53 protein-coding genes (2 of these 53 cut by a window edge) are annotated in these 56949 nt (G+C 65.6%); 28 read left to right on the forward strand and 25 right to left on the reverse strand.

What is annotated here, in order from left to right; genetic code table 11:
- On the forward strand, positions 1-781 hold the 3' portion of the coding sequence (locus IWX75_RS04565; RefSeq protein WP_196821065.1) for a 4-hydroxy-3-methylbut-2-enyl diphosphate reductase. 317 nt of this gene lie to the left of the window's left edge; only the last 781 of its 1098 coding nucleotides appear in the window; its start codon lies off the left edge, out of view; its stop codon occupies positions 779-781.
- A 1-nt stretch (position 782) separates the two neighbouring features.
- On the opposite strand, the gene IWX75_RS04570 is transcribed toward IWX75_RS04565, so the two are convergent.
- Positions 783-2072, reverse strand: coding sequence for a DNA recombination protein RmuC (locus IWX75_RS04570; protein WP_196821066.1), 1290 nt, complete (start codon positions 2070-2072; stop codon positions 783-785).
- A gap of 104 nt (positions 2073-2176) precedes the next feature.
- Here IWX75_RS04570 and ychF point away from each other — a divergent pair, with 104 nt between their 5' ends.
- Positions 2177-3262, forward strand: a complete 1086-nt coding sequence (gene ychF, locus IWX75_RS04575) for a redox-regulated ATPase YchF (RefSeq protein WP_196821067.1) — start codon at positions 2177-2179, stop codon at positions 3260-3262.
- Between the two features lie 133 nt (positions 3263-3395).
- Complete coding sequence (locus IWX75_RS04580; protein ID WP_196821068.1) at positions 3396-4874, forward strand: MGDG synthase family glycosyltransferase; 1479 nt, start codon at positions 3396-3398, stop codon at positions 4872-4874.
- 26 nt (positions 4875-4900) lie between these two features.
- Here the strand turns inward: IWX75_RS04580 and IWX75_RS04585 are convergent, their stop codons facing one another.
- Complete coding sequence (locus IWX75_RS04585; protein ID WP_196821069.1) at positions 4901-7156, reverse strand: beta-glucosidase; 2256 nt, start codon at positions 7154-7156, stop codon at positions 4901-4903.
- A gap of 246 nt (positions 7157-7402) precedes the next feature.
- Between IWX75_RS04585 and IWX75_RS04590 the strand changes: the two genes are divergently transcribed.
- The gene (locus IWX75_RS04590) at positions 7403-8986 is read left to right on the forward strand and encodes a cryptochrome/photolyase family protein (RefSeq protein WP_196821070.1); all 1584 of its coding nucleotides are present in this window, start codon (positions 7403-7405) and stop codon (positions 8984-8986) included.
- Positions 8987-9194: 208 nt separating this feature from the next.
- Here the strand turns inward: IWX75_RS04590 and IWX75_RS04595 are convergent, their stop codons facing one another.
- Entirely contained in the window at positions 9195-9407 is a 213-nt protein-coding gene (locus tag IWX75_RS04595) for a helix-turn-helix domain-containing protein (RefSeq protein ID WP_196821071.1), read from the reverse strand.
- A gap of 353 nt (positions 9408-9760) precedes the next feature.
- Here IWX75_RS04595 and IWX75_RS04600 point away from each other — a divergent pair, with 353 nt between their 5' ends.
- From IWX75_RS04600 to IWX75_RS04610, 3 genes are all read left to right on the forward strand, one after another.
- Positions 9761-11554 carry an ABC transporter family substrate-binding protein gene (locus IWX75_RS04600; RefSeq protein WP_196821072.1) on the forward strand — a complete coding sequence of 598 codons (1794 nt, stop codon included), beginning with the start codon at positions 9761-9763 and terminating at the stop codon, positions 11552-11554.
- Between the two features lie 211 nt (positions 11555-11765).
- A complete protein-coding gene (locus tag IWX75_RS04605; RefSeq protein WP_196821073.1) occupies positions 11766-13307 on the forward strand; it encodes an ABC transporter permease in 1542 nt (513 codons plus the stop codon).
- Positions 13304-14323 carry an ABC transporter permease gene (locus IWX75_RS04610; protein ID WP_196821074.1) on the forward strand — a complete coding sequence of 340 codons (1020 nt, stop codon included), beginning with the start codon at positions 13304-13306 and terminating at the stop codon, positions 14321-14323. The genes IWX75_RS04605 and IWX75_RS04610 overlap by 4 nt, the downstream gene beginning before the upstream one ends.
- A 20-nt stretch (positions 14324-14343) precedes the next feature.
- Here the strand turns inward: IWX75_RS04610 and IWX75_RS04615 are convergent, their stop codons facing one another.
- Positions 14344-14967: a PH domain-containing protein gene (locus tag IWX75_RS04615; protein ID WP_196821075.1), complete on the reverse strand. Its 624-nt coding sequence runs from the start codon at positions 14965-14967 to the stop codon at positions 14344-14346.
- An 89-nt stretch (positions 14968-15056) separates the two neighbouring features.
- Between IWX75_RS04615 and IWX75_RS04620 the strand changes: the two genes are divergently transcribed.
- The 4 genes from IWX75_RS04620 to IWX75_RS04635 all read left to right on the forward strand — a co-directional run bounded on the left by IWX75_RS04620 (position 15057) and on the right by IWX75_RS04635 (position 21408).
- On the forward strand, positions 15057-16889 hold the full coding sequence (locus IWX75_RS04620) for an ABC transporter ATP-binding protein (RefSeq protein ID WP_196821076.1): 1833 nt from the start codon (positions 15057-15059) through the stop codon (positions 16887-16889).
- Between the two features lie 156 nt (positions 16890-17045).
- Entirely contained in the window at positions 17046-18689 is a 1644-nt protein-coding gene (locus IWX75_RS04625) for a BCCT family transporter (protein WP_334684103.1), read from the forward strand.
- A gap of 245 nt (positions 18690-18934) precedes the next feature.
- Positions 18935-20851: a translational GTPase TypA gene (gene typA, locus IWX75_RS04630; RefSeq protein WP_026531741.1), complete on the forward strand. Its 1917-nt coding sequence runs from the start codon at positions 18935-18937 to the stop codon at positions 20849-20851.
- Between the two features lie 164 nt (positions 20852-21015).
- Complete coding sequence (locus IWX75_RS04635) at positions 21016-21408, forward strand: hypothetical protein (RefSeq protein WP_196821077.1); 393 nt, start codon at positions 21016-21018, stop codon at positions 21406-21408.
- Here IWX75_RS04635 and IWX75_RS04640 read toward each other — a convergent pair.
- Both IWX75_RS04640 and IWX75_RS04645 read right to left on the reverse strand, forming a co-directional pair.
- Complete coding sequence (locus IWX75_RS04640; protein ID WP_196821078.1) at positions 21405-21899, reverse strand: helix-turn-helix domain-containing protein; 495 nt, start codon at positions 21897-21899, stop codon at positions 21405-21407. The two genes, IWX75_RS04635 and IWX75_RS04640, sit on opposite strands and share 4 nt — an antisense overlap.
- 69 nt (positions 21900-21968) lie before the next feature.
- Complete coding sequence (locus IWX75_RS04645) at positions 21969-22193, reverse strand: putative acetyltransferase (protein WP_196821079.1); 225 nt, start codon at positions 22191-22193, stop codon at positions 21969-21971.
- Positions 22194-22337: 144 nt separating this feature from the next.
- On the opposite strand from IWX75_RS04645, the gene fdxA reads away from it, so the two are divergent.
- The 4 genes from fdxA (at position 22338) to IWX75_RS04665 (ending at position 25457) form a co-directional block, all read left to right on the forward strand.
- Complete coding sequence (gene fdxA, locus IWX75_RS04650) at positions 22338-22664, forward strand: ferredoxin (RefSeq protein WP_196821080.1); 327 nt, start codon at positions 22338-22340, stop codon at positions 22662-22664.
- Positions 22661-23809 carry a succinyldiaminopimelate transaminase gene (gene dapC / locus IWX75_RS04655; protein ID WP_334684104.1) on the forward strand — a complete coding sequence of 383 codons (1149 nt, stop codon included), beginning with the start codon at positions 22661-22663 and terminating at the stop codon, positions 23807-23809. The genes fdxA and dapC overlap by 4 nt, the downstream gene beginning before the upstream one ends.
- A gap of 158 nt (positions 23810-23967) precedes the next feature.
- On the forward strand, positions 23968-25251 hold the full coding sequence (locus IWX75_RS04660) for a citrate synthase (protein WP_196821081.1): 1284 nt from the start codon (positions 23968-23970) through the stop codon (positions 25249-25251).
- A 26-nt stretch (positions 25252-25277) separates the two neighbouring features.
- Positions 25278-25457 carry a PspC domain-containing protein gene (locus IWX75_RS04665; protein ID WP_196821082.1) on the forward strand — a complete coding sequence of 60 codons (180 nt, stop codon included), beginning with the start codon at positions 25278-25280 and terminating at the stop codon, positions 25455-25457.
- Between the two features lie 129 nt (positions 25458-25586).
- Here IWX75_RS04665 and galE read toward each other — a convergent pair whose 3' ends face one another.
- The 3 genes from galE to dapD are packed head-to-tail and all read right to left on the reverse strand — an operon-like array spanning position 25587 to position 28497.
- Positions 25587-26606 carry a UDP-glucose 4-epimerase GalE gene (gene galE, locus IWX75_RS04670; protein WP_196821083.1) on the reverse strand — a complete coding sequence of 340 codons (1020 nt, stop codon included), beginning with the start codon at positions 26604-26606 and terminating at the stop codon, positions 25587-25589.
- A gap of 10 nt (positions 26607-26616) precedes the next feature.
- A complete protein-coding gene (locus IWX75_RS04675; RefSeq protein WP_196821084.1) occupies positions 26617-27516 on the reverse strand; it encodes a hypothetical protein in 900 nt (299 codons plus the stop codon).
- A 3-nt stretch (positions 27517-27519) separates the two neighbouring features.
- Complete coding sequence (gene dapD / locus IWX75_RS04680) at positions 27520-28497, reverse strand: 2,3,4,5-tetrahydropyridine-2,6-dicarboxylate N-succinyltransferase (protein WP_196821085.1); 978 nt, start codon at positions 28495-28497, stop codon at positions 27520-27522.
- A gap of 33 nt (positions 28498-28530) precedes the next feature.
- Here dapD and dapE point away from each other — a divergent pair, with 33 nt between their 5' ends.
- Positions 28531-29625 (forward strand): succinyl-diaminopimelate desuccinylase, encoded by a 1095-nt coding sequence (dapE, locus tag IWX75_RS04685; RefSeq protein WP_196821086.1) that lies wholly within the window; start codon positions 28531-28533, stop codon positions 29623-29625.
- Between the two features lie 29 nt (positions 29626-29654).
- On the opposite strand, the gene IWX75_RS04690 is transcribed toward dapE, so the two are convergent.
- From IWX75_RS04690 to IWX75_RS04705, 4 genes are all read right to left on the reverse strand, one after another.
- Positions 29655-30524, reverse strand: a complete 870-nt coding sequence (locus IWX75_RS04690) for an amino acid ABC transporter permease (protein ID WP_196821087.1) — start codon at positions 30522-30524, stop codon at positions 29655-29657.
- Positions 30521-31198: an amino acid ABC transporter permease gene (locus IWX75_RS04695; protein WP_196821088.1), complete on the reverse strand. Its 678-nt coding sequence runs from the start codon at positions 31196-31198 to the stop codon at positions 30521-30523. Before IWX75_RS04695 ends, IWX75_RS04690 begins: the two co-directional genes overlap by 4 nt.
- A gap of 78 nt (positions 31199-31276) precedes the next feature.
- Positions 31277-32125 carry a glutamate ABC transporter substrate-binding protein gene (locus tag IWX75_RS04700; protein WP_196821089.1) on the reverse strand — a complete coding sequence of 283 codons (849 nt, stop codon included), beginning with the start codon at positions 32123-32125 and terminating at the stop codon, positions 31277-31279.
- Between the two features lie 72 nt (positions 32126-32197).
- Positions 32198-32974 carry an amino acid ABC transporter ATP-binding protein gene (locus tag IWX75_RS04705; protein ID WP_442858947.1) on the reverse strand — a complete coding sequence of 259 codons (777 nt, stop codon included), beginning with the start codon at positions 32972-32974 and terminating at the stop codon, positions 32198-32200.
- Positions 32975-33090: 116 nt separating this feature from the next.
- Here IWX75_RS04705 and IWX75_RS04710 point away from each other — a divergent pair, with 116 nt between their 5' ends.
- The 5 genes from IWX75_RS04710 (at position 33091) to IWX75_RS04730 (ending at position 36503) form a co-directional block, all read left to right on the forward strand.
- A complete protein-coding gene (locus tag IWX75_RS04710; RefSeq protein WP_196821090.1) occupies positions 33091-33882 on the forward strand; it encodes a TIGR00730 family Rossman fold protein in 792 nt (263 codons plus the stop codon).
- A 25-nt stretch (positions 33883-33907) separates the two neighbouring features.
- Positions 33908-34270: a DivIVA domain-containing protein gene (locus IWX75_RS04715; protein ID WP_196821091.1), complete on the forward strand. Its 363-nt coding sequence runs from the start codon at positions 33908-33910 to the stop codon at positions 34268-34270.
- A complete protein-coding gene (locus IWX75_RS04720) occupies positions 34267-34872 on the forward strand; it encodes a DNA-3-methyladenine glycosylase I (protein ID WP_196821092.1) in 606 nt (201 codons plus the stop codon). The genes IWX75_RS04715 and IWX75_RS04720 overlap by 4 nt, the downstream gene beginning before the upstream one ends.
- Entirely contained in the window at positions 34860-36083 is a 1224-nt protein-coding gene (locus IWX75_RS04725) for a hypothetical protein (RefSeq protein ID WP_334684105.1), read from the forward strand. The genes IWX75_RS04720 and IWX75_RS04725 overlap by 13 nt, the downstream gene beginning before the upstream one ends.
- A gap of 252 nt (positions 36084-36335) precedes the next feature.
- Positions 36336-36503, forward strand: coding sequence for a DUF3117 domain-containing protein (locus IWX75_RS04730; protein WP_081737717.1), 168 nt, complete (start codon positions 36336-36338; stop codon positions 36501-36503).
- A gap of 52 nt (positions 36504-36555) precedes the next feature.
- Here the strand turns inward: IWX75_RS04730 and IWX75_RS04735 are convergent, their stop codons facing one another.
- Complete coding sequence (locus IWX75_RS04735; protein ID WP_196821093.1) at positions 36556-37194, reverse strand: O-methyltransferase; 639 nt, start codon at positions 37192-37194, stop codon at positions 36556-36558.
- 253 nt (positions 37195-37447) lie between these two features.
- On the opposite strand from IWX75_RS04735, the gene sigE reads away from it, so the two are divergent.
- From sigE to IWX75_RS04750, 3 genes are all read left to right on the forward strand, one after another.
- Positions 37448-38095 (forward strand): RNA polymerase sigma factor SigE, encoded by a 648-nt coding sequence (gene sigE, locus IWX75_RS04740; RefSeq protein ID WP_196821094.1) that lies wholly within the window; start codon positions 37448-37450, stop codon positions 38093-38095.
- 6 nt (positions 38096-38101) lie between these two features.
- Entirely contained in the window at positions 38102-39064 is a 963-nt protein-coding gene (locus tag IWX75_RS04745) for an anti-sigma factor family protein (RefSeq protein WP_196821095.1), read from the forward strand.
- A 70-nt stretch (positions 39065-39134) separates the two neighbouring features.
- Positions 39135-39545, forward strand: coding sequence for a Sec-independent protein translocase TatB (locus IWX75_RS04750; RefSeq protein ID WP_196821096.1), 411 nt, complete (start codon positions 39135-39137; stop codon positions 39543-39545).
- A 114-nt stretch (positions 39546-39659) separates the two neighbouring features.
- Here IWX75_RS04750 and IWX75_RS04755 read toward each other — a convergent pair whose 3' ends face one another.
- From IWX75_RS04755 to IWX75_RS04770, 4 genes are all read right to left on the reverse strand, one after another.
- Positions 39660-41132: a glutamyl-tRNA reductase gene (locus IWX75_RS04755; RefSeq protein WP_196821097.1), complete on the reverse strand. Its 1473-nt coding sequence runs from the start codon at positions 41130-41132 to the stop codon at positions 39660-39662.
- Positions 41133-41289: 157 nt separating this feature from the next.
- Positions 41290-42411 carry an Mrp/NBP35 family ATP-binding protein gene (locus tag IWX75_RS04760; protein WP_334684106.1) on the reverse strand — a complete coding sequence of 374 codons (1122 nt, stop codon included), beginning with the start codon at positions 42409-42411 and terminating at the stop codon, positions 41290-41292.
- Positions 42408-43007, reverse strand: coding sequence for a DUF1003 domain-containing protein (locus IWX75_RS04765; protein ID WP_196821098.1), 600 nt, complete (start codon positions 43005-43007; stop codon positions 42408-42410). Before IWX75_RS04765 ends, IWX75_RS04760 begins: the two co-directional genes overlap by 4 nt.
- Positions 43000-44283, reverse strand: coding sequence for a magnesium transporter MgtE N-terminal domain-containing protein (locus IWX75_RS04770; protein ID WP_196821099.1), 1284 nt, complete (start codon positions 44281-44283; stop codon positions 43000-43002). Before IWX75_RS04770 ends, IWX75_RS04765 begins: the two co-directional genes overlap by 8 nt.
- Positions 44284-44415: 132 nt before the next feature.
- Here IWX75_RS04770 and IWX75_RS04775 point away from each other — a divergent pair, with 132 nt between their 5' ends.
- Complete coding sequence (locus tag IWX75_RS04775) at positions 44416-45291, forward strand: general stress protein (protein WP_196821100.1); 876 nt, start codon at positions 44416-44418, stop codon at positions 45289-45291.
- Positions 45292-45390: 99 nt separating this feature from the next.
- Here the strand turns inward: IWX75_RS04775 and IWX75_RS04780 are convergent, their stop codons facing one another.
- Positions 45391-46938, reverse strand: coding sequence for an aminopeptidase P family protein (locus IWX75_RS04780; RefSeq protein ID WP_334684147.1), 1548 nt, complete (start codon positions 46936-46938; stop codon positions 45391-45393).
- Between the two features lie 135 nt (positions 46939-47073).
- On the opposite strand from IWX75_RS04780, the gene IWX75_RS04785 reads away from it, so the two are divergent.
- The gene (locus IWX75_RS04785) at positions 47074-47928 is read left to right on the forward strand and encodes a PHP domain-containing protein (RefSeq protein ID WP_334684107.1); all 855 of its coding nucleotides are present in this window, start codon (positions 47074-47076) and stop codon (positions 47926-47928) included.
- 184 nt (positions 47929-48112) lie between these two features.
- Here the strand turns inward: IWX75_RS04785 and IWX75_RS04790 are convergent, their stop codons facing one another.
- From IWX75_RS04790 to IWX75_RS04800, 3 genes are all read right to left on the reverse strand, one after another.
- Positions 48113-48973 (reverse strand): DNA-methyltransferase, encoded by an 861-nt coding sequence (locus tag IWX75_RS04790; RefSeq protein WP_196821102.1) that lies wholly within the window; start codon positions 48971-48973, stop codon positions 48113-48115.
- A gap of 6 nt (positions 48974-48979) precedes the next feature.
- On the reverse strand, positions 48980-50692 hold the full coding sequence (locus IWX75_RS04795; protein WP_196821103.1) for a DEAD/DEAH box helicase: 1713 nt from the start codon (positions 50690-50692) through the stop codon (positions 48980-48982).
- 232 nt (positions 50693-50924) lie between these two features.
- Complete coding sequence (locus tag IWX75_RS04800) at positions 50925-52478, reverse strand: RNB domain-containing ribonuclease (protein ID WP_334684108.1); 1554 nt, start codon at positions 52476-52478, stop codon at positions 50925-50927.
- 126 nt (positions 52479-52604) lie between these two features.
- On the opposite strand from IWX75_RS04800, the gene IWX75_RS04805 reads away from it, so the two are divergent.
- Positions 52605-53378: a ferritin-like fold-containing protein gene (locus tag IWX75_RS04805; RefSeq protein WP_196821104.1), complete on the forward strand. Its 774-nt coding sequence runs from the start codon at positions 52605-52607 to the stop codon at positions 53376-53378.
- Between the two features lie 36 nt (positions 53379-53414).
- On the opposite strand, the gene IWX75_RS04810 is transcribed toward IWX75_RS04805, so the two are convergent.
- Both IWX75_RS04810 and IWX75_RS04815 read right to left on the reverse strand, forming a co-directional pair.
- Positions 53415-53639 (reverse strand): DUF3107 domain-containing protein, encoded by a 225-nt coding sequence (locus tag IWX75_RS04810; protein WP_196821105.1) that lies wholly within the window; start codon positions 53637-53639, stop codon positions 53415-53417.
- A 49-nt stretch (positions 53640-53688) separates the two neighbouring features.
- Positions 53689-54309: a TetR/AcrR family transcriptional regulator gene (locus IWX75_RS04815; RefSeq protein ID WP_334684109.1), complete on the reverse strand. Its 621-nt coding sequence runs from the start codon at positions 54307-54309 to the stop codon at positions 53689-53691.
- A gap of 106 nt (positions 54310-54415) precedes the next feature.
- On the opposite strand from IWX75_RS04815, the gene moeB reads away from it, so the two are divergent.
- The gene (gene moeB, locus IWX75_RS04820; protein ID WP_196821106.1) at positions 54416-55609 is read left to right on the forward strand and encodes a molybdopterin-synthase adenylyltransferase MoeB; all 1194 of its coding nucleotides are present in this window, start codon (positions 54416-54418) and stop codon (positions 55607-55609) included.
- A gap of 29 nt (positions 55610-55638) precedes the next feature.
- Here the strand turns inward: moeB and IWX75_RS04825 are convergent, their stop codons facing one another.
- Positions 55639-56949 carry the 3' portion of a glutamyl-tRNA reductase gene (locus tag IWX75_RS04825; protein WP_196821107.1) on the reverse strand. 69 nt of this gene lie beyond the right edge of the window, so the window shows 1311 of its 1380 coding nt (coding positions 70-1380); the start codon falls outside the window, past its right edge; the stop codon is at positions 55639-55641.

Consider the following 56949-nt stretch of genomic DNA (forward strand, 5'->3'; position numbering starts at 1 on the left):
CGGGGTTTCTCCTGCCGTCGTGCAGTCGGCCGCGGACCGCGGACTGCGCACGATCGATGCCACCTGCCCGCTGGTGACCAAGGTGCACCGCGAGGCACAGCGTTTCGCCCGGGATGATTTCGACATCCTCCTCATCGGCCACGAGGGCCACGAGGAGGTTGAGGGAACAGCAGGCGAGGCGCCGGAGCACATCCAGATCGTGAACGGACCCGAGGACGTCGACAAGGTCCAGGTACGCGATCCCGAACGGCTCATCTGGCTGTCACAGACCACGCTGAGCGTTGACGAGACGATGCTCACCGTGGGTCTTCTGAAGGAACGGTTTCCGACCCTCCAGGACCCGCCGAGCGACGACATCTGCTATGCAACCTCGAACCGACAGGCGGCCATCAAGAAGATAGCACCCGAGTCGGACCTCGTGATCGTCGTCGGATCCGCCAACTCATCGAACTCGGTCCGTCTCGTGGAGGTCGCGCTCGAGTACGGCGCGAAGGCTTCCTACCGCGTCGACTTCGCGAACCAGGTGGATGAGTCCTGGTTCGAGGGCGTTTCCACGATCGGTGTCTCGTCGGGCGCATCGGTACCGGAAAACCTGGTCCAGGATGTGCTGCGGCTCCTTGCGGACTACGGCTACGGCGACGTCGAGGAAGTTGTCACAGCGCAGGAGGACATCATCTTCTCACTGCCGAAGGAAATCCGGTCAGCGCTGAAGGCGATGGGGGACACCTCCTCGAACCGCGGAGGAAACCTCAAGCGCAACGTGCAGGGAAACTTCAACTAGTTCAGGCCGTTCCGTACTGCCTTTCAGGCGCTTCGACGGTCTCGTCGAGGTTGTCGACGAGTTCCGGCGCACTCAGCGCACGGGGCGTCGCGTCGATCGCGGTAGCCCCACCGAGTCCGTCGCTTCCCGTCGACGCGAGGGACGCCGCATCGAAAGCACCGATTCGGCGTGCCGTGGGCAGGACGCGGGCCTCAAGGGTTCCGACGAACGAGTTGTATTTCTCCACGGACGTCTTCAGGGACGAGCCGAGGCGTGCCACGTGGTTTCCCATGGTTCCCAGCCGCTCGTACAGCTGGCGTGAAAGATCGAAGAGTTCCCGGGCGTTCTCCGTCAGCACGTCCTGCCGCCAACTGAAGGCGGCGCCCTTGAAAATACCGAGGAGGGAGACAGGCGAGGCAAGCGCCACATTGCGGCTGAAGGCATAGTCCAGCAGTTCCGGGTCGGCACGGAGCGCCGCGGACAAGACCGATTCCACCGGGATGAAGCAGATGACCAACTCGGGGGAATTGCTCGTGCCCTCCCAGTATTTCTTCTTCGCGAGTGCGTCGACGTGCGCTCGTAGCGCTTTGGCGTGCTGCTTCAGCAGTTCGTTCCGCTGGGACGTCTCGGGCGAGGACTCGTCGCCGCCCGGGAGTTCCTGCGCGCGGAGGAACGCCGACAGCGGAACTTTCGCGTCGATCACCAGTTGCTTGTTCCCCGGGAGCTTCACCACCATGTCGGGCCGTGCGATGGTTGCGGGCGCGTCGACTGCGTGCAGGCCTCCGGAGCCTGTCGGGAACGACGCCTGCTCGATGAAATCGACGCGGTCCAGCATTCCTGCGGCCTCGACCACACGGCGCAACTGGACCTCGCCCCACTGCCCCCGGGCACTGTTGCTGCGAAGGGCGGCAGCCAGCGAATGCGTGGTGCTCAGCAGACGCGCATCGGCCTCGCGAGCCTCCTGCAGTTGCCTCGTCAGCTGCCCGTACTGTTCCACGCGGTCACGCTCCAGCAGTCCCACTTGCTGCTGGACCTGTGTGAGCTTTTCCGCCACCGGAGCAAGGGCCATCAGGACCTCCGCCTCTTCCGAGGACCGCCCTGTCAGCTCGCGGTTATGGCGTGTCAGCAGATCGCGTTCAGCGGTGGCCGCGGCGAGGGCCGAGGTTGCGCTCCCTACCCGGCCCACGGCGTCGTCGAGCTCGATTCTCAGCGCATCAGCGTGCCGGCGCAGCAGCAGGGCGACAACGATCCCTCCTCCTACGCAACCCAGCAGGAACGCAAGGAGAACCAGAACAACCGCGAAAGCATCCATGACTCCACTGTCCCAGTAGGCGGCGACATTTCTGCCGGGCCGCTCCGGCGAAGGTGCAGGGTGCCCACAGGCACGTGCTCCGCAGCCCGGTAGACTGTATTCCCGTGGCTCTTACTATCGGCATCGTCGGCCTGCCCAACGTCGGCAAATCAACTCTTTTCAACGCGCTGACCCGCAACAACGTTCTCGCCGCGAACTATCCGTTCGCCACCATCGAACCGAATGTCGGCATGGTCAGCCTTCCCGATCCGCGTCTTGCGCAGCTCGCCGAGGTCTTCGGGTCCAAGCAGATCCTGCCGGCGACCGTTTCCTTCGTGGACATCGCGGGTATCGTCAAGGGCGCTTCGGAGGGCGAGGGCCTCGGAAACCAGTTCCTTGCGAACATCCGCGAGGCAGAGGCAATCGCTCAGGTCATCCGCGTGTTCGACGACCCCGATGTGGTCCACGTGGACGGCAAGGTCGATCCCCGGTCGGACATGGAGACCATCAACACCGAGCTGATCCTTGCCGACCTGCAGACCCTCGAGAAGGCGATCCCGCGTGTCGAGAAGGAAGTCAAGATCAAGAAGCGCGAGGCAGCGCAGCTCACCGCGATGCAGGCGGCACAGGCCGTCCTGGAACGCGGCGACACCATCTTCTCCTCGGTGAGGAGCGACAAGCTGGAAATGGAGCACCTGCGCGAGCTGAGTCTCCTCACCGCGAAGCCCTTCATCTATGTGTTCAACGTGGACGACGCCGTCCTCGGGAGCCCGGAGCGCCAAGCGGAGCTGCGTGCCCTCGTCGCCCCCGCCGACTCCATCTTCCTCGACGCCAAGCTCGAGGCCGACCTCGTTGAGCTGGACGAGGCCGAGGCCCGCGAGATGCTCGAAATGAACGGTCAAGAGGAATCGGGGCTGGATCAGCTGGCGCGCGTCGGTTTCCACACCCTCGGACTGCAGACCTACCTCACCGCAGGCCCCAAGGAAACCCGCGCGTGGACCATCAAGAAGGGTGCCACCGCGCCGGAGGCCGCAGGGGTCATCCACTCCGACTTCCAGCGGGGATTCATCAAGGCCGAGGTCGTTCACTTCGAGGACCTCATGGAGGCCCGGACCATGGGTGAAGCCAAGTCCCGAGGCAAGGTGCGTATCGAAGGCAAGGAATACGTGATGTCCGACGGCGACGTGGTGGAGTTCCGCTTCAATGTCTGACCGGTAGGTCGGCTGACGAAAGATACGCGGCCGGCTTCCCAGCGTGTTAGCGCCACGGGAAACCTGCAATCTCCGGACTCGAGCACGGCTGGGTCCGCGTCCTCAGGGTGACGCGGCCTGTTAGCCTCTCTTCATGCGCAAGACATCGGCACGAGCTCCCGACACCGCGGGAAGGGAGCGCGTACTGATCCTGTCCGCAGGGGTGGGAGCGGGCCACAACAGCGCCGCGGCTGCGGTGCAGCAGGCGTGCGCCGCGCGCCCGGACATCGCCGAGGTACAGGTGCTGGACGTGCTGCAGGTGAGTAGCGTGCTTTACCGCGCACTGCTGGCAAAAGGTTATTTCGTGCTGGTCGAGGGCCTGCCCTGGCTGGTCGAGTGGGGCTACGACGCCAGCGACCCGCCGTTCCGCCGACGCGGCCCGATCGATCCCTGGACACGGGCGAACGCTGTTCCGGTCATCGGTGCGATCAAGCGGTTCCGGCCGACCGCCATCGTGTGCACGCACTTCCTGCCGGCCCAGCTCCTGGCGTCGCTGCTCCTTCGCGGTGTCACTGACGCGAGAACCGCTGTCGTGACCACGGACTACGACTTCCAGGGCCTGTGGCTTCCGGGTGCGTTCCACGCGCTCTTCGTGGCCAGGGAGGAGGGGAAGGTGGAGCTGATGGCGCTCGGCCTTCCTCCCGACCGCGTCGCGGCCACGGGCATCCCGATCGCCGAACAGCCCGATGTCGCTTCCACGCGCGACCCCAACGAGCTCCCGATGCTACTGATCTCGGCGGGCGCGACCGGTGGCGACTATGCGGTGTCGGTGGTGCGGCAGACGATGCACATGCGCTCGCCGTTCACGGCCACGATCGTGTGCGGACGCAACGAAGCGCTGCGGCAGCGCATCGAGCGGCTGGTGGCGCCCGCCGGTGACCGCTACCGGGTGCTCGGCTTCACGGCGGAGATGCCGCAGCTGCTGCGCGGCGCCGACCTGTTCGTGGGCAAGCCGGGCGGCCTGTCGGCGTCGGAGTGCATGGCTGCAGGGCTTCCGATGGTGCTCGTGAACCCCATTCCGGGGCAGGAGGTTCGCAACGGCGACTACCTGATGGAGCAGGGGGCGGCCGTCCGCTGCAACACCGCCGCGACGATCGGCTGGAAGATCGACGAGGTGCTGCGCGAGCCGGGCCGCCTGCAGCGGATGCAGGCGGCGGCGCGGAGAATCGGTCGCCCGGACGCCGCGGCGGACGTGCTGACCGGCCTGCTGGACGGGCCGGCACGTCCGCTGGTCGTGACCCGCGCGGCGCAGAAGACCATTCTGGCCGCGAGCGAGCAACGCACCGTCGCGACCGATCTGACGGGACCCTCCGCGCTGGTCCGCCTGATCGACTCGGCTGCGGGAAGCACGGTCGCGCTGCTGCAAGCCGAGGAGCTGGGGGACCTGCAGAAGCGGTACGCGACTCCGGACGGGGGCCTGGTGCTGCGGCGCGGACAGGCGCCCGTGTCGCTCCGGTGGGAGGCGCGGCGGTTGCTCCGCGCTCTGCTGCGCGACGACGGTGAGGTGCCTGTCCGCGTCGAGGAGCTCTCGGCACCCCTGGCGTTCTTCCCGGGTGACCGGCTCCCCGGGTGACCGGCGGGACGCGACCTGTACCAACCTTAGCCCGGCCGACCGTCCGGGACACCGTCCGTGCCGATCGGTCCCTCAGGGCGTCGCAACCGGGCCGCCTCCGCCCAGTCGGCCGGGCTGTGCTGGGCGGCGAGTAAAGCCCAGTCGCCCGCGCGGGGGGACCAGCGCCGTGTGGCCGGATCGCGCTGCAGGGTGGGCCCCGCCTCAAGGAGAACCCGCACTGTCGTCTCCGCACCGGGCTGCAGCATCACCTTCCGAAAGCCCAGGAGCTGGGCCACCGGCCTGCGCAGGGACACGTCCGCAGCGTAGACCTGAACGACGGTCGAGCCCTCGCGGTCGCCGGTGTTCGTCACGAGCACGTCCGCGGTGCCGCCGGTGTCGTCGAACCGGTGGTCGAGAAGCCGGTGCTCGATCGTCGTGTAGCTTAAGCCGAATCCGAACGGGAACGCAGCCTCGTGTCCCTCGCGGTCGAGCCCGCGTTGACCCCACGTGTCGTCGTAGACGACGGACTTCGCCGCGCGGTCGAACGACGGCAGATGCACAGCGTCCGTCGGCAGCACGAACGGCAGCCGTCCGCCGGGCTCCGCACTGCCGGTCAGCACGCTCGCCAGCGCGCGGCCACCCTCCATACCGCCGTACCAGGCGAGGAGAATCACCGGCACGCGGTTCCGCCACGCCTCCATGAGGATCGCGCTGCCGCCGATCAGTACGACGACGGTCCGCGGGTTAGCGGCGACGACGGCGTGGATGAGGCGCACGTCGGAGGGGCGCAGGTCGAGCGAGCTGCGGTCGCCGCCTCGGACGAAGCGCGACGCGAGGTGTGCGAGACCGATGAGCAATCGACGGAGGGGACCCGAGCCGAAGGCCCGACCGAGCACGCCGACGTCCACGCCGCCAGTCACCACGGACTCACCCTCGTCGTGCTGGTCCAGGCCGACGACGACGATCGCCACCTCCGCGGCGGCTGCCAGCGCGGCCGCGGCGCGCTCGTTCCTCCCGGAGGTGGTCGTGATCTGCACTCGGGGAAGTGCCTCGCGCAGCCCCTGCAACGGCGAGACTGTGGAAGGAGGCCGAACGCGTGATGAGCCATGATCGCCGAGGTTCGCCCGTGCCGCGAGTCGGCCGATCACCGCGAGATGCCGGATGGCGGGAGCCAACGGCAGCAGCGGCGCCGCACCGGTGGTTTCGTTCTTCAGCAGGACGATCGCCTCCGTGGCGGCCCGGCGGGCAAGCGCGCGGTGCGCCGGCGATGCGATGAAGTCGGGGTTCGGGCTCGTCACTTCCCGGGTCGCGGCATGCAGCACGCACGTGCGCAGGATGCGGCGCGCGGACCGCAGCACCGTCGCGCGGTCCAGGTCACCACTCCGTAGCGCGGCCGGCAGATCTCGGGCGCGCAACAGTCGCAACGGCATCTCCACGTCCATCCCCGCCTCCAGGCTGACGACCGCGTCGTGGATGCCGAACACCCAGTCGCTCGTCACGAACCCCGAAAAACCCCACTCGTGCCGCAGCACATCCGTGAGCAGGACGCGATTGACGTCCATGTACTCGCCCCGCACCCGGTTGTAGGAACTCATCACGGAGTCGGCGCCGCTTTCCACGATGGCCTTGAAGTGCGGCAGGTACACCTCGTGCAGGGCGTGTTCGTCGACCGACACGTCCACCTCGAAGCGCTCGTCCTCCATCGAGTTGAGCGCGAAGTGCTTCACGCACGCCATCACGTGCACGCGTACACCTCGGGTGAGAGCCGATCCCATCCGGCCGGTGAGCACCGGATCCTCCCCGTAGCACTCCTGCGCCCGGCCCCACGCAGGGTGGCGAAGCAGGTTGACGCAGACGGAGGCGGAGTAATTAGCTCCCCGCGCCCTGGTCTCCAGACCGATCACGAGCCCGACCCGTTCCTCCAGCGACGGATCCCAGGTGGCGGCCCGTGCAATCGTCACAGGGAAGGCGGTGGAGGAGCCGATCACGACGCCGCGGCCACCGTCGCTGAACCGGATGCCCGGGATGCCGAGCCGTGGAACCGCCCCGGCCACGAACGGCCGCCGACCGAGCAGCATCGGGATGAACGGGAGCAGCCGCCGGGGAGAGTCGCCATCGAGCAGTCCGAGGATTTCCCCATCCGTCATCCGGTCGATCAGTTGCTCCGCAGCCTCGTCCGCACCGAACTCGCCCGCCCGGACCGCCCGGACCGCCTCGCCGTACGCGCTGCCCTCCGCTGTCGCCGCGTCCGTCGATGCCGACTCTTGCGCTCGCTCTACCCGACGCCTTGCAGCCACCTTCATGCACTAAAGTCTGCACCCTGCGTGTGCGTGAGCGCGGAAGCACAGTGCGGAAGCACAGTATTGCGGCTCAACGCGCGGTGCGGGTGGGCGCCGAGCGGCTAGATCCGGTTACCGGTGGCGTATCGAGAGGTTCCGAAGCGTGACACGACTCTTGATCATGACCTGCGAACCCTTTCGTCGAATCTCGCTGCGGTACCTCGGTGCAGCGATACTTTTCGCGCGAAGCGATCCCTCTATCGTTAGGGCATGAGCTCCGGCCCGCATGTGCGCCTCGTCCTGCCGCATCAACTCTTCGACCAGCATCTCGACGCCGCTGGCGACACCGTATTCGTGCTCATCGAGCATGACCTTCTCTTTCGCCAGTACGCGTTCCATTCCCACAAGCTGGTGCTGCACCGCGCGTCGATGACCCGATTCGCCCGTCGCCTCAGCGAGCACGGCTACGACGTCGAAGTCCTCGGAAGCGATGCCGAGCATAGCTCCTCCGATCAGCTCGCCGGGTTCGTCCGGAACCGGAACCCGGTGCAGGTGACCTGGTTCGACGTGGTCGATGACTGGCTCGAGCGGGATCTGATCGCGGCGCTCGACGACGGCGGCTACCGGATGCGCCGGGAGGACGTGTTCGAAACACCGAACTTCCTCACCGACCGGAAGCAAATCGATGACTGGTTCTCCCACAATGACTCCCGGATGCAGAACTTCTACGTGTGGCAGCGCCGTCGACTCGGCATTCTGCTCGACGACGGGGGACCCCTCGGCGGGAGGTGGTCCTTCGACGCCGACAACCGCAAGAAGCTTCCCCGCGGCTACACCCCCCACGTCGTGGGCCGCTTCGCGCACCATCCCGTCCATCGACGCGAAGGGACCCTGGACATCGAAGCGCTGATGGGGGACGAGGTCGGTGGCGGGATGCATCACGAGGTGGACCTCGCGATCGCCTGGGTCAGTGCGGAGTTCCCGGACGCCCCGGGTGATCCCCACCTGTTCGCCTGGCCCACCAGCGGCGACGAAGCGCGTCAGCACCTGCAGGAGTTCGTCCGCGAACGGCTCAATGAGTTCGGGCCCTACGAGGACGCGATTTCCACCACGCATCCGTTCATCGCCCACGGCCTGCTGACGGCAGCGCTGAACATCGGGCTGCTGGACCCGCGGGACCTCGTACGGACGGTACTCGAAGGAGCCGATTCCAATACCCCCCTCGCCTCCGTGGAGGGGTTCGTGCGGCAGGTGATCGGCTGGCGGGAATACATGCGGGCCACCTACCGGACCAGCGGCCGCCGAATGCGTACCTCGAACCACCTCGACCACCAGAACGCACTCGGGGCTGGGTGGTGGAACGCGAGCACCGGACTGGCCCCCGTCGACATGGTCGTCTCCCGCGTACTCGCCACCGGGTATGCCCACCACATCGAGCGGCTGATGGTGCTCGGCAACGCGATGTCCCTGCTGCGGATCCATCCTGATCGGGTATACGAGTGGTTCATGGAGCTGTTCATCGACGCGTACGACTGGGTGATGGTCCCCAATGTCTATGCGATGAGCCAGTTCGCCGCGGGGGAGGAGATCACCACGAAACCCTATGTGTCGGGCAGCAACTACCTGCGAAAGATGTCAGACCTTCCCGTAGGTGAATGGATGGCCGATTGGGATGGTCTGTACTGGATGTTCGTCGAGGATCACCGCGCGGTCCTGGGAACGAACCCCCGCACGCGGATGGTCGTCTCCCTGCTTGAGAACATGGACCCGAACATTTTGAACGAGCATCGACGCCGTGCCGCGGCCTTCCTCGACGGCGGGCACGAAACGGCACTGCTGAGACGGCACTGCTGAGAACGACGCCGACGCGCGGCACCGCCCGTCGATCGTGAACGTGCCCGGGACGGCCGAGCCCGTGGAATTCGTCGGACCGAGGTCTTCGTGCCGTATGCAGAAACCCGGCAGGGGGACCCTTCGCCGTTTCCGGCTCTGGAGTATTGCGTTCCGCAAACTCCGGTGATGGTGTGCCTGCTGCGTGCCCGATTAAGGGGCAGGTCAGCCGTCATCCGGCCTTCTCACCTGCGCCGTACTGCGGGTTGAACGTCTCCAGGTACTGCTGGATGGCACTCTCGCTAACGCGGTACGAGCGACCGAAGCGAATCCCGTCGAGCGCCCCGGACTGCAGTAACCGGTACACGGTCATCTTCGACACCCGCATCACCTCTGCCACCTCCGCGACTGTAAGGAGGTCTCTCGGAAGTTCAGTACTAAGCATTTCTCATCCATCCGATCTTTCGGGGCGTCGTCAGGGACCCGGTCGGTATCACCGGGCCGGAAGGCATTACCAGCCCTCTATTCTAGCCAATAGGAAGCCAGCTTATTATCATTTCGTGTTCCTGCTCACACTGCACCAATCCGGGGCGGAGCCCTGGCGGATAGGACGGGTTTGGTTGCTTTTCGATAACAACAATGCCCGCCCTCCCGATTCGTTACCTGCCGGTAACACCGCGCGGTTAGGATTCTGCTCATGTGAGGCACGCCACTTCCATGAAGTGCGTGTCCACCGTCATGTAACACGACATGAAGTGAAGCTGGTTCCACACCACGGAACAAGGAATAGGAGGCGGAATGCGTTTCGGACGTACTTCCAAAGCTGTGGGGGTTGCTGCTGTTGCAGCACTCGCACTGAGCGCCTGCGCTGCCAATACCGGTACTGAAACTACCGAAGGCGACGAGGCTGAAGCGACCGGCGGAGAAGTTCGCGTGGTCGAGGTGAACGCATTCAGTTCATTCAACTCGGGTACCTCAGAGGGCAACGTTGATATCAACGGCAAGATCGCCTATGCGACCCACTCGGGGTTCAACTACATCAACAATGACCTCGAAGTAGTACCGAATGAAGACTTCGGCACCTACGAGGTTCTTTCGGAAGACCCGCTGAGTGTGAAGTACACAGTGAACGAGGGCGTGAACTGGTCCGACGGCGAACCGGTTGACGCAGGCGATCTCCTCCTTGCGTGGGCAATCGGCTCAGGGCACTTCAACGACGCAACCACCGACGACGCCGGGGAAGTCACCTCCGGCACCACCTACTTCGACACCGCCGCGGACACCAGCGGTCTTGGCCTCACCGCTCTCCCCGAGGTGGGTGATGACGGTCGGTCGATCACTCTCGAGTACTCCGAGCCCTTCGCTGACTACGAAGTAGCGTTCGGCACGATGACCGAAGGCGGCATCGGCATGCCGGCGCACGTCGTCGCCACCAACGGTGGCCTGGCCGACGAGGACGCGCTGGTCCAACTCATCCAGACGGCTCCCGAGGGCGACCCCGCTGCTCCCGAGGAACGCCCTGAACTGCAGGCAGTTGCCGATTTCTGGAACGCCGGGTTCGACACCAAGTCGCTGCCGACCGATCCGTCGCTCTACCTCTCCAACGGCCCGTACATCGTTTCCGCCATCACGCCTGACCAGTCGATGACGCTTACACGCAACGAGGACTACGACTGGGGACCCATGCCCAGCGTCGACGAAATCACCATCCGCTACATCGGTGAGGCGCCGGCCCAGGTGCAGGCACTGCAGAACGGCGAAGTGGACATCATCGCCCCGCAGGCGTCCGCAGACACCGTCGAGCAGCTCGAAGCACTCGAGGGCATCACCGTAGAGCGCGGAAACCAGCTGTCCTATGACCACCTCGACCTCAACTTCTCCGGCGTCTTCGCTGAGGAAAGCGTGCGTGAGGCGTTCATGAAGACGGTTCCCCGCCAGCAGATCGTCGACTCGATCATCAAGAAGCTCAATCCTGACGCCGCGCCGCTCGACTCGCAGCTCTTCCTGTCCGACCAGGAAGGCTACGAGGAAACCGCGGAGAACAACGGCTCGGCGGAATACGCCGAGGCCGACATCGAGGGCGCACGTGAACTCCTCGCCGGAGCCACTCCCGATGTCCGCATCATGTACAACCGGGACAACCCCAACCGCCTCGATGCCTACACGCTGATCGCGGAGTCTGCATCGCAGGCCGGTTTCAATGTCATCGACGGAGGCCTCGGAGCATCCGACTGGGGCGCAGCGCTCGGTAACGGTACCTATGACGCAACCATCTTCGGCTGGATCAACTCGGGCGTCGGAGTCTCCGGTGTTCCGCAGATCTTCAAGACCGCGAACGGCTCGAACTTCAACGGGTTCTCGAGCCCCGAAGCCGATGCGCTCATGGACCAGTTGATCGTCGAAACCGACCCGGAGGAGCAGAAGCGCCTCCAGATCGAGATCGACAAACTCATCTGGGACTCGAACTACGGATTGCCGCTGTTTCAGGTTCCTGGTGTCGATGCCTACAGTGACACCGTCACCGGCGTCGCCTACATGCCGAACCAGACAGGCGTGTGGTGGAACTTTTGGGACTGGGAAGTAGTCCAGTAACCATCAGCACGAGTTAGTCGGTCAAACGGGAGGCGCCGGACCCAGTAGTCACTGGTTCCGGCGCCTTTCGGCGTGAACCGATCTGGTGAAGGCGTCTACCAGAGTGAATCAAGTGATTGGGAAGTGTTGGATTCCGCCCTTCAGTGACCTGCATTACACTGGCGCGGTGGGACGCTGACTCCCATGGGACCTACTTTGAGGCAAAGAAAATATGGTGACTTACATCGTGCGGCGTCTGGTGACTGCCGTTCTGATCCTGTTCGGGGCATCGTTCCTCGTGTACCTCCTGACAGCGGCGTCAGGCGATCCCCTGGAAGACCTGCGAGCCAGCAGCGCCCCTAACCGTGACCAGCTGATCCAGGCCCGATCGGAGCTCCTGAATCTGGACACACCAGCGCCCCTGCGCTACTTCGGCTGGCTGTCGGGCGCCCTCAAGTGCGTGGTGCCGTTCATCGGCTCCTGCGACCTCGGGCGAAGCATCCAGGGGGAAGCGGTGGTCGATGCTCTCGCCCGCGCAATGGGCAACACGATCCTCCTCGTCACCACGGCCACGATCCTTGCCATCATCATCGGTGTATCGCTCGGGATCATCACCGCCCTGCGCCAGTACAGCGGGCTGGACTACGGCGTCACCTTCATGGCATTCCTTTTCTTCTCCCTGCCGATCTTCTGGCTGGCGGTGCTCCTCAAGGAATTCGGGGCAATCGGCTTCAACAACTTCCTGGCGGACCCGGAGATACCCTTGACCACACTCCTGGTGGTTGCCTTCGCCAGCGGTGTCATCTGGGCGGTCTTCGCCGGCGGCTCCGCAAAGCGGAAAGGTCTCGCCTTCCTGCTGGGCGCTGTCCTTGCGGGCGGACTGCTGGCCGTGCTCGACGCGGTCGGGTGGTTCGTGGAGCCGGGCCTCGGTCCCGTCGTCATCGTCGTATCGGGAGTGGCGATCGCCTATGGAGTCACCCTGCTCACCGCAGGCCTGAAGAACCGTCGTGCGCTCGGTTCCGCCCTCATCATGGTTGCCCTGGGTCTGGTGGCCTACTACGTGGTGAACCCCCTGCTCGCCGGAGCAACCATCTGGCTGATCATCCTCCTCGCCGCGGTCACCATGCTGGTCGGCCTCGTGGTGGGTTACTTCATGGGCGGGTACGACCGCGGGCAGAGCATGCGCTCGGCCGCGCTCACCGGACTCCTCATGGGCGGACTGATCGTCCTCGACCGCTTCATGGTCACCTGGCCGCTGTACACCGGCAACTCCCGTGTCCGGGGCAGGCCCATCGCCACGATCGGAGCATCGACCCCGGGTTTGGAGGGTGACTTCTGGATCTCGGGCCTCGATTCGTTCACGCACCTCCTGCTGCCGACCCTCGCACTGCTGCTGGCATCCCTGGCGAGCTACAGCCGGTACTCCCGTGCCTCGATGCTCGAGATCATGAGCATGGACTACATCCGCACGGCACGGGCGAAAGGCCTTTCCGAGCGGACCGTCGTCATGAGGCATGCTTTCCGGAACGCCCTGATTCCGCTCGCCACGCTGGTCGCCTTCGATATCGGTGCGCTGATAGGGGGCGCCGTCATCACCGAGCAGGTGTTTGCCTTCGCCGGCATGGGCCAGCTCTTCATCTCGGCACTGGCGCGGACCGATCCGAATCCCATCATGGGGTTCTTCCTCGTAGTCGGCATCCTCGCCCTCGTCTTCAACCTCATCGCCGACCTCGTCTATTCGTTCCTCGACCCACGCGTAAGGGTGAAAGCATGACCATTCAGCGCTCCTCGAAGTCCCCGGGTGACGAGCCCGGGCCCTCGCCCCTGGCAGGAGGGGCGGCACCCGAGGCGGATCCGGTGGGCCTCTCCCAGGGCCAGATCGTCCGCAAGCGGTTCTTCGACAACACAGCGGCGATCATCAGCCTCGTGATTTTTGCGCTCGTCCTGATCCTCTCCTTCTCGTCGCTGGGTTTCGCGGGCATTCCGGGTTGGTGGAAGTACAACCACACGGAGTTCCTGCCCGTCGTCAATGGGGGCGCACCCACCTTCAGCAATATCTTCAGCTGGGGTGATCACCCCTTCGGGCAGGACGCCATCGGGCGTGACTACTTCGCGATGACGATGCGGGGGGCGCAGAACTCGATCATCATCATGTTCCTGATCGGGGCGATCTCGGGGATCGTCGGCGTCGTCATCGGCGCGTGCGCCGGCTACTTCCGCGGCATGACGGAGGCCGTGCTCATGCGGTTCACCGACATCATCATCATCATTCCCCTGATCGTGCTCGCGGCGGTTCTGGGACGCAACGTCGGCGCATCACTCGGCGAGGGTGTCCGCGTGTACTTCCTCGGGATCTTCCTCGGGCTCATCGCCTGGACCGGCATGGCGCGCCTGGTGCGGGGAGAGTTCCTGTCCCTGCGCGAACGCGAGTTCGTCGACGCGGCGAAAATCGCCGGCGCTTCGAACCGGCGGATCATCTTCAAGCACATCCTGCCGAATGCGGTAGGCGTGATCATCGTCAACACCACTCTCCTGATGGCTGCAGCGATCCTGCTCGAGACCGGCCTGAGCTACATCGGGTTCGGCGTGCAGGCGCCCGATGTGTCCTTGGGACTGAACATCAGCCAGAATGAGCAGGCTTTCCAGACGCGGCCATGGCTGTTCTGGTTCCCGGGACTGTTCATCGTGCTGATCTGCCTCACCATCAACTTCATCGGTGACGGGCTGCGGGACGCCTTCGACCCGCGGCAGAAGAAGTTCAACGCCCGCAAGGCGGGAACCGCAACGTGAGCCCGTTCGACGGTCCCGCCTCAGGCGGCGCCCTGTGCGCCGACGCTCGCCGCGAGAAGGACCAGGGCCGGAAGAATGAGGATCCAGTTCACACGGCGGTCGACGGGCGCGGAATCCGTCTGGTCGACGTCGAGCTCCCCGTTGTCGATCATCGTTTCCCAGCGGGACCGCACGAGGAACGCCGCGTAGCCGGAGTCGGTGTGTTTGAGGTCGCCCGGCCGAACCGACGCCCCGGGTCCGTAGCTCGATGCCGGCAGGTTGGTCAGGTGCTCCACCTTGCCGGCGTGCGTTCCCCACACTCCAGGCGCGGGCGCCGCCCAGGCGGAGTAGGCCCGGCGGGGAGTGACCAGCTTCAGGGCGTACTTCGTGTCCACATGGACGAGCGCGGCCCAGGGAACGCTGATCGTCACCAGCGGATTCCGCAGGGTGACGGCGGCGCGGTCCACGACGACGGTGGGGTACCAGAACAGCCACCACGCCCAGTAGGCCACCGTGAGCAGGGGCCATGCTCCCAGCAGCCCTGCCGGACCGTCGGTCGCGACCAGCGACACCAGACCCGTCCCGACCAGGACGAAGGCGATAAGGGTGAACCATTTGCTGGTCCGCGGTTTGAACACCGTGGTACCGGTGGCGGGTGTGCTCATAGCCCTATAGTTTCAGGATTTTCGGCCGACCGGGGGCAGCATGCCGTTCCCGCGCGCTCTGGCCGGCCACCAGCGGAAGGAAGCAAACCATGACTCCGGACCTCATCGGCAGTGCCGACGACTCACGAGTTGTCCCTTCGAGCGGACAGGGGCCGGTCCTCGAGGTCCGGAACCTGTCGGTGCATTTCGGCGTGGAGAAGAAGTGGGTACCGGCAGCGGTCAACCTCAACTATTACGTCAATGCCGGCGAAGTGCTCGCGATCGTCGGTGAGTCAGGATCGGGCAAGAGCGCCAGCTCCATGTCCCTGCTGGGCCTGCTGCCGTCCAACAGCCGCGTGACGGGCCAGGTTCTGCTCAACGGCAGATCGGTTCTCGACCTGTCTCCCGCCAAGTTGCGCCAGGTGCGCGGCAACGACGTCGCGGTGATCTTCCAGGAGCCCATGACCGCGCTGAACCCCGTGTACACCGTGGGGTTCCAGATCGTCGAGACACTTCGGCTCCACAACGAGATCTCGCCGGACGAAGCCAAGCAGCGTGCCCTGCGCCTGCTCGCGCTCGTCGAACTCCCCGACCCCGAGAAGGCCTACAAGTCCTACCCCCACCAGCTCTCCGGCGGTCAACGGCAGCGGGCGATGATCGCGCAGTCCCTCTCCTGTGACCCGAAACTCCTGATCGCCGACGAACCGACCACCGCCCTCGATGTGACGGTCCAGGCGGAAATCCTCGATCTCATGAGGAACCTGCGCAACAAGCTCAACAGTGCGATCGTGCTCATCACCCATGACATGGGAGTAGTGGCGGATCTCGCGGACCGGATCGCCGTCATGCGACGGGGGGAGATCGTCGAGACGGGAACCGTCTCCGAGATCTTCGGCAATCCCCAGCACGAGTACACGCGGGCTCTGCTGGCTGCGGTTCCGCACCTCGGCCAGGGCGGGGGACAGGGCGACGACGTCGACATCGACGCCGCGCTGGCCGCAGCCACCCACACCGAACTGACCGGTGTCGACGCCGACGAGCTGGAACGCCGCGAGCGGAACGTACTGGCAGGCCTGGGGGAGGATCCGTCCGCCGACACGATCACCGCGGATCCGGTTCTCGAGCTCGTCGACGTCGCCATCGAATATCCGAAGCAGGGAAGGGTTCCTGCCTTCCGCGCGGTGGAGGGCGCCAACCTCACGATCTACCCGGGCCAGGTCATCGGACTCGTGGGTGAATCCGGATCGGGCAAGACGACCATCGGCCGCGCTGCCGTCGGGTTGCTGCCGGTCGCCGAGGGATCCCTCAAAGTGGTCGGAACCGATATCTCCGGCTTCAAACCGACCTCCAAGGAGCTTGCAGCGGTCCGTCGGCACGTGGGAATGGTGTTCCAGGACCCGGCGTCGTCCCTGAATCCGCGACTGCCGATCGGCGAGAGCATCGGCGAGCCGATGTTCCTTGCAGGAGAGGCGAAGGGTGCCGCCCTGCAGAAGCGGATCGAAACCCTGCTCGACCAGGTGGAGCTGCCGCGGTCCTACCGGAACCGCTACCCCCACGAACTGTCCGGCGGGCAGAAGCAGCGCGTCGGCATCGCCCGCGCCCTCTCGCTCAAGCCGAAGCTGATGGTCGCGGATGAGCCGACGTCGGCCCTTGATGTTTCAGTGCAGGCGCGGGTGCTCGAGCTTTTCCAGAACCTGCAGCGGGAATTAGGCTTCGCGTGCCTCTTCGTCACCCACGACCTCGCCGTCGTGGACGTGCTGGCCGACCATATCTGCGTCATGAAACGCGGGAAGATCGTTGAACAGGGAACCCGTGACCAGATCCTCCGCAGCCCCCAGAACCCCTACACCCAGCGGCTCCTGGCCGCGGTTCCGTTGCCCGACCCGGAGAAGCAGCGCGAACGGCGTGAACTGAGGGCGAAGCTCCTCGCGTCCTCCGACTAGGTCTGCGCCGGCGCAGGGTTGAGCCCGGTCAGGAGACCGGGGCAGGGATCGCTCGGGAATTGTACTCTTCGCCACGGGCATCGCCAGAAGTTCACAGGGAACTCGAAGGCAGAGGAATTGCTGAGATGCTACGCCTCCGGGCGTAGGCTGAAAGGCATGTCTACTTCCATCGAACGTTCCGAAGAGCCACCCGGAGGCAGCATGCGGCATCCTCCTTCTTCACCCGTGCCGGATGCAACCGACCGGACGGACCGCACCTCCGTCGATAAGCCGGTGCTTTTCATCTCGCTGGCGGTCGTGCTGGCGCTGCTGCTGATCGGTGTGCTTTTCCCCGCCGGGTTCTCCACGGTGACGACCAGCATCCTGGGCGGAATCGTGACCAACTTCGGCTGGGCGTTCGTCCTGTCGGCCACCGGATTCGTCATCTTCGCGCTGTTCCTCGCCTTCAGCAAATATGGCAGGATCACGCTCGGCAAGGATGGCGAGAAGCCCGAATACTCGACGATCTCCTGGATCGCGATGATGTTCAGTGCCGGCATGGGCATCGGACTCATGTTCTACGGGGTCACCGAGCCGATCACGCACTACCTGACTCCGCCGATTGCGGGGATCGAGCCGGGTTCGGAAGCGGCAGCCCGCGAGTCCATGAACTACACGCTCTTCCACTGGGCCATCCATCCCTGGGCGATCTATGCCGTCGTCGGTCTTGCCCTCGCCTATTCGGCCTACCGCAAGGGCAGGGGATCAGGCTTCAGTGAAGCATTCACACCCTTGTTCCGAGGGCGTCCGACACCCAAGGGATTGCGCGCGATCGACGTCTTCGCAATCTTCGCCACACTCTTCGGCTCAGCGACCTCGCTCGGCCTGGGAGTGCTCCAGATCAACGGAGGCCTCAGCGAGGTCTTCGGAATGGGCAACAGCCTCGGGATCCAGATCGGGATCATCGCCGTCCTGACCCTCTGCTTCGTGATCTCTGCAGTGAGCGGCATCAGCCGGGGCATCAAATGGTTGTCCAACGGCAACATGATCCTGGCCCTCGCGCTCCTGTTCTTCCTCTTCGTCGTCGGCCCAACCGTCTTCATCCTCGAGCTGATCCCGGCATCGGCCGGAAGTTACCTCGTCAACCTCCCCCAGATGGCAACGAGGACCGGAGCCTTCGGCGGACATGAATGGCTCGCCGCGTGGACGATCTTCTACTGGGCCTGGTGGGTCTCCTGGACCCCGTTCGTCGGATCCTTCCTCGCGAAGATCTCCCGCGGAAGAACTATCCGCGAGTTCGTGATCGGAGTTGTCGCCGTCCCCAGCGTCATCAGCGTCATCTGGTTCAGCGTCTGGGGAGGCTCGGCCCTGACCGCCCAGAACTCGGGGACGGATATCGCGGCAGCGAACGCCGAAAGCCAGGAATCCGCCATGTTCGCACTCCTTGCAGAGCATCCGCTGGCGGCAGTCACCTCGGTCCTGGTGGTGATCCTTGTTGCCGTGTTCTTCATCTCGGGCGCGGATGCCGCATCGATCGTGCTCGGTTCGCTGTCCTCGTTCGGAGCAGCCGTTCCGAAGAAGTGGCTGACCATCCTGTGGGGGACCCTGACCGGTGCGGTCGCAGCTGTGCTGTTGTCGGTAGGTAGCCTGGGCGCGCTCCAGACCGTGACGATCATCGCTGCGGCCCCGTTCGTCCTGATCATGATCGGGCTGTGTATCGCCCTGATGATCGACCTGGCACGTGATCCGGCAGTGGCCGGTCCCGGGTCCCGGAAGGCCTCCCGGAGGAAGGAACCGGTTGGCATCGAGTCCGGCCCGTAGCCCCAGCGGGACCGTCCCGGGCCATCACTGATCGAGCAACATCGCGGAAGGGAACTCCATCGGGGTTCCCTTTCTCGCCTCTTCCCATCGACCGGCCGGCCGATGCGGACAACTGCTGCGCGGATGCCCGCTCATGTTCCGGCGGTGCATTAGGTCTGTTTTTGCCTAGCGCTTAGACTGGTAGAGGGTGCGCATTGTAGCCGCCGTCATTTCCCCGCAGAAGATACTGAATTGAGTCCTTACGCATGTCTGAAACCACAGGCAACACCGCTGTCCGCAGCGATCTCCGCAATGTAGCCATCGTGGCTCACGTTGACCACGGAAAAACCACACTGGTCGACGCCATGCTCAAGCAGACCAACTCCTTCGCTGCCCACGGCGACGTGGCGGACCGGGTCATGGACTCCGGCGACCTCGAGCGCGAGAAGGGCATCACCATCCTGGCCAAGAACACCACGGTGTTCTACGACGGTCCCTCCGCCAAGGGCGAGACCATCACGATCAACGTGATCGACACCCCCGGCCACGCCGACTTCGGCGGCGAAGTAGAGCGCGGACTCTCCATGGTCGACGGCGTCGTCCTTCTCGTGGACGCCTCCGAGGGACCGCTTCCCCAGACCCGCTTCGTGCTGCGCAAGGCGCTTGCCGCCAAACTTCCCGTCATCCTCCTGGTCAACAAGACCGACCGCCCCGACTCCCGTATCGAAGAGGTCGTCAGCGAGTCGATGGACCTGCTCCTCGGCCTCGCCTCCGACCTCGCGGACGAGGTTCCCGACCTCGACCTGGATTCGATCCTCAACGTCCCGGTGGTCTACGCCGCTGCCCGTGCAGGAGCCGCGTCGCTCGAGCAGCCCGCCGATGGCACCATCCCCTCGAACGACAATCTGGAGCCGCTGTTCCAGACCATCATCGAGCACATCCCCGCCCCCCGTTACAACCCCAACGGTGTGCTCCAGGCACACGTGACCAACCTCGACGCGTCGCCGTTCCTCGGGCGCCTCGCACTGCTGCGTATCTTCAACGGAACGCTCCGCAAGGGCCAGACCGTGGCCTGGGCGCGCCAGAACGGTGAACTGAAGACGGTGAAGATCACCGAACTCCTTGCTACCAAGGCGCTGGACCGTGTTCCCACCGACTCCGCGGGCCCGGGCGAGATCGTCGCCGTCGCCGGTATCGAGGGCATCACGATCGGCGAGACCCTGACCGACGTCGACAACCCCCAGCCGCTTCCACTGATCACCGTCGACGATCCCGCCATCTCGGTGACGATCGGTATCAACACCTCGCCGCTGGCCGGCCGGGTCAAGGGCGCGAAGGTCACGGCGCGCCAGGTGAAGGACCGCCTGGACAAGGAGCTCGTCGGCAACGTCTCCCTGCGTGTCCTGCCGACCGCGCGTCCCGACGCCTGGGAGGTTCAGGGCCGCGGCGAGCTTGCCCTCGCCATCCTGGTCGAGCAGATGCGCCGTGAGGGGTTCGAGCTCACCGTGGGCAAGCCGCAGGTGGTCACCAAGACCGTCGACGGCAAGATCCACGAGCCCATGGAGCACATGACCATCGACGTCCCCGAGGAGTACCTCGGCGGCGTCACCCAGCTCATGGCCGCCCGCAAGGGCCGCATGACCAACATGGCCAACCACGGAACCGGCTGGGTCCGCATGGAATTCATCGTTCCTGCACGCGGCCTCATCGGGTTCCGCACCCGGTTCCTCACCGACACACGCGGTGCGGGAATCGCAGCGTCCATCTCCGAGGGCTACGAGCCGTGGGCAGGGGACATCGAGTACCGCACCAATGGCTCCATGATCGCCGACCGCTCCGGCGTCGTCACCCCGTTCGCGATGATCAACCTGCAGGAACGCGGCTCGTTCTTCGTCCAGGCCACCTCCGAGGTGTACGAGGGCATGATCGTCGGGGAGAACTCACGCGCCGATGACATGGACGTGAACATCACCAAGGAGAAGAAGCTCACCAACATGCGTGCGGCGTCGTCCGACACCTTCGAGAACCTGACGCCGCCTCGCAACCTGACACTCGAGGAATCCCTCGAGTTCGCCCGCGAGGATGAATGCGTCGAGGTCACCCCGGAATCGATCCGGATCCGCAAGGTGATCCTCGACGCCAATGAGCGCATGCGCGCCTCACGCTCACGCGCACGGGCATAACAGCACCCATGCAGCTGAACGACGCCGGCCCCCCGGTCTCAGTGGAGGGCCGGCGTCGGCCGTTAACGCGAGTACCCTCCCGTCCACGCAGTCCTTCGCGGCGCCTCCCGACTGCGTCCCGAGGACGCCCCGGAACACCGCAGCCGGTGTCGCGGTGGGAAGGGATGGGGGCGGCTCTGGTCGGCGGCCTGCTTTCGGCTGTCCTCGGCACCGCACTGCACGGGCACGTCATCCATGTCGGAGACGCAGCGCTGCCGGTCGGCGCCGTGGCTGCGCTGCTCCTGACAGGGGCGGTCCTGGTCTGGTGCGGCCTATGGGCCCGGAACATCATCGCCGCCGCACTGTGCGGAGGAACCGCCTACGTCGTCGTGGCGGCACTCTCCAGCTCGTCGGAAACCCTCATTCTCACCGGCACCGGCGGCGGTCCGGCCCTTCCAGCTGCGGTCGCGGGAAACCTCTGGCTGTTCGGGCTCGCGCTGGCGAGCGTTCTCGGTGTGGCGGTGTGCGCCGTCGTGCTCCGGAAGTCCGCTTCAGCGGCCCGGACCAGGGTTGGTTAGTCCGCGCTCCGGTCCAGGTGGTGCGCCAGCATGATCGACGTGGCAGTACCGTCTTCGTCGGCATCGCCCGACGCGTACTCCTCGAAGATTTCGCGTACCCGGCCCATCATCTTCGTCCGGTTTTCCTCGTTGAGGCGGACCCCGAGCCGCCAGACGTCGATTTCGGACGGGCGCAGGCCCTCGATCTCCTGAAGGAAGGTCTCGACCAGGACCGGCGCCGCATTCGGCATACTGGTTCGCCAGGACAAGCCCGTCGCGCGGTAGGGAATTTCCTTTGCGCCGCGATTACCGGTCCGTGCCTCCTCCGCGCGAAGGTAACCGGTTGACAGCAGGGTGCGCACATGGTGGAGCGCCGTTGCCGGGTTCAACTCCAGTGCCTCGGCGATTTCCTTGTTGGTCCTGCCCTTGTGAAGGCACAGGCGGAGGATCCGGAGCCGGAGGGGGGAGCTGAGCGCCCTTCCCCGCGCCTGGAACTCGTCATCGTTTTCCATGCCTGAATCATACGCGAAAAGACGTGACCGATTGATATTAGCCAATCGGTGATCCGACCGAACAGCCCGTCAACGCCGGGGGCGGCGCGGCGGGGGAGGGGGTACGGTTTTTGCCGCGAAAACAGCTGACAGGCGGACCACGTCGTCCCCTCGCCGGGTACGAACAGTGCATTCGTGATCGTCGACGGCAAGAAGGTCGCCGAGGGAATCGGTGTACCCCTCGTCCAGGCGATGTCGCACCACCACCCGGGTGCCGGGTGCAAGGGAGCGGAGCAATGCAACGGCCGGATCCATATCAGCAATGCTAGCGGCGGGTCCGATCTTCGATGAGGGCTGGCAGTGCGCAGGAATGCGGGGCGGCGGGCCGGGTTGCGTTAAGCTGGGGAAAGGACCAAGGTGCTCACCCCAGCACACCAGCTTCGAGGAAAGGCGTGGGACGTGACCTACGTAATCGCGCAGCCCTGCGTGGATGTCAAGGACAAGGCCTGTATTGAAGAATGCCCCGTCGACTGCATCTATGAGGGCGAGCGATCGCTGTACATCCATCCGGACGAGTGCGTCGACTGCGGGGCCTGCGAGCCGGTCTGCCCCGTCGAAGCCATCTACTACGAGGACGACACCCCGGACCAGTGGGCCGAGTACTACAAGGCGAACGTCGAGTTCTTCGACGACCTCGGTTCGCCCGGCGGCGCGGCCAAGCTCGGGAACACGGGTAGGGACCATCCGATCATTTCCGTCCTTCCACCTCAGAACCAGCCCGCGTGACGGATTCCGGGCAGGCACGTAGCTTCGGACTCCGTCTGCCCGACTACCCCTGGGACGCGATGCGGCCCTACGTCGAGAAAGCCGCGCAGCACCCGGACGGAGCAGTCAACCTGTCGATCGGCACGCCCGTCGACCCCGTCCCGGACGTCATCCGGGACGCGCTCACAGCGGCGTCGGATGCTCCCGGCTACCCGACCACCCATGGCACTCCGGCCCTGCGCGAAGCGATCAGCGCCTGGTTCGCGCGCCGCCGAGGTGTTCCCGGGCTCGATTCCGAAAGCATTCTCCCCACTATCGGTTCGAAGGAGCTCGTTGCCTGGCTGCCCACCCTTCTGGGGCTGGGGGAGGGGGACATCGTCGTGCGTCCCCGCGTCGCGTATCCAACCTACGACGTCGGTGCCCTGCTTGCCGGGGCTACTCCCGTTGCCGCCGGTTCCCTGGCCGAGCTTGCGCCCGAAGTGAGGCATAGGGTCCGTCTCGTGTGGCTCAACAGCCCGGCGAACCCCACCGGGGAGGTCCTCGACGCCGGAGCGATGAGGGCCGTCGTCGATGAGGCACGCAGCCTCGGTGCGGTGGTCGCCTCGGACGAGTGCTACGCCGAGCTGGGCTGGGGGCGCTGGGATCCGGAGCGAGGAGGGGAGCCGGTGCCGAGTGTGCTCGACCCGCGCATCGCCGGCAGCAGTTCAGATCTCCTACTGTCCATCTACTCCCTGAGCAAGCAGTCGAACGTCGCCGGTTACCGTGCCGCCTTCGTGGCCGGTGACGGGGCGATCGTCGCGAACCTCGTGAACTCGCGAAAGCACGCCGGCATGATCGTGCCTTTTCCCGTCCAGGAGGCCATGCGGGTAGCGCTCGGCGATGACGGGCACGTCCAGCGGCAGAAGGACCTGTACCGGAGCCGGCGCGAACGGCTCGTGCCCGCGCTCGGATCCTTCGGTATGACGATCAGCGGTTCCGATGCGGGCCTCTATCTGTGGGCTTCCGACGGCGGTGCAACCTGGGACACCGTCGACAGGTTCGCAAGGGAGGGCATTGTCGTCGGGCCCGGCACTTTCTATGGTGGGGCGGGTAACGGTTTCGTGCGGGTGGCCCTCACCGGCACCGACGAGCGTATCGATGCCGCTGTCAAGAGGCTCGCCCGCTGAGTAGCAGCGCTGCCGCCACCTTGTGACGGCATAACCACCCGGGCCCGATTAGTGATCGGAGCGCTGATACCGGTAGCGTTTCAGGTGAATATGCCAACCTGCGGATGCAGTCGGGCAAGCGTTGCGAGAATTTCACTCCAGCTCCTGAAGGAGAGTCAATGACTGAGCAGAACAATGCCTCGCTGCACTACAACGGTGGCGAACTGAACCTTCCGACAGTGCCGGCAGTCGAGGGCAACAACGGCTACGACGTCTCGAAACTGTTGAAGCAGACAGGGAACGTCACTTTCGACCCCGGCTTCATGAACACGGCAGCGACGACGTCAGCCATCACCTACATCGACGGCGACGCCGGGATCCTGCGCTACCGCGGCTACCCCATCGAGCAGTTGGCGCAGAACTCGAGTTTCCTCGAGGTTTCCTACCTGCTGATCTACGGGAACCTGCCCACTCCCGAGCAGCTTTCAGCGTTCGACGGCCGGATCCGGCGCCACACGCTGCTGCACGAGGAACTCAAGGGATTCTTCGGCGGCTTCCCGCGCGACGCGCACCCCATGCCGGTGTTGTCCTCAGCGGTCTCCGCGCTCTCCACGTTCTACCAGGACTCCCTGGACCCGTTCGATGACGAACAGGTGGAACTGTCCACGTTCCGCCTGATGGCGAAGCTTCCGGTCATCGCCGCGTACGCGCACAAGAAGTCCATCGGCCAGCCGATGCTCTACCCGGACAACTCCATGAACCTGGTGGAGAACTTCCTGCGCCTTTCCTTCGGGCTGCCGGCCGAGCCCTATGATCTCGACCCGATGATGGTCAAGGCGCTCGACCTGCTGCTCATCCTCCACGCGGACCACGAGCAGAACTGCTCTACGTCGACCGTCCGCCTCGTGGGCAGCTCCAACGCCAACATGTTCGCCTCGGTCTCCGCGGGCATCAACGCGCTCTTCGGCCCGCTGCACGGCGGCGCGAACGAGGCAGTGCTCAACATGCTGCGGGACATCAAGGCCAAGGGCATGCAGCCCGAGGACTTCATGGAGAAGGTCAAGAACAAGGAAGACGGGGTGAAGCTCATGGGCTTCGGGCACCGCGTCTACAAGAACTACGACCCGCGGGCCAAGATCGTCAAGGCCACTGCGCATGACATCCTGGGCAAGCTCGGCGGTAACGACGAACTGCTGGAGATCGCCATGCGGATCGAGGAGAAGGCGCTGGCCGATGACTACTTCATCGAGCGCAAGCTGTACCCGAACGTCGACTTCTACACGGGCCTCATCTACAAAGCGATGGGCTTCCCGGAGAAGATGTTCACCGTGCTCTTCGCCATCGGCCGCCTCCCGGGCTGGATCGCGCAGTGGCGCGAGATGATGCAGGACCCGCAGACGAAGATCGGGCGCCCCCGCCAGCTCTACACGGGAGAGCCCGAGCGGAACTACCCCGCGCGCTGATCCGCGTCCGGTGATAGGTTGCCGGTATGGCTTCTTCATTGGTGCGTCCCCGGAACGGCAAGATCATCGGCGGCGTCTGCGCCGCCCTCGCTGCACGCTTCGGTATCTCGAAGACACTCGTCCGCCTCGGGTTCGTGATCTTCGGCCTGGTGGGAATCGGGGAGCTGGTCTACATCGTGTTGTGGATCACCATCCCCAAGGCCTGATACCGGCCGCACCGTAAAACGACGGGCGCACGGATTTCATCCCTGCGCCCGTCGTTACCCACCGGAGCGCCCTGCCGAACGCTCCTGCCGAGTGACCCCGGCGCCATCCCGCATTCCGCCCCGGCGTAGCTAGGCCCCCGGTGCGTAGCCCTGCGGGTTGCTCTTCTGCCAGCGCCAGTGGTCCTCGCACATCTCGTCGAGCGTGCGGGTGGCCGACCATCCGAGGTCCGCCAGCGCCGAGGACGGGTCCGCGTAGCTGACGGCGGCATCGCCCGGTCGCCGGGGAGCGAATTCATAGGGCACGTCCGAACCTGCCGCGGCTGAGAACGCGGCGAGGACCTCGAGCACCGACGATCCGTTTCCGGTTCCCAGGTTCCAGCGGTGCACACCGCTGTGCCGGGCAAGGTATTCGAGTGCTGCGAGGTGGCCTGCGGCGAGGTCCACCACATGGATGTAGTCGCGGATGCCGGTCCCGTCGGGTGTGGGATAGTCGTTTCCGAAGACCATCACCTTCTCGCGGCGTCCCACGGCGACCTGCGCGACGAACGGGAGGAGATTGTTGGGCGTTCCGGTGGGGTCCTCGCCGATCCTTCCCGACGGGTGTGCTCCCACGGGATTGAAGTACCTCAACAGGGCAACATTCCAGCGCGGGTCGGCAGCTCCCACGTCGGACAGGATGTCCTCGATCTGCTCCTTGGTACGGCCGTACGGATTGACCGCGTCCAACGGCATCTTCTCGATGAGAGGTACTTCCTCGGACGCGCCGTACACGGTGGCGGAGGAGCTGAAGACCATCGTCCGCACGTCGTGCGCGTCCATCACCCGCAGGAGGCTGATCGTGCCTCCCACGTTGTTGTGGTAGTAGTACAGCGGTTTGTCGACGGACTCGCCGACGGCCTTCAACCCGGCGAAGTGGATCACGGCATCCACCTGCTCCTGCTCGAAGACCGCGCCCATCCCCTTCTCGTCGAGAAGATCGACCTGATGGAAGGCCAATCGACGCCCTGCGAGTTCCTCGACGCGTTCCAGGGACGTTTTCGTGGAATTCGTGAGGTTGTCGACCACGACGACGTCGTGTCCGGCTTCCAGCAGTGCCAGCGAGGTGTGTGAGCCGATGTAGCCGCTGCCGCCGGTAACGAGAATTTTCATGCTGTCCAGTCTAGTTGTCCTCCATCGCCGAAGCCGACGGCACCGCAGCGACGGAGATGGTGAGCCCGTCCCCGGTCTCCGCCGGCAGCCACTCGCCCTGATCGCGTGTCCACTGCGAGCCGGAGAACGACACCGAATCGAGGGAAAGGGCATTTGCGTTGGCGACCGCCCAGTGCGCCTCGGCCCAACCCTGCGTTCCCTCGACCTCCCTGGTGAGTGAACCCCCGTCGACGGATCCGGTCCGCTCACCGAACAGGTTCGCCAGCTGGGACACCACCGCTTCAACTGTTCCGGGTTGCTGGGAGTCCCGCAGCACGCAGGTGAGGGATGCAGCGGACTCACCGGTCAGGGCGGAGGCGAACGCCCGGCCCTCCGGCTCATGATCCGCATAGGCGTCGGGGAAAGCACTGCGCTGCACGGTTTGAGCCGCCTCGGTGATGGGAAGGCTTTCGTAGCCCGGAACCCGCACCAGGGCGTCATAGAAGGCGTTGGTGGCATACAGCGGATCCATGATCTGTTCCTCGGTGCCCCAGCCCTGCGACGGCCGCTGCTGGAACAGGCCGCGGGAGTCGGGGCCGGCGTCGTCTCCGTAGTCGATATTCTCGAGCCCGGACTCCTGGATGGCCGTAGCGATCGCGATGGAAGCAGCCCGGGCGGGCAGGCCCCTGGCCACTGCCACACCCGCGATCAGTGCGGCGTTCCGCGTTTGCGATGGCCGGAGCTCGTAGCTGTCGGGACCGACCGCCGCAGAGCACCGCTCGCGGACCAGTACCTGGGTCTCGTTCACCCGGGTCGCAGCAAGGTAGACGGCACCCGCTACCAGGCTGAGGAGCACCACCAGCACGACGGCGGCGCGCGCCCGGCGTCGTCGTCGCGGGGCGGCACCGCTGGAACGGTAGGGGGCGGGCACGCGCTATTGGTTCGCGTGCAGTGCAGGGTTGAGTGCAATCCCGTTGCCCCGGCGCTGGCGGGCTTCGACTACTCCCGTGGAGGAGTTCCGCAGGTAGAGCACTCCTGATTCGCCGGAGAAGTCGGATGCCTTGACCACGGTGCCGTCCTGCAGGGTGAGTTTCGTTCCTGCGGTGATGTAGAGCCCGGCCTCCACCACGCAGTCGTCGCCGAGGGAAATTCCCACCCCTGCCTCGGCGCCGAGGAGGCACCGCTCACCGATGGTGATCGTTTCCTTTCCACCGCCCGAGAGAGTGCCCATGATCGAGGCGCCGCCACCGATGTCGGACCCGTCGCCCACCACGACTCCGGCCGAGATACGGCCCTCGACCATGGAGTGGCCGAGTGTTCCGGCGTTGAAGTTCACGAAGCCCTCATGCATGACCGTGGTTCCCTCGGCCAGATGGGCGCCGAGCCGCACGCGGTCGGCGTCGGCGATCCGCACACCGGCCGGCAGCACGTAGTCGACCATCCGCGGGAATTTGTCCACGGCGAAGACGGTGACCGGCCCACGGGCACGGAGCGCGAGGCGCACTGCATCGAAGCCCCTGGCGGCGCACGGCCCGTGGTTCGTCCACACCACGTTGGCGAGCAGCCCGAACACGCCGTCGAGGTTGATGCTGTTGGGCGCCGCGAGACGGGAGGACAGCAGGTGGAGGCGAAGATAGGCGTCAGCGGCATCGACCGGAGCCGCGTCGAGCTCCGACGTCGTCTCCACTACCGTGGATGTGGTCCGCCGCAGCGCATCCGGGCCTGCGGCGGCAAGGCCTGCCAGGTTTTCGCGCAGTGCGCCATCGGCCTGCGCATCCGCTGCGCCGAGGCGGGGAGCGGGATACCAGACGTCGAGAACGTTGCCGTCGTCGTCGAGGGTGGCGAGGCCCAGGCCGCTGGCCGTCCTCGGGCTGTCGGCAGTGCGGGAGGCAGTCGGTGCGATCTGGGTCATGGCCACCAGTCTACCGAGGGATAATGTTGGACCATGACTGAGCCCCACGCCCCTGCCCTTGACCTCACGTCGGATGTGGCGCTCCTGACAGCCCGGCTGATCGACCTCGAAAGCGTTTCCGGCAACGAGCTTGCCCTCGCTGACTGCGTGGAAGCCGCGCTGCGGGCGCTCGACCACCTTGAAGTCGTCCGGGACGGTGACTCGGTGATGGCGCGCACCACTCTCGGACGCGACGAGCGGGTCATTCTTGCCGGGCACCTGGACACGGTTCCCCTTCCCTCGGCGCCGGGCGCGCGGGGAACCGTCCCCGCTTCCTGGGACGGTGGCGTGCTGTACGGAAGGGGGGCCACCGACATGAAGGGCGGGGTCGCGGTGCAGCTCGCCCTGGCTGCTGCCCTGACCGACCCCGCCCGGGACATCACCTTCATCTTCTACGACCACGAGGAGGTCGAGGCGTCGCTGAGCGGCCTCGGCCGGCTGGCGGACGCCTATCCCTCCTGGCTGGAGGCGGACTTCGCCGTCCTGCTCGAGCCGACCGACGGAACCGTCGAGGGCGGGTGCAACGGCACCGCGCGCTTTTCCGTCACCACTACGGGTAGGGCCGCGCACTCCGCCCGGGCGTGGATGGGCGAGAACGCCATCCACGCGGCCGCCGAGGTGCTTGTACGGCTCCGCGACCACTCCCCGGCCACGGTGACGGTGGACGGGTTGGACTACCGCGAAAGCCTCAACGCCGTGAAGATCGTCGGGGGGACTGCGGGAAACGTGATTCCCGACGCCACGGTCCTCGAGGTGAATTACCGCTTCGCACCGGACAAGACGCCCGACCAGGCCGAGCAGTACGTTCGGGAGCTCCTCGAAGGGTTCGACGTCGAGCGCACGGATGCCGCCGCCGGGGCCCGCCCGGGACTGCAGCACCCGGCGGCCGCCGACTTCGTCGCCGCTGTGGGCGCCGAGCCGAAGCCCAAGTACGGCTGGACCGACGTGGCGAGGTTCAGCGCCCTGGGCGTCCCCGCAGTCAACTTCGGACCCGGCGATGCGCTCCTGGCGCACACCGACGACGAACATGTGCATGCCGAGGCGATCCGGGAGTGCCTGCGGGCACTTCGGACGTGGCTCTCGTCCTGAGCCGGGGCCTCAGACCCGGGCGGTGAAACTCAGGTACTCGCCGCATCCATGGCTATTACGCCGTCCTGCTTCGTCGTCTTCGCTTTGCCCTTGGTCCTGAAGCTCAGCAGCGTGGAGAGCCGGGAGGCGATCGAGGAGACGGCGAAGTTGATGATGATGAAGATCACCGCCGAGATGAGCAGGGCCTGCAGGAGGTTCCCTTCACCGACCCCGAGCCGCCGGGCGTTCTGCAGCAGTTCGGAGTAGCCGATGATGTAGCCCAGCGCCGAGTCCTTGAGGATGACGACGAACTGGCTGACCAGCGCGGGGAGCATCGCGATCAGGGCCTGGGGAACCTCGATGCTGCGCAGCGACTGGAGCGGCGTCATACCGATGGCCATGCCCGCTTCGCGCTGGCCCTTGGGAAGACCCTGAACGCCAGACCGAATGAGTTCGGCGATCACGGAGCCGTTGTAGAGCGTCAGCGCCACGACGACGGCGAGGAACGCGGGGTCGGTGACGGCATCGATCCGGCCGAAGCCCAGCCAGAGGAAGATCATCATGAGCAGCACGGGAATGGCGCGCAGGAACTCGACGATCACGCCGGCCACCGCCCGGATCGGCAGGAAGTGCGACAACCGCCCCATGCCGAAGACCAGGCCGAAGAGGATCGAGGTCACGACCGCGATGGCCGCCGCCTTCAGGGTGTTCAGCAACCCCGGAAGGATGAAGAACTCCCATGTTCGGCCTTCGAGGAATGGTGTCCATTTGTCGGCTGCCAATTGGCCTTTCCCCCCCAGGAGAAAGACGACGTAGGCAACGAGTGCCAGGATCAGGGCTATCCCGAGGATATTGCCCAGGAGTATATTGCGCCGCGCTCTGGGCCCGGGAGCGTCGAAGAGGACCTGCTGCACGCTCATCGAGCCACCGCCAATTTCCTGGATGCCCAGGTTGTGAGAAGGCCTACGGGGATCACGATGATCACGAATCCGAGGGCGAAAGTGAGGAAGATCGGAATCACGAGGTCTCCACGGAATTCGATCATCGTTTTCATCAGGCTCGACGCTTCAATGGCCACCGAGCCCGCCGCAGCCACCGTCGAGTTCTTGATGAGGGCGATGAGGACGTTGCCCAGCGGGGCGATGGCTCCGCGGAACGCCTGGGGGAGGATGACGAGCCGGGCGGCCGGCAGGAAGCTCAGGCCGATGGCGCGCGCCGCCTCCGCCTGGCCGAGGGGGACGGTGTTCACGCCACTTCGGATCGCCTCGCAGACGAACGCCGCGTGGTAGAGGGACAGGCCGAGGATCGCGAGCCGGAAGAAATTGAGGTTGAAGTCCTCGGTGAGTGAAACCTGGAGCTGGCCGAACAGGCCGAGGACCCCGAAGGCGATGATGATGGTGAGCGGTGTGTTCCGGAAGATGTTCACGTACGCTGCACCGACGAACTGCAGGCTGGCGATAGGGGAGATCCGGAACAGGGCCAGGAGGGTGCCGAGCAGCGTCGCCCAGATGGCCGCCCAGAAGGTCAGCTGGATGTTGGCCCAGAAGGCCGCGGGCACGTCATAGGTTTCGAACAGCGTGAGATAGTTCTCCACGGTCCACCTCTTCTCGAGTGTTGAACATGCGTCGGTGGGGTGGTCCAGAAAGGACCACCCCACCGACAGAGGTAGGTGCTACGCGCAGTCGTCCGGCGTCGGCGGGTTCAGCTCGTCGTTGAACGTGTAGTCGGCGCCCTCGGTGTTGGCCGTGATCGCTTCCTCCCACGCGCCTTCGTCGATCATCTTGGTGATGGCTTCGTTGATGGCTTCACAGGTGGTGTTGTCCTGGGGAAGGCCCACGCCGTAGTTCTCCTCCGAGAACGGCGCACCGACAACCTTGAACTGTCCTGCATTCGATTCCTGCGCGGCAAGGCCGGCGAGGATGATGTCATCGGTGGTGGCGGCATCGATTCCGCCGCCGGCCATCAGGCTCACGCACTCCGCGTAGCCGGGCTGCTCCACGAGGTTGACCCCGGGGTAGGTGTCCTTGATCTTCTGCGCCGAGGTGGAACCGGTGACGGAGCAGAGGTTCTTGCCCTCGAGGTCCTCGGGGCCGCTGATCGAATCGTCATCGGCACGGACCAGGAGGTCCTGCCCGGCGACGAAATACGGACCGGCGAAGGCGACGGTCTCCTTGCGCGCGTCCGTGATGGAGTAGGTCGCGAAGATCATGTCCACCTGGCCGTTGCTCAGCAGGTTCTCGCGGTTGGCCGAGGGAGCCTCGCTGAATTCGATCTGGTCCTCGGAGTAGCCGAGCTCGTTGGCGACGTATTTGGCGACGTCGACGTCGAAGCCCGAGTACGAGCCTCCCTCGTCGAAGCCTAGACCCGGCTGGTCGAACTTGATGCCGATGCGGATGGTCTCTCCGGAGCCCTCGGCTTCGCCGGTGGCCTCAGCGCCACCGCTGTCGCCTCCGCCACAGGCCGAAAGGGTGAGTGCTGCTGCGGCAGCGATGGCAGCCGCAGCGTAACGGGTCTTGCGCATTGATTTCTCCTTGAATTGTGGCCCTGAGGGCCTGGACGGGTGATGAAAGCTTCTGGTCCTGCGGTGAAAGAATCAGTGGGCGAGGATTTTACCCAGGAAGTCCTTCGCCCGGTCGCTCTTGGGATTGGTGAAGAACTCCTCCGGCGTCGCCTGCTCGACGATCTGGCCGTCGGCCATGAAGATCACGCGATCGGCGGCCTTCCGGGCGAACCCCATCTCGTGGGTGACCACGATCATGGTCATCCCTTCCTTTGCAAGCGACACCATCGCGTCGAGGACCTCGTTGATCATCTCGGGATCAAGCGCCGAGGTGGGCTCGTCGAACAGCATGACCTTCGGCTGCATGGCGAGGGCCCGGGCAATGGCCACGCGCTGCTGCTGGCCGCCCGAAAGCTGGGCAGGCAGCTTCTGAGCCTGGTTGTCGACACCCACCCGCTTCAGGAGGGACATCGCCAGGTCCTTGGCTTCGCCGCTCTTCATCCCCTTGACCTTCACGGGTCCGAGCGTCACGTTCTCGAGAATCGACTTGTGCGCGAACAGGTTGAAGGACTGGAACACCATTCCGACGTCGGCACGCAGTTTCGCCAGGGCTTTGCCCTCGGCGGGGAGCACCTTGCCGTCCACCCGGATTTCGCCGTCGTCGATCGTTTCGAGCCGGTTGATGGCACGGCACAGCGTTGATTTTCCGGAACCCGACGGTCCGATCACCACAACTACTTCTCCGCGGGCGACTTCCAGGTTGATGTCCTGCAGGACATGGAGGTCGCCGAAGTGTTTGTTGACGTGCTTCAGCGAGACCAGCGGCTCTCCCGAGGGCACGGATGTAGACGGTTGCGGTTCACTTGTCATGGATAGAATCTAGCGAACTATCGCCCGTTGGCAATCCACCTGCGCCCAAAGCGGGTAATCGTGATTCAAGAGCAACCAAAGCCGGTGTCGCAATTGGAATCGCATAGCCTTGGGGAATGCCTCACATTCATACCTCGAACGACGACGAGAACGCAGGCCGGGCCGCCCGGGCGGACGAGCCCCGACGGCGCGGGCAGGTCGAGTTGCGGCGGAGCCAGGCGGCGGTGCCCCAATCGGACAGCTACCTGCTCGACGCCGATGACTCGGCCCCCTTCACCAAGACCGATCCGTGGCGGGTGCTCCGCATCCAGAGCGAATTCGTCGAGGGATTCGGAACCCTCTCCGAGCTGGGACCGGCAATCAGCGTGTTCGGTTCGGCCCGCACCTCGCGGGATTCGCCGTTCTACGCCATCGGAGAGGAAGTGGGCCGGCGGCTCGTGGGGGCCGGTTACGCGGTCATCACCGGGGGAGGCCCGGGCGCCATGGAGGCCGCCAACAAGGGTGCGTGCCAAGCCGGCGGGATGTCGGTGGGGCTCGGAATCGAGTTGCCGTTCGAACAGGGGATGAACGAGTGGGTCGATCTCGGGATCAATTTCCGGTACTTCTTCGCGCGGAAGACCATGTTCGTGAAGTATGCGCGGGGATTCGTCGTGCTGCCCGGCGGATTCGGGACGCTGGATGAACTGTTCGAGGCCATGACGCTCGTGCAGACCAAGAAGGTCACGTCCTTCCCCATCGTCCTGGTCGGGGTGGCCTACTGGACGCCGCTGCTTGACTGGGTCAGGGACACGCTCCTGGTAGAGGGGACGGTGTCGCAGGCCGACATCGACCTGGTTCACCTTGTCGACAGCGCGGAGGAGGCCGTGCGCTTCGTGGTCGCGGACACGGGAGGGGCAGCAGCGCGGTGAGCCGGCACTCTGGCACGATTACCCAGTGACCACCTTCCTCGTCTTCCTGTCCGTGGCACTGCTGGGATTGACCGCCGTGCTGGCCTCCGGTTACCGGCCGTTCTCCCGGTGGACGGGCAGGGATGACGTCGATGGAGAGGGCAGTGGCGTGCGGCTCGCGGAGATGGGGCTGGTGGAACCGGTGGCGTCCCTGCCTCCTGTCCTCCTGCCTGACCAGCCGACGTCCGCCGACGTCGACCGCGTGGTGTTCAGCCTCGGGCTGCGCGGCTACCGGATGGACCAGGTTGACCAGGTCCTCGACCGGCTGGCGGCCGCCCTCGCGGAGCGTGATGCCGTCATCGAGCAGCTGACGTCGGGAATCAGCGAAACGGAGGATTCCCGTCCATGAGCGGAGCCGTGCGTGGATCGGACGGACGGTTGAGGTGCGCGTGGGCCGTAGCGAGTAGTGACTACGAGCTTTACCATGACCTCGAGTGGGGCCGCCCGGTGGTGGGGGAGCCCGCACTGTTCGAACGGCTCAGCCTTGAGGCCTTCCAGTCCGGCTTGAGCTGGATCACCATCCTGCGCAAGCGGGAATCCTTCCGCACGGCGTTCGCCGGGTTCGATCCTGCGGCGGTGGCGCAGTTCGGGAACGACGACGTCGCGAGGCTCATGGCCGACGCCGGGATCGTCCGGAACCGCGCCAAAATAGTCGCCACGGTCGCGAATGCGCGGGCATTGCTGGCGCTGGCCGACGGCGTCACCCTCGCAGGCATCCTCGCTGCTCACCGCAAGCCCGATGGTCCCGCGCCGGCCACCATGGACGCTGTGCCGGCAATCACGCCCGAGAGCACCGCATTGGCCAGGGAACTCCGTGCGCGCGGCTTCCGGTTCGTGGGGCCCACCACGGCCTACGCCATGATGCAGGCTACCGGATTCGTGAACGACCATGTGGCGGACTGCTGGGTGAGGACTGACGATCTGCAGGATCCGGGCCAGTGCCGGCCTTGAGCGGCAGCCGGTCGATCAGCCGGGCCGGACCGGCCCGCTGGCACTGGGCGGTCCAGGTGCTGGCCATCTTCGCCCTGGGCCGAGCGATCTCCCTGGGAATCCTCGTCTGGGCGGCGGGAGCGCAAGGCCCGAGCCCGTGGGGAGGAGCCGCCCCCGGCTATGGCGCCTTCATCAATTACTGGGACAGCGGGTGGTACCAGCAGGTTTTCGACGACGGCTACCCGGAAGTGCTTCCCCGGAACGCGGATGGGGTGGTGGTGCCGAACCAATGGGCCTTCTATCCGCTCTTCCCCGGGCTGGTGCGGCTGATCGACCAGATCTCAGGGATCGGTTGGGGCGCGGCGGCCCCGTTGGTCGCCGTCGTCTCGGGGTTCGCGGCCTCGCTCGTGGTCTACAGGCTTTTTCGGCTTCGGGCGGGCCACCAGGACGCGCTCTGGGGCGTGGGGCTGATCGCGGTCTCCCCGGTCTCCCCGATCCTCCAGATCCCCTACGCCGAGTCCCTTCACCTTCTCCTGCTCGCGTCGTCGCTCTATCTCGTCGCGAGACGGCGCTACCTCACCGCAATACCAGTGGTGCTGGCCATGTGCTTCTCACGTCCGGCAGGAGTTCCCTTTGCCGTCCTCCTCGCAGGCCTGCTCGTCTTCGAGTTCCTGCGAGGACGAGGGAAAGGGACGCGGTGGTTCGGGGATGTAGCGACGATGCCGGGCACCATCCGGTTGGCGGTACTCACCGCGAGTACCGGAATCGGTGCGCTCGCCTGGCCCATTGCCGCATGGGTGTCCACGGGTCAATTCTCGGCGTACGTCGAAACCGAGACGGCGTGGCGTGAGGAGGAGCTGTCACCCTTCACGCCCTGGCTGGCCGCGGCGTCGTACTATTTCGGGACGGTGCTGGGAACCGTCGCGGTGGCCGTGCTGGCCGTTGGATGCATACTCCTGCTGCGGGCCCCTGCCGTCCGGCAACTAGGCGCGGCGATGCAGCTCTGGTGTGCGGCCTACCTGCTGTATCTTGCCGCCTTCTGGAATCCGCAGACCAGCACCTTTCGCATTCTGCTTCCGTTGTTTCCCCTGGCGCTTTCCGCGATCCTCATCTCCCGGAACCGGCGGTATCGATGGACTCTGGCCGTCGTCTCGGTGCTCCTGCAGGTGGTGTGGGTCGCCTGGTTGTGGACCTGGTCGCCGATCACGCCCGAGGGGGACTACCCGCCCTAGGCCGGCGCCACGCCCGTCGCCACGCCCGTCGGTGAAGGCCGGCGCCCACGCCGCGAGGCGGCATGGTGACCAACCCGTCGGTGCGCATGGTGTGACCCACGCCCCAGGGGAATTAGTCCGGCGGCAGATTGTGCTGAATAATGTTTTGATGACGCGCACCGCGGAGATGAATTGTTTTTCTCCGGATCAGGTGCACCGCTTACCGTCGCGTTGCCGGATACCCGACACGCATTGTTGAAAGGGACACTCCTTATGGCTGCCATGAAACCGCGAACCGGCGATGGGCCGATGGAAGTCACCAAAGAGGGCCGTAGCCTGATCATGCGGGTTCCGATCGATGGCGGAGGCCGACTCGTCGTGGAACTGAACGCCGAGGAGGCAGGGAAACTGAAGGACTGCCTCCTGACGGTGACCGGCTGACCGGACAGATCACCCGACCGGTCACGCCACGGGCCGCTGGCCTGACAACCGGCTAGGATCGCCGCTTCACTGCGAGGAGTAGACCCGTCCCGGTCGGCAGCACAGTGGACAGCAGTTGATCGTTGTCCCGTACCACCCGTCCTACCTGGCGAAGCACGTTCGTCGAGGAATCGCGGACTGCGGGGTCGGAAACGCGGTCCTCGTCGAGTGCGTCGTTGACGATCAGCATTCCGCCCGGCTTGAGCAGGCGGACGGCCTGGTCCACATAAAGGGGCAGCCCGGATTTGTCCGCGTCAAGAAAGACGAGGTCATATGCCGCGTCGGTCAACCTGGGGAGGACGTCGGCGGCGCGGCCGGAGATCGTGCGCGTGCGGTTGCTCGGCACACCCGCTTCTGCGTAGGCTTCGCGGGCCGTACGGAGGTGGTCGACGTCGGAATCGATCGTGGTCAGCACCGACTGCGGCCCGAGTCCTCGGAGAAGACACACGCCGGAAACTCCTGCTCCTGCACCGACCTCGACGGCCGTCTGTGCCTTCGAGCCCGCTGCAAGGACGGTCAGGGCAGCCCCGACTCCCTGCGAAACAGGGGTGACTCCCAATTCGTGGGACCTGTCCCTGGCCCGGAGGAGCACGTCATCCTCAGCCGGCAGGCTTTCGGTATAGGACCAGCTGCTTAGTTTGTCGGCGGCCATGGCGTCCATTCTGTCGATGTCCTGGAGAAAATACCGGCGGAATCTGGTATCCCGGGCGCAAGCCCGCTGATAAGACTACTGGGTGGGCGGGTCCCCCGGATCTTTCCAGCTACTTCACAGCTTCCTGCGAAAGAATTTTTCCTCGGGACATCCGTGTCGAAGGCGGCCACGAATCCTTGGTAACCACATAAGTTGTTGGTCGCGGGCCGTTCGACGGCCCCGGCAGCCCAGGATTCCTGGCGAGAAGGGGAAGATGATGTCTACCGTGAACACGGCAGCAGCAACGACGGTCCCGGCACCCGATTCGGCATTGCCCGTCAGCGGCGAGGAGACTCCTTGGGTGGCGCCATCGTGGGAAGAAGTGGTGGTCGACTATTCACCGAAGGTGTACCGGCTTGCCTATCGGCTCACGGGCAACAAGTACGACGCCGAGGACCTCACCCAGGAAGTCTTCGTCCGTGTCTTCCGGTCACTGGCGAACTTCAGGCCCGGCACCCTCGACGGCTGGCTGCACCGCATCACCACCAACCTGTTCCTGGACCAGGCACGCCGGAAAACACGCATCCGCTTCGACGGCCTTACTGATGAAGCCGAAAGCCGTCTCCCGAGCAAACACCCCGGCCCCGAGCGGAGCTTCGAGTTCAACAACCTGGACATCGACGTGCAATCAGCGTTGGAAGAGCTCCCCCCGGATTTCCGGGCCGCTGTTGTCCTGTGCGATCTCGAGGGTCTCGCCTATGACGAGGTGGCCCGGGTTCTTGACGTCAAACTCGGGACCGTAAGGTCGCGAATCCACCGCGGCAGGACCATGTTGCGGGAAAAGCTTGCCCATCGGGATCCACGTAAGCCCAGCAGCAATGGAGCGGCTCTTTCGATGCCGCGAGTGGCAGGTGTGGGCTAGGCCGCGATGCGTCACCCCAAGCGATTCCTGCAGGACTTTGCTGATGAGGAGCTCGAGCCGAGGAAGCGGGCCGCTGTTGCTGAACACCTTCTTCGCTGCTCCCACTGTGCCCGGCTGATCGACGAGCACCGACGGCTCCGTGTTCTTCTTGCCCGCACCGATGCCCCGGAGCTTCCCGTGGATCTTTCCGGCCGCATATTCGACAGGACAAGCAGTTCCTCCAGCGGGTCATCGGCCGCGGGTGCGTCGGCCACCGAACTGCCCCGCGGGGCGCGGAGGACAGTGCCCTCGGCCCGCCGGACCCCATTGGTGGCAGTCGGCGGCCTCGCGGCTGCGTCCGCAGCAATACTCGCGGGTGCCTATGTGGTGGGGGTGGAGGGCGGCGGGGTGCCCGTGGCGGGAGCGGATGCGGCGAGTGCCCTCCGAACCGGTTGGGAATCGGTCGCGCCGGAAACACCCGCTGTCCTTGGCGCCGTGCAGCTGGATCGACTGAGGGAGAACGGGTGGTACTGCCCCGAACTTGAAGCGATGGGATTCGCGCTCAGGAGTGCCGAGGGAAGAACCGTGGGTGGGCGCCCTACGCTGGAGCTGGTGTTGAGCAACGGCACGGACCTGATCACCGTCTATGAACAACGCCGCATGGATTCTGCAGGGGATCCGGACACGCCGCCGGTCAACGCGGTGACCGGCAATCCGGTGACGGTGGACGGGTTCGAGCACATCGGTGGAACCGAGCGGGATATGTGGGTCCATCCGGGGGAGCCGTGGCAGGTGGTGCTCGATTCACCGTCCGTGACCTACACGGTGGTCTCGACCATGGCGGCAGCGGCGATGCCGCAGACTCTGAATCAACTCGTTGCAACGGAGCATGCACAGTTGGCGCCCCCGCCCCACGGCCCTGACAATTCAACGATGACTCGAATCCTCCGTGGATTGAGCGTTCTGGCCGACCCTGGTCAAGCGCAGTAGGAACCGCGGAGGCGGTCCTGGCTTTCGCCGGAAATAGCCGGGCGCTTGGGGTGAAAGGTAGGCTGTCCCCGTGGTGGGAATCAACGGTATCGAGTTTGTTGTCCTGGCGATCCTTGCGGTTTTCATCCTTGGACCCGAGCGCCTTCCGGAGTATGCCTCCCAGCTCGCCCGGCTCGTCAAGGGGCTCCGCCGCATGGCCTCCGGCGCGCGGGAGCAGCTCCGCGAGGAGGTAGGCCCGGAACTTGATGAAGTGGATTGGCGGAAGCTCGATCCGCGCCAGTATGATCCGCGGCGCATCATCAAGGAAGCCCTTCTCGAGGACGTCGAGGATGTCTTCAAGCCGGTGAGCAGTGGGGCTCCGGTTGCCGGAGCACCTTCCCCCCGGACCGGCGCTGCTGCCCTCTCGCTGACCTCTGCAGGCGCGGTCTCCGCGCGGCTCGCCGTGGGGCAGCGGGCGCCCTACGACGTCGAGGCGACCTAGCGGCACGACCTTCTGGGCTACGGGCCACGCAGCGAACTGCAAGCGAATCATCGATTCTTTCAGTGCTGGCCCGCTTGCCCGCTGGGTGCTCCAGGTCGAGGAAGTTCCTGCTACTCAGGCCATGCTGTTCGCGCCAGGAGCCGGAACCGTGCACAGCCTCGGGCATACGCCGGATGCACTCGTACCGGCGCGGCTGCAAGCTCCCCGTACCGGCCCGCACGCCCGTGGGACGACCGGTTCCAGTTCGGGGTGGGGCTCGTGGCCGCTCTCCCCATCGCTGCCAGGAAGAAGGCGGATTCCGAACAGGGTTTCAAGGGCCGCGGTGTATTCGTCCTGGCGCCCCGCCGTCGCCAGTTGCCGGGCGCGGACGGTCGGGACATGGAGCAGCTGCCGGATCATCCTTCGCAGCGCGGCATTCACTTCCTCGGTTGAGGCCGTACAGCCGTGCTGTTGGGTGACCCGCTCCATTTCGGTGTCGAGAATCTCGTGGATGTGCTGGCGCAGCGCGACGATGGCGGCGTCGACGACGCGGATTCTTTCCTGCTCCGCGAAACGGTGCGCTGCCCGCCGGACAAGGGTCTGGGCGAGGCACAGTGTCTCCGCGTCCGCTTTTGGGGCAGCGCGACGCACCGACTCCAGGGTGATGAGTTCGATGCCGGGTAGTTCCTCGACGGAGGAGTCGAAATCACGGCTGGGCACGAGATCAATGACGGTGAGGGGATGGTGCCCTTTCCGTTCGGCAGGCATGATCTCCGATGCACTGACACGGGCTCCAGCGCCGCTGCAGCCGATCAGGAGGTCCGCCCCGGCGGCAGCTGCCGGCAGGTCTTCCAGGGCCGCCACGGTTCCCTGCCGGGCCGTGGCGAACGCCTGTGCCCGGCCCGACCGGGAGAAAACCAGGACATTCGAACATCCCCTGCTCTTGAGGATGTCCAGGACGCACCCGGCGTAGGCTCCCGTGCCGAAGAGAATGACTGATGCGCCCGATAGGGACGATGAATTGCCTCCAGCGGTGGCGAGATCGAGGGCTACAGCGGCAATCGACCTACCGGCAGCGCTGAGCGTCGTGCGCATTCCCACCTCCTTGGCAGTGCGGGAGGCACCCTCGAAGAGGCGGATCAGGCGTCCGCTGGCAGTGCCCGCCCGCTGCGCTTCGGAAAGAGCGCGGCGAACCTGACCTGCGATCTCCCGCTCACCCGTGACGATCGACTCGAGGCCGGTCCCGACGGAGAAGAGATGTTCCGCGACGGACGGTCCATCGATGTGCTCGAAGAGTGTGGTCAGTTGGAGGAGGGGCACGCCGGAGCAGTGGCTGACAGCTTCGAGTGCGGCGGCGCGGACAGCGTCGACATCCCAGGTGGGTCCGATCTCACAGTAGATCTCGAAGCGGTTGCACGTGGACAGGACCACCGATCCTGCAACGGCAGGACTGTTTGCGGTGAGATGCGGAGCTATCCGGGAGGCAACGACGGAGAGTCGAGCTGCGGATTCGAGGTCCAGCTCCCGGTATCGCGCGACGAGCACCAGCAATACCGGGTCCTCCGCCTGGTGGGTATCGGGTTCCGTCACACGCAGTAGTTGAGACAATTTCGATTCCCCCAGTGGGCGTATCGTCGAGTTCGAGCCGCAACCTTTGCGTCTACGGTCAAGAGTTCTACAGACACCTTCGGGAATCCTTGGGCCGGACCGTGCTCCTGGTGATGGTGTGCAACGTCCGACCGGAGGTTTCCCTGAAGTTTCGGTGCTACCGCACCGAAACGGGCAGTTTCTTCCCATCGAGCCCGCGTGGTCGCCGGGCGAGTCCGCGCGCGATCGAGCGAAGTTCCTCAGCAGCTGCGGACGTGGAATCGCTGAGGACCAGGGGAGTTCCCGCGTCGCCGCCCTGCCGCAATGCGACGTCCACCGGAACGCTTCCCAGGAGAGGGATGGAGGTGCCGAGGGTGTGCGTCAGGCGCTCGGCCAGTATCTGACCACCGCCCGCGCCGAACAGCTCGAGCCGTTCCCCGTCGGGGAGCTCCAGCCAGGACATGTTCTCGACAACGCCTACCACCCGCTGGCCCGTCTGCACCGCCATGGCGCCCGCCCGCTCGGCGACGTCGGCGGCTGCGCTCTGCGGAGTGGTGACCACCAGGAGTTCGGAATCAGGGAGGAGTTGGGCCACGGAGATCGCGATATCCCCGGTGCCGGGCGGAAGGTCGAGGAACAGTGCGTCAAGATCGCCGAAATACACGTCCGTCAGGAACTGCTCGAGGGCACGGTGCAGCATCGGGCCCCGCCACGCGACGGGCTGATTCGTCTTGACGAACATTCCGATCGAGATAACCTTCACGCCGAAGGCGACGGGAGGGAGGATCATCTCGTCAACGCGCGTGGGAGCCTGGGTGATGCCCATCAGGGCGGGCACCGAGAAGCCGTACACATCGGCGTCCACTATGCCCACCCGCAGCCCCTCGGCTGCCATTGCTGTCGCCAGGTTCACTGTGACACTCGACTTGCCGACGCCACCCTTGCCACTGGCGACCGCGTAGATCCGGGTGAGGGAACCTTCCGCGGTGAAGGGGTTGCCGCGCTGCCCTGCACCACCGCGCAGCAGGTCCTTCAGCGCGTTCCGCTGCTGCTCGTTCATGACGCCAAGCTGCACCTCCACCACGCCGACGCCGTCGAGCGCTCCCACTGCATGCTCGACGTCGGCGGTGATGGTCTCCCGCAGGGGGCACCCCTGGATGGTGAGGAGGACGCCGACCTGGACCACACCGTTCGCCCCGACGACGATGGATTCCACCATGCCCAGCTCGGTGATCGGCCGCCGAAGCTCGGGGTCGATGACGGCGGCCAAGGCGGCGCGAACCCTCTCCTCAGGGATCACGGACCGGTGGTCCTTCCGCCCTGCTGGGCCCGTGGCAGGGAAGCCGTGTTCTCAGGTGCTTTCTTGCGGGTCTTCTTCTGCAGGGCCGGGTCCTGTCCGTCCGAAGCCTCGAGGAGCTCTTCGAGGACCGAGCGCAGTTCGGAGCGCACGTAGTCGCGGGTGGCCACCTCACGAATGGCGATGCGCAGCTCGGCGATCTCGCGTGTCAGGTACTCGGTGTCGGAGAGGTTCCGCTCGGCGCGATGGCGATCCTCCCGCATGGAGACGCGGTCGCGGTCGTCCTGCCGGTTCTGCGCGAGCAGCAGCAGGGGAGCAGCATAGGAGGCCTGCAGGGACAGCATGAGGGTCAGCGCGGTGAAGCCGAGCGCCGCGCTGTCGAACCGCAGGTTGTCCGGAGCGATGGTGTTCCACGTCAGCCAGACCACGACGAAAACCGTCATGTAGAAGAGGAACTGCGGGGTACCCATGAAACGGGCGATATTCTCCGTGCCGCTGCCGAAGCGGTCCGGATTCGGCCGCAGGCGCGGGAGGATGCGATTGCGCGCCTCACGCGGCGTATCGAGTCCACTTGAATTCGACCTGATCTTCTCAACCACGGCGGTCACCTCGCTTCAGTCCATGTGTGTCGTCCTGTGCCCGCCAGTCGTCCGGGAGCAGGTGGTCAAGGACGTCGTCCACGGTGACCGCACCCACCAGGCGGCCCTCGGTATTCACGACCGGCAGCGAGTTCAGGTTGTAGGTGGCGAGGATCCGGGACACCTCGCTCACGTTCGCCTGGTCACCCACGGCCTCGAGGTCCGTGTCGATGATATTTCCCAGGGGCTCGGGAGGAGGATACCTGAGCAGCTGCTGGATATGGACCACGCCCAGGTACTTCCCCGTGGGGGTCTCGAGCGGTGGGCGGCAGACGAAGATCGACGACGCAAGGGCCGGTGTCAGCTCCTCCCGCCGGACATGCGCCAGCGCTTCGGCAACGGTCGCCTCGGGGGGAAGGATGACGGGAACCGTCGTCATCAGTGAGCCGGCGGTATCCTCCTCGTACTCGAGCAGGCGGCGGACGTCCTCGGCGTCGTCGGGCTCCATCAGCTGCAGGAGCTCCTCCTTCTGATCCTCGGGCAGCTCATTGAGGAGGTCCGCGGCGTCATCCGGGTCCATTTCTTCAAGGACATCGGCAGCACGCTCCCGCGAGAGGGAGGAGAGGATCTGGACCTGGTCGTCGTCGGGCAGTTCCTGCAGCACGTCAGCCAGGCGGTCGTCCTGCAGTTCGAGGGCCACCTCGATGCGGCGTTTGTCATTCATCTCGTGGAGGGCTTCGGCGAAGTCGGCTGCCTTGAGGTCCTCATGCTGCGCCACGAACTGGGTGGCGCCCTGCGGCTCATCCACCGCGCCGTGAAAGGCGTCCAGCCAGTCGATGATGAGGCGCTCGCCCCCGCGCCGCAGTCCGCGCAGCGCGGAGCTCTGTCCTCCGCGCCGGATGAACAGCTGCGAAACGTGCCAGTCGCCGGCCCGGTTCTTCTCCATGGCGATATCTTCGATGGTCGCGCTGCCGCTGCCGTCGCGGAGGGTGACGCGCCGGTCGAACAGTTCCGCGACGACGAGCGTCTCCGCGCCGCGCTGATCGAACCGGCGGAGGTTCACGAGGCCGGTGCAGATGATCTGCGATGGGTCCATGGAAGTGACGCGGGTCATGGGGACGAAGATCCGCTTCTTGCCTGGCACCTCCACCACGAGGCCCACCACCTGGGGGACGCGGGCCGGCCCGCGGTCGAGCACGACGACGTCGCGCAGCCGCCCCAGGCGGTCGCCCAAAGGGTCGAACACATCGAGGCCCAGAAGGCGCGCGACGAAGACGCGTGTTGGATTGGTACTCACCTGCCTAGGCTACTTCGGCAACTCGGCTATCGACGCATTCGTGGCCCGCCCTGTAACCGAACCCGCGGGTATTACGTTTCACTGCCAGCGATACACCACCCCGCCCTCGCTGATCTGGGGAACAATGGCACTATGCCGACACAACTGGGCCGCACGGCCTCCCGCGATGAAAGCCGAACCCTCCCCAAAGGCGAGGCGGTGGGGCGGTACACCGCCTACCTCGAGGCACAGAAGGCGGTCGACTACCTGGCCGACAACAAGTTCCCCGTCGAGAAGGTTTCGATCATCGGCAACGACCTGAAGACGGTGGAGCGGGTGACAGGTCGGCTCAGTTACCCGAGGGTTGCCCTGGCCAGCGCAGCCACCGGTGCCTGGTTCGGTTTCTTCGTCGGCCTCATCCTCACCCTTTTCGGCGGAAGTGAGGCGGTCAGCACCGTCGTTTCGTCGATGGCACTCGGTGCGGTGTTCTGGCTGCTCTTCGGTGTCATCACCTACGCATTCCAGCGGGGGAAGAGGGACTTCACCTCGACCAGCCAGGTGATCGCCACCAGCTATGACGTCATCGTCGACCCGGAGGTTTCCGCCGATGCCCGACGTCAGCTCCAGCAGCTGCCCATGAACGGGCAGAGTCAGCACCCGGGTTCCCCTTCAGCAGGGTGGGGCCAGCCGGGTGGTGCATCGAACGGCGGGCCACAGGGACCGCCGGCGCGACCGCAGGCCTGGAACGATCCCTCCGTTGGTCAGGGAAGCCAGGGCGCCCCGACGAGTGTTCAGGATGCTCCGGCGGGTGAGGCCCCGCAAACGGCGCCCGGAAACGGCGAGACCGCTGTTCCCGGCTACGAGGGGCCACGGCGGGGCCAGTTCCCCGACCTCCCGGACGGACGCCCGCAGTACGGCGAACGGCTCGACACTCCCGTGGACGTCGTGCCTGACCAGAGCGAGAGCCCCGCGCACGGCAACGGCTCGACGCAGGTTCCGGACTCCGGGACGCCACCGCATCCCCGGTAGGAGACCACTTTCCTCTCGAACGGGGTGTACCCGAATCAGCGAAAGACCCGGACCCCTTCCAAGGGGTCCGGGTCTTTCGCTGTCAAGGGTGATGCGTACCTATTGGCCGGTGGTGCTGTAGATCCCGGCCATCCAGGTTTCGACGTCGTCCGCCGCGCGGGGCAGCGCGGCGCTCAGGTTCACCGGGCCGTCCGCGGTCATCAGGATGTCATCCTCGATCCGCACCCCGATGCCCCGGTACTCTTCGGGAACGGCGAGGTCCTCTTCCTTGAAGTAGAGGCCCGGTTCGATGGTGAAGACCATGCCCTCGGTCAGAATGCCGTCGAGGTAGAGATCTCGGCGGGCCTGCGCGCAGTCGTGGACGTCCATTCCGAGGTGATGACTCGTGCCGTGCGGCATCCAGCGGCGGTGGTGCTGGCCCTCGGGCGAAAGCACCTCGTCGAGCGGTGCGGGAAGAAGTCCCCATTCCCCGAGGCGCTCGGCGAGCACGGTGACGGCTGCAAGGTGGACGTCCCGGAACTTCCGGCCCGGCTGGGCTGCGGCGAAGCCGGCGTCGGCGGCGTCGAGGACGGCTTCATAGATGCGCCGCTGGATCGGGGTGAAGGCCCCGTTCACCGGAAGGGTTCGTGTGATGTCGGCGGTGTAGAGGCTGTCGGCCTCGACGCCGGCATCGAGGAGCAGGAGGTCGCCGGCTGAGACCGTGCCGTTGTTGCGGATCCAGTGGAGCACCGTCGCATTGCTGCCGGAAGCCGCAATGGTGTCGTAGCCGAGGTCGTTTCCCTCCTCACGTGCACGCGTGAAGAACGCTCCCTCGACCACGCGCTCCCCGCGCGGGTGGGAGATTGCCCGGGGAAGCTGGCGTACCACCTCATGGAAGCCGTTGACCGTGGCCGCTACAGCGGCCTCGAGCTGTTTGACTTCCCATGAATCCTTCAGGAGGCGAAGTTCCGAGAGGACCTCCGCAAGGACGGCGTCAAGGGCATCGGCCTTCTCGAGGTCGACCCCGGTGTTCATCCGGGATGTATCGACGAGTGCATCGGCGTTCAGGTCGACTTCCCGCAGCAGCCGGATACCCATCCCACCGATCTCGCGCACGCCGGCATCCTTGGTGATCGCTACTTCCAGTTCAGCGAGATCCGCCGTCTCGAGGTCCAGCAGGGCATTCAGTTGCGCCCTGGAAAGGCGGGACCCGATCCAGAACTCGCCATAGCGCGCGTTCGCGTAGAACTCGGCGCTGTCCCTGCCGGCGAGTTCACGGAAGTAGAGCGTGGCGGTGTGGTTCCCGCCGTCGTCGCCGGTTCCCTTCTCCACGGGCTCCAGGACCAGGACGGCGTCGGGCTCATGGTCGAGCCCGAGACCCGTCAGGTGCGCGAAGCCGGAGTGGGGCCGGAAGCGGTAGTCGGTGTCGTTCGAGCGGACCTTGAACGGACCGGCCGGGATGACCAGGCGCTCGCCGGGGAACCGTTCGGACACAACCCTGCGCCGTTGCGCGGCGAAGGAAGCAACTTCAGCCTTCGCCGGCAACCCGGCATCCTCGGGGGCCCAGTTGCTGGCCATGAAGGCCTTGAAAGCATCGGAATCCGGACGCTGGGACCGGTTCTCATTGCGGTCGGACAGGGGCTGGCCACCGATGGTGGCCGGAGAAATCCCGGATTCGGGAAGGGACGCGGAGATCAGATCATCAGTACTCACGTGTTTATCGTCTCACCGGCATTCCGGACAGCCAAACATCAGCTCGAGGTGAGAATCTGGGCGGACGGCGCGGGGCGTAGATTTGGTGGAGTGAGAATCGACATGCACGCGCACTCGAACGTATCCGACGGCACAGAGACCCCGGAGGTGCTCGTCGAGTCCGCTGCGGCCGCGGGGCTCGACGCCGTTGCGCTCACTGACCACGATTCGACGGCGGGCTGGGAGAGGGCGGAACACGCCGCGACCCGGCTCGGAGTGGTCTTCATCCCCGGCATGGAGGTTTCGTGCCGAACCGATGCGGGCATCAGCGTTCATGTCCTGTCCTACCTCCATGATCCGGCCCACCCGGGGCTGCTCGAGGAGATCGAGAAGTCGCGGAGCGCGAGGTTGTCGCGCGCGCAGCGCATGGTGGAGTTGATGTCGGACGACTTCCCCATCTCCTGGCCCCTGGTTCAGCAGTTCGTCACCGAGGGTGCAACTGTCGGTCGGCCGCACATCGCCGATGCACTGGTAGCTCTGGGAATCGTCGGAACGCGCAGCGAGGCTTTCGAACGGATCCTCACGGCCCGTTCTCCCTATTGGGTGAGCCATTACGCGCCGCATCCGGCAGCCGCCGTCGCGCTGATCCGCGAGGCCGGTGGAGTGCCTGTGTTCGCGCACCCTTCGGCATTCAACCGTGGACGCGTGGTCGGGGGTGCGGTCATCAACGAGATGATCGACGCCGGTCTCCTGGGGTTGGAGGTCGACCACCGCGACAATCCCGAGCAGGCGCGGGAGGAACTCCGCCGGCTGGCACACGAGCACGACCTCCTCGTCACGGGATCCAGCGATTACCACGGAAGCGGTAAACCGAACCTCCTGGGGGAGAACGTGACCTCGCAGGAGACTCTGGAGCGCATTCTGCAGTCGGCGACGGGAACCCCGGTCCGAGGCGCCCTATCCTGATCCGGAGGTGGTCGCCGCGGGCAGACTCACGGCGCAGGTCGAGGCGATCGCGTTCGACGGCGGTCCAGGGATCGCCAAGATTCGGGCATCCTCGATTCCGGAGCCCCGCGTTGGAGGCCTGACCGGTGTCAGTGACGATTCGTTCTTCCAGCCGGACGACGCTTCCGGGCGGTGGCGTCCGGGCTCACACTCGCACGTCGCAGAAGGGGGCAAGGCGCTTCGACATGACGTCGATTGCCTGAGGGTTCTCGTCCACGCACACGAACCTTCGCCCAAGTTTCCCGGCCACCGCTCCCAGCGTTCCGGATCCGGCGAAGAAGTCGAGGACCCAGTCGCCCTCGCGGCTGCTGGCGGCGACGGCCCGCCGGAGCAGGCCCTCCGGCTTCTGCGTGGGATAGCCGGTTTTTTCCTTCCCGGTCGGTGACACGATGGTGTGCCACCAGACGTCGGTAGGCAGTTTCCCTAGTGCAACCTTCTCGGGAGTGACAAGTCCCGGCGCCATATACGGCTCACGGTCCACCTCCGCGCTGTTGAAGTAGTAGCGCGAGGGATTCTTGACATACACGAGGATGTTGTCGTGCTTGGCGGGCCACTTCCGCTTGGATCGGGCGCCGTAGTCGTACGCCCAGATGATCTCGTTGAGGAAGCATTCGCGGCCGAACAGGGCGTCGAGCATCACCTTGGCGTAGTGCACCTCGCGGTAGTCGAGGTGCAGGTACAGGGTGCCGTCGTCGGTGAGGAGACGCCATGCCTCGGTGAGCCGGGGGGCCAGGAAATCCCAGTAGTCCTCGAAGGCGTCGTCGTAGCTGGCCAGCATGCCCTTGACCGTCGAGTAGCTCATCCCCTTGAAGCCGACACGATCACCTGCTCCGACGGCGCTGCGCACCATGGTGGTCTGCTGCCGGCGTTGGACCCGCCCCGTGTTGAAGGGCGGGTCCACATAGATCATGGTGAACGATTCATCCGGCAGGGTGGCCAGGTACTGGGCGTTCTCCGCGTGGACCACGAGATTGGCGCCACTCGGGGTCCAGGCAGGAAAACTCACGGAATCCTAGTCCTCGGAGCCACCGGCAGGCTTCGCAATGACCTCGCCGTTCCGGCGTCGCGTGCGGCTCCGGCGCGGGCGGTCCGAAGCCGGGGTCCCGGCTCCGGCGTCAGCGGACGAGTCAGTGGCCGGACGGCGACGGCGGCTGGGGGCGCTGTCGGACTGGCTGGAGCTCTCACGCGTTCCGGTGTCCGGGCCGGTGCTGCCTGCGGCTGGCCTGTCAGACCGGCCGCCACGGCTGCTCCGCCCTCCGCCCGAGGGGCCGGCCTGGCTCCGTCCACCGGCATTGCGGCCCCGTCCGGCGTCGTCCGACCCGCTGCGGCCCTTCTTGCCTGTCTCGCCGAGGTCCTCAAGGGTTTCCGCGCCGATCCCCGCGAGTTTACGGGCGTTGCGGGGGAGGCGGCCCTTGGTGCCTTCGGGGATGTCGAGTTCCGTGAACAGGTGGGGCGACGAGGAGTACGTCTCCACCGGCTCGGGGGAATCGAGGCCGAGGGCCTTGTTGATGAGGCCCCAACGCGGTACGTCGTCCCAGTCCACGAACGTGACGGCAGTACCCTTCTTGCCGGCGCGCCCGGTGCGGCCCACACGGTGCAGGTAGGCTTTTTCGTCCTCGGGGCACTGATAGTTGATGACGTGGGTGATGTCCTCGACGTCGATGCCGCGCGCGGCGACCTCCGTCGCTACGAGGACGTCGATCTTGTCGCCGCGGAAGGCACGCAGCGCCTGCTCGCGGGCGCCCTGGCCGAGGTCGCCGTGAATTGCTCCAGCCGCGAAACCCCGGTCGATCAGCTCCTCGGACAGCTTCGCGGCGGTGCGCTTGGTCTTGCAGAAGATGATGGTGCGGCCGCGGTTCCTCGACTGCAGGATCCGCGCGACGACCTCCGCTTTGTCGAGGTTGTGGGCGCGGTAGATCACCTGGCGGATGTCTTTCTTGGTGATGCCCTCGTCCTCGGGATCCGCTGCCCGGATGTGCGTGGGCTGCGTCATGTAGCGCCGCGCCATGGCAATGACCGGACCGGGCATGGTGGCGGAGAACAGCAGCGTCTGGCGAACCGGAGGTGTCGCTGCGATCAGGGTCTCGACGTCAGGGAGGAACCCGAGGTCCAGCATCTCGTCAGCCTCGTCGAGGACCACGATCTTGACGTTCTTGAGCACGAGGAGCTTCTGGCGGTACAGGTCGATGAGGCGACCGGGCGTGCCGACCACGATCTCGACGCCGCGCTGCAGGGCTTCGATCTGCGGCTCGTAGGCCCGGCCGCCGTAGATGGTGACGATCCGCGCGTTGCGCTTCTTGGCCGCCGTCGTGAGGTCGCCGGCCACCTGGACGGCGAGCTCGCGGGTCGGGACGATCACGAGGGCCTGGGGGGCGCCGGGTACGGGCAGCTTGTCATACCCCGAGTCGTCGGGGCCGACCACACGCTGGATGGCGGGGATGCCGAACCCAAGGGTCTTGCCGGTGCCGGTCTTCGCCTGGCCGATGATGTCGTGACCGCCGAGGGCGATCGACAGCGTCATGGCCTGGATAGGGAAAGGGTGGATGATCCCGGCGTCGGCCAGGGACTCGACGATGTCGGGCCGAACCTTGAAGTCGGCGAACGTCTCGGGAACCTCGGCGTGGGGCTCCTCGGTGGTGACGAGGGTCGTCTCGACGTCGATGGCGTCGTCGCTGTTGTCCGCCTTCAGGTGGTGCAGGTCTGCAGTCGTATTCTCAGTGTTCAATTAAGTACCGTTCAGTTAGGCAAGGCTGCCGCCGAGGCTCAACGGGTGGCCGGGGAGAAATCCGGCTCGGAGCACATCGGAGGCGCAAAGCGTCCAGTGGAAGCCGATCGCGGGCTTGCAACTGCGGAGGCTGGAACCTAGGAGTTCAGCGCGGAAAACTCGGGATCGAGTAAGTACTGCGGGTCATCGGGACTGTCGATAACGACCGGGCATCCATTACTACCACTCAAGTCTACCCCGCTGCGCCCGGGGTTCCGGCATTCGCCGGACTGGAGTGGCGGGAGGCGGAATCGACGGTGTGAGGTACCTCGAAGCGCACCCTGCGGTGTTCGATGTCGGCCTCCACGAGCGTGACCCTCACGGTTGAGCCAACGACAAGTTCGCCGTCGCACTGGGCTTCGACCGGCGGATCGAAGAGCTGCACTGTTCCCGACGGACGCTGCGGGGGTTCGGAGCCGTTGCTCCGGGAGGAACCCTGAAGGACGACAGCCTCGAATTCTTCACCCACGCGGCTGCTCAACAGGGCGGCCTGAACCGCCTCCAGGGCGCCGGACTCCATCCGGGACGCTAGCTGGTTCGATGCGTTCATCAAGCCGTTCAGCGTGGGCAATGCATCCCGAACCCACTGCGGTACTGCCTCGCCGGCACAGAGCGCCTCGCAGATGACCAGGACGAAGCGGTCGACCAGCCTGCGCAGCGGCGCCGTTGTGTGGGCATACGGCGCGGCGATGGCGGACTGCTCGACGTCGTCGGGAACCTCGCCGTCGAACGCCGTGTATCCCGCACCGCGGAACAGGAACGCGGCCGCGTGCATCAGGGCGAGCTGGCGGGGCGACGCGGTGTCGAGCGTCCGAAGGAAGGCACCGTAGGAAAGGTCATCCGGCCACGGTGTCCCCAACACCTCTGCCTGGCGGCGGAATTTGGCGAGCGCGCCCTCATCGGGACCCGGCATGGTCCGCAGGATGCCGATTCCTCCATCGATCATCATCCGGCCGGCGGCCATGCCGGTCATCAGCGAGATCTGGGCATTCCAGTCCTCGGAGGGGAGCGACGGCTCGGTCTGGATGAGGTACTGCCTGCCGTCATGGAAAATCTCCTGGCGCGGCAGGTCGAGACTCGATCCTCCGCGCAGCACCTCCTGCTGGACGCGTTTGGCCCCCACCTCGCGCAGCAGGCGAAGGCTTCCGTTCAGCCAGGGAAGGTCGGGTGGCTGTGTCTCATCGAGGATTTCCTCGACCTGCTGGTAGGTGAGCTGGATCCTGCTGCGTATCCTGGCGCGCCGCACGGTGACCACGCTCACCGAAGCGTCGGGCGTGAGAGCGAATTCCCAGACGTATGCCGGGCGTTCGACGCCCGGGAGGAGGCTCGCGGCGGCGTCGGAAATGGACTCGGGATAGAGGGACACCCGGCCGTCGGGAGCGTAGATGGTCTGGCCCCTGCGACGTGCTTCGGAGTCCACTGCGCCACCCGGCTCGACGAAGCCGGGAACATCGGCGATTGCGTACCATACGCGGTACCCGGATCCAGAGCGCTCCAGGCAGATGGCCTGGTCGAGATCCGTGGAATCCGGCGGGTCGATCGTGAGGAAGTCGAGATGTGTGAGGTTCTCCTGCGGAGGAACATGCGCTGAGATCGACTGCTCGGCTTCGGTGAGGACAGCCGCCGAGAAGGTTTCGACGAGATCAAGTTCCTGCCGGAGCGCATGCAGGGCCGCTGCGAGCAGATCCTGTGACTCCCGGTTCCTGGCATCCAGCTGCTTCGACGGCACAAGCTCACCGTAGTACACGCGGCCCTCCTCCGGATGATCCTGGAAAAGCCCCTACCTGCGGTGCATGCCCAAGGACTGGGTATAGGACCGCAGGGCGCCGCAGCGCAAGTTGCCGACCGCCCTGCATTGCGTACTCTTAGCAGAATGGAAAACCGCCTACCTGACAGCGTCCCGCCGAGGAACGAGCATCTGCACCGGGAGTTGGATTCCGCAGGAGAAGCCCCCGAGGTCGGCGGAAGCGACCCGCTCCCGGTTTCCCCGGGCCACAGCGATCCACGGTATCTGCGCTTCATCGTGGACCTGTTCGGTGTCATCGCCTACGGCGAGCTGTCCGGGTTCGAGCGGCTTTCCTCCGACGCGCGGTTCTCGCCGAGCCTGGCGGACCGGGCAGGGCTCGGGCGGCTCGCGGTCCTCGAATTCGAACACTTCGAAATGGTCAGCAGCCATCTTTCCGGGTTGGGCGTCGACGTCGAGGAAGCGATGGCGCCGTTCCAGGCGTCCGTGGATTCGTTCCATGAGCGCACCCGCCCGGGGGACTGGTACGAATCGCTGATGAAGGCCTATGTGATCGATGCCATCTCGGGCGACTTCTATCGGGCGCTGGCCGACCGGCTGGACCCGGACACGCGGTCCCTGATCGGCAGTATCGAGTCCGGGGAAGGGTCTCCCCTGCTGTACCGGCGGCTGAAGGAAGCACTCGCGGACGACCCCCGGCTGGCCTCGCGCCTGGCACTGTGGGGGAGGCGGCTCGTGGGGGAGGCCCTGACCCAGGCACAGCGCATCGGCATCGAACGGGAGTTCCTTGGAGGCCTGCTGTTCGCCGACGCGTCGGACCACGCGGAGCATACGACGGCGTTGTTCTCGCAGCTCACACGCAACCACTCACGGCGGATGGGGGCGCTCGGCCTCACCGCATAGGCGAAAGTGCCGGCGCTCCCATCCCGCCCGCTGGACCTAGAGAGCCCCGAAACCGACCCGGCGCTGTTCCTCGGCACCGATTTCCACGTAGCCGAGGACCGACGCCGGCACGATGACCTGCCGTCCCTTGCTGTCTGTGAGCCGTAGTTCGGCGCCCCCCGTAATGGCCTTCGACACGACCTCGGCGAGTGCCTCCGCCGTTTCCGAGGATTCCAGAACGATCTCCCGGTTGACGTTCTGGATACCGATTTTTACTTCCACGGCGGGTGCCTCCTGTGTAGTGAACCTATGAACCTCTTGGAAACCTACTCTAGATTTCTTTGGGGAAACGACTAATTCCGCGCCAAGCTAAACGGTAGATAAGTTCGCTGGCGGAGTCGATGTCGAGGCTGCCGTCCGTCTCGAGCCAGTAGCGAGCGCTGACCTGCGCCATCCCTGCGAGGCCCCGCCCGAGCAGAGTGGCCTCGACCAGGGACAGCTGGGTATCTTCGGCGATGATTCCGGCAATCGAGTTGGCGAAATGGGCGTTGAACTCCTCGAGCCTGCCGCTGACGTCGGGGTCGTTGCTGACATCCGATTCGAAGACGAGGCGGTGCGCCTGGCTGTCCTGCGCGATGAACTGGAAGTAGGCGCGCATCGTCGCGTGCACACGCAGTTTGTTGTCCTCGGTGGAGCGCATCGCGTCGACGAGCAGGGCAGTCAGTGCCGCGAGGTGGCTTTCAAGAAGTGCCAGGTAGAGTTCGCGTTTGCCGGGAAAATGCTGGTACAGAACGGGTTTGCTGACCTTGGCTGCCTCGGCGATGTCGTCCATGGCCGCTCCGTGATAGCCATGCACCACGAACACCTCGTGTGCTGCGTTCAGCAACTGGCGCCGGCGTTCGTCCCTGGGGAGCCGGAGTGCCTTGCCTCCCGGTGCTGCTTCTGCGCCCACGTGCCGCACCCTTTGCTCGCAGTAGTTGTCCGCCCCAGTTTACCCATCAGGCAGCGACAGCCACGTCCGGGTGGGCCGAAAGTTGTCCGGAGGAATAGATTGGGGCATGAGCGTTTTCAGCCCTTCCGAGCGAACCCCCGCGCTGCCCCCGCTGGCCGAGCCGGCTGGTGAGCTCAGCCGCGAGGAGGCGCTCCGCTATTCCCGCCACCTCATCATTCCCGAATTCGGGATGACGGCCCAGAAGCGCCTCAAGAACGCCCGGGTGCTCGTGATCGGGGCGGGCGGACTCGGCTCGCCGGTGCTGCTGTACCTGGCGGCAGCCGGAGTGGGGACACTAGGGATCGTCGACGACGACGTCGTCGAGGTGTCGAACCTGCAGCGCCAGGTGATCCATGGGGTCGGCAACCTCGGTGAGGAGAAGGCGGCATCTGCGCGGCAGAGCATCGCGGAGGTCAATCCGCTCGTGCAGGTGCACCTTTTTCCGGTCCGCCTTAACGCGGACAACGCGCTGGACATCTTCGCCGACTATGACCTCGTGGTGGATGGCACCGACAATTTCGCTACCCGCTACCTCGTCAACGACGCCGCCGCCATCCTCGGCATGCCCTACGTCTGGGGGTCGATCCTGCGCTTCGACGGCCAGGTGAGCGTGTTCTGGGAGAAGTATGGGCCGGGCTACCGCGACCTGTACCCGGAAGCCCCGCCTCCCGGGTCGGTACCCTCGTGCGCCGAAGGAGGGGTGCTGGGCGTGCTGTGCGCGCAGATCGGGTCGGTGATGGCCAACGAGGCCATCAAGCTCATCACGGGGATCGGGCGGACGCTGCTGGGCCGGGTGCTGGTGTTCAACGCACTCGAGATGACCTGGCGCGAGGTTCGGGTGCGGAGGGACTCGGAGGCGCTGCCCATCACCGAACTGGTGGACTATGAAGCCTTCTGCGGGCTGCCCGCTGCAGGCGGAACAGCAGAGGCGGTCCCGACCGTCACGGTGGCCGAACTCTCCGGGCTGCTCAGGCAGCGCGCAGCCGGGGAAGCAGACTTCGACCTGCTCGACGTGCGGGAGCCGGGTGAGCACGACGTGGTGAGGATCGATGGTGCGGAGCTGGTCCCCAAGGATCGCATCCTCGGAGGCGAGTATCTTCCGGCGGACGACCGCCCGGTGTATGTGCACTGCAAGGCCGGCAGCCGGTCAGCCGATGTGGTCCGATACCTAACAGAGCAGGGCTACGAGCAGGCGTTCTCGGTGGAGGGCGGCATCCTGGAGTGGGTTCGTCGGATCGAACCGCACAAGCCCGTGTATTGAGCCGGCTGGGATGAGCGGTGGGCCGGTGCTTACGCCGACTCCACGGCAGGCAGCTCGTGGACGGGGCAGCGGGCGGCGTTCCGTTCGGGAGCGTCCGATGCGGTGGCGGCGTTGTCGGCGCCTGCTCCGGCGGCCCGCGCCGTCGTGCTGGCCGAAGGTGCTACGTCGATCCCGTACAGTGCCTCCAGCGCAGCCAGGTAATCGTCCTGGCGGCCCTCGGCTGCAAGCTCACGTGCGCGGACAGTGGGAACGTGGAGCAACTGCCGCACCATGCGACGGAGAGCGAATTCCACCTCTTCGGCCGCTGCGCTGCAGCCGTGCTGCGCACGTACGCGTTCCATCTCCGAGTCCAGCGCTTCCTGGGTGTGCTTCCGGAGGGCGACGATGGCGGAGTTCATGGCACGGCTGTTCTGCTGCTCCTCGAAACTGCGTGCGGCGTCCTTCACCAGGCGTCCCGCCTGCTGGAGGGCATCAGCCTGCTCCTCGGGCGCGGCGAGCCGGACCGACTCGAGGGTGATGAGTTCGACGTCGTCCAGGTTCGCCACCGCGGGATCGAAGTCATGGCTCAGGGCGAGGTCGATGATGACGAGCGGCTGTGCTGAACCTTGCCGAACCCGTTCGAGGTCAGCCGCTTCGATCCTCGCGTCACTTCCGCTGCAGCCGATGACGACGTCGGCCTGACGAAGGGCGGCAGGCAGCTCCTCCGCCGTGAGCGCGGTGCCTCCCCGCGTCGAGACGAAGGTTTGCGCGCGGCCGGAGGAGGAGAAGACCGAGACTCGGCTGCACTTCTTCTCCTTCAGCAGCGCCATGGTGGCGCCGGCGTAGGCGCCGGTTCCGAAGAGGACCACTGACTTGGTGGTCCAGTCCGCGTCCCCGGACACGTCCCCCGCAAGCTCGAGGGCAACCGAGACGATCGAGCGGCCCTGGCTGCCGAGAACGGTCTGTGCGCCGACATCCTTCGCGGTGCGCGAAGCGGTCTGGAACAGACGGACCAGGCCGGGACTGGCAGCTCCGGTTGCCTGGGCGTCGATCAGGGCCCGACGAACCTGGCCGGCAATCTCCCGCTCACCCACGACGGCGGAGTCCAGGCCCGCGCTGACGGCGAAGAGGTGCTCCGCTACCGCTTCGCCGGTGTTGGTGACGAAGGAGGAGGACACCGAGGCGGCGGGAATGCCGGAGTAGTCACTGATGGTGGAGACAATGGCCGAACGGGCAGCTTCGATGTCAGCTTCGGAGGGGGCTTCGCTGTAGATTTCGAAGCGGTTGCAGGTGGCCAGGACGACGGCGCCTGATACTGCGCGTCCATCGGCGAGCACGGCCGAGGGGACCTGGGGCGCCCC

Origin of the sequence: Arthrobacter sp. CAN_A6 (assembly GCF_015751715.1) — a bacterium.
Taxonomy (GTDB): Bacteria; Actinomycetota; Actinomycetes; order Actinomycetales; family Micrococcaceae; genus Arthrobacter_D.

Coding starts and splice junctions, on each gene's coding strand:
- IWX75_RS04570 (WP_196821066.1), bottom strand. CDS start 2,072: ATGGATGCTTTCGCGGTTGTTCTGGTTCTCCTTGCGTTCCTGCTGGGT.
- IWX75_RS04580 (WP_196821068.1), top strand. CDS start 3,396: ATGCGCAAGACATCGGCACGAGCTCCCGACACCGCGGGAAGGGAGCGC.
- IWX75_RS04585 (WP_196821069.1), bottom strand. CDS start 7,156: ATGAAGGTGGCTGCAAGGCGTCGGGTAGAGCGAGCGCAAGAGTCGGCA.
- IWX75_RS04590 (WP_196821070.1), top strand. CDS start 7,403: ATGAGCTCCGGCCCGCATGTGCGCCTCGTCCTGCCGCATCAACTCTTC.
- IWX75_RS04595 (WP_196821071.1), bottom strand. CDS start 9,407: ATGCTTAGTACTGAACTTCCGAGAGACCTCCTTACAGTCGCGGAGGTG.
- IWX75_RS04600 (WP_196821072.1), top strand. CDS start 9,761: ATGCGTTTCGGACGTACTTCCAAAGCTGTGGGGGTTGCTGCTGTTGCA.
- IWX75_RS04605 (WP_196821073.1), top strand. CDS start 11,766: ATGGTGACTTACATCGTGCGGCGTCTGGTGACTGCCGTTCTGATCCTG.
- IWX75_RS04610 (WP_196821074.1), top strand. CDS start 13,304: ATGACCATTCAGCGCTCCTCGAAGTCCCCGGGTGACGAGCCCGGGCCC.
- IWX75_RS04615 (WP_196821075.1), bottom strand. CDS start 14,967: ATGAGCACACCCGCCACCGGTACCACGGTGTTCAAACCGCGGACCAGC.
- IWX75_RS04620 (WP_196821076.1), top strand. CDS start 15,057: ATGACTCCGGACCTCATCGGCAGTGCCGACGACTCACGAGTTGTCCCT.
- IWX75_RS04625 (WP_334684103.1), top strand. CDS start 17,046: ATGTCTACTTCCATCGAACGTTCCGAAGAGCCACCCGGAGGCAGCATG.
- typA (WP_026531741.1), top strand. CDS start 18,935: ATGTCTGAAACCACAGGCAACACCGCTGTCCGCAGCGATCTCCGCAAT.
- IWX75_RS04635 (WP_196821077.1), top strand. CDS start 21,016: ATGGGGGCGGCTCTGGTCGGCGGCCTGCTTTCGGCTGTCCTCGGCACC.
- IWX75_RS04640 (WP_196821078.1), bottom strand. CDS start 21,899: ATGGAAAACGATGACGAGTTCCAGGCGCGGGGAAGGGCGCTCAGCTCC.
- IWX75_RS04645 (WP_196821079.1), bottom strand. CDS start 22,193: ATGGATCCGGCCGTTGCATTGCTCCGCTCCCTTGCACCCGGCACCCGG.
- IWX75_RS04660 (WP_196821081.1), top strand. CDS start 23,968: ATGACTGAGCAGAACAATGCCTCGCTGCACTACAACGGTGGCGAACTG.
- IWX75_RS04665 (WP_196821082.1), top strand. CDS start 25,278: ATGGCTTCTTCATTGGTGCGTCCCCGGAACGGCAAGATCATCGGCGGC.
- galE (WP_196821083.1), bottom strand. CDS start 26,606: ATGAAAATTCTCGTTACCGGCGGCAGCGGCTACATCGGCTCACACACC.
- dapD (WP_196821085.1), bottom strand. CDS start 28,497: ATGACCCAGATCGCACCGACTGCCTCCCGCACTGCCGACAGCCCGAGG.
- dapE (WP_196821086.1), top strand. CDS start 28,531: ATGACTGAGCCCCACGCCCCTGCCCTTGACCTCACGTCGGATGTGGCG.
- IWX75_RS04690 (WP_196821087.1), bottom strand. CDS start 30,524: ATGAGCGTGCAGCAGGTCCTCTTCGACGCTCCCGGGCCCAGAGCGCGG.
- IWX75_RS04700 (WP_196821089.1), bottom strand. CDS start 32,125: ATGCGCAAGACCCGTTACGCTGCGGCTGCCATCGCTGCCGCAGCAGCA.
- IWX75_RS04705 (WP_442858947.1), bottom strand. CDS start 32,974: ATGACAAGTGAACCGCAACCGTCTACATCCGTGCCCTCGGGAGAGCCG.
- IWX75_RS04710 (WP_196821090.1), top strand. CDS start 33,091: ATGCCTCACATTCATACCTCGAACGACGACGAGAACGCAGGCCGGGCC.
- IWX75_RS04720 (WP_196821092.1), top strand. CDS start 34,267: ATGAGCGGAGCCGTGCGTGGATCGGACGGACGGTTGAGGTGCGCGTGG.
- IWX75_RS04730 (WP_081737717.1), top strand. CDS start 36,336: ATGGCTGCCATGAAACCGCGAACCGGCGATGGGCCGATGGAAGTCACC.
- IWX75_RS04735 (WP_196821093.1), bottom strand. CDS start 37,194: ATGGCCGCCGACAAACTAAGCAGCTGGTCCTATACCGAAAGCCTGCCG.
- sigE (WP_196821094.1), top strand. CDS start 37,448: ATGATGTCTACCGTGAACACGGCAGCAGCAACGACGGTCCCGGCACCC.
- IWX75_RS04745 (WP_196821095.1), top strand. CDS start 38,102: ATGCGTCACCCCAAGCGATTCCTGCAGGACTTTGCTGATGAGGAGCTC.
- IWX75_RS04775 (WP_196821100.1), top strand. CDS start 44,416: ATGCCGACACAACTGGGCCGCACGGCCTCCCGCGATGAAAGCCGAACC.
- IWX75_RS04805 (WP_196821104.1), top strand. CDS start 52,605: ATGGAAAACCGCCTACCTGACAGCGTCCCGCCGAGGAACGAGCATCTG.
- moeB (WP_196821106.1), top strand. CDS start 54,416: ATGAGCGTTTTCAGCCCTTCCGAGCGAACCCCCGCGCTGCCCCCGCTG.